Raw genomic sequence first — 46,081 nt, forward strand, 5'->3', positions numbered from 1 at the left:
CCCGGTTACATTCCGAACCCGGAAGCTAAGCCCTCCAGCGCCGATGGTACTGCACTCGTGAGGGTGTGGGAGAGTAGGACACCGCCGGACTTCTTCATGGTTGTGGGCCATCCGATTCCGGGTGGCCCACAACCATTTTTGCTTTCGGTCGTGTTTCCCGACGACGACGCAGGCGTTGTTCAGTCGCGGGTCTGGACGTCGGAGCGGATGTCGCGCAGCAGTGCGGCGCCCTCGCCGGTGTCGCGGCCCGGGAACAGCGCGATCGCGATGCTGCCGTGGTCGGCCCAGCCGCACACCGAGATGTCGCCGTCGCTGCCCCGGCTGACCCCACACTTCATCACGCCACCGAGCGGGCCGGCCTCCACCTTGCGTACGTCGGAGACGGCGCCGGTGTCGTCGGCCACCAGGTCGAACATCGAGTCCAGGTCGCGTTCCGGGCTCCACAGCAGCGTGGTGCCGCCGAAGAGCAGCACGCTGCGCTCGGACTCGGCCGGATCGCCGTACACGGCTCCGACGCTCTCGTCGAGGTCGATGCCGGCGGCGAACGCCGTACGCAGGTAGTCGGCGGTGGTCTGGGCCCGTTCGCTGGTGTCCCGCTTGAGACCGGCCGCGGTCGGTGGCGTACTGAGGGTGGTGTCCTTCTGCTGGGTGATCCGCAGCACGGCGGAACCGACGACCCCGGCACCGACCAGGCCGGCGACCAGGACCAGCCCACCGACGATCCGGCGGCGACGGGACACCTTCGCCGGCCGGGACGGGCGCTCGTCGGTCGGGAACTCCTCGTCGCGCCCGGCCGGGGTGACGTCGATCGGTTCGGGCTCCGTGGAGGAGCCGGGCCGGCGGGCGAAGAGGCTGTCGTCCGACATGCCGTCACCGTACGCGAAACGGTGGTGGCGCACGTCGGCGGTCACGGAACCCTCCGTAGACTCGCGGGGTGACCGAGACTCCGCAGACCCGCAGCACCGACGCACCCACCCTCCCCGGGCAGTACCAGCCGGGCGAGGTAGAGCAGCGACGGTATGAGCAATGGGTATCCGCGGGGCTCTTCGAGGCGTCGGCCGACAGTGACCGGCCGCCGTACGCGATCGTCATCCCGCCGCCGAACGTCACCGGTTCGCTGCACGTCGGGCACGCCCTCGACCACACCATCCAGGACGCGCTGATCCGCCGCAAGCGGATGCAGGGTTTCGAGGCGCTGTGGCTGCCCGGCATGGACCACGCCGGAATCGCCACCCAGAACGTCGTCGAGCGGCAGCTCGCCGGGCAGGGCCTGTCCCGCCACGACCTCGGCCGGGAGAAGTTCGTCGAGCGGGTGTGGCAGTGGAAGGCCGAGTCCGGCGGCGCGATCCTCGGCCAGATGCGCCGGCTCGGCGACTCCGTCGACTGGAGCCGCGAGCGCTTCACGATGGACGAGGGCCTGTCCCGGGCCGTCCAGACGATCTTCAAGCGGCTTTACGACGAGGGTCTGATCTACCGCGCCGAGCGCATCATCAACTGGTGTCCGCGCTGCCTGACCGCCCTGAGCGACATCGAGGTCGAGCACAGCGACGACGACGGCGAGCTGGTGTCGATCCGCTACGGCGAGGGCGACAACTCGATCGTGGTGGCCACCACCCGGGCCGAGACGATGCTGGGTGACACGGCGGTGGCGGTGCACCCCGACGACGAGCGCTACAAGCACCTGGTCGGCACCGAGGTCGAGCTGCCGCTGACCGGGCGCCGGATCCCGATCGTCGCCGACGCGCACGTCGACCCGGCGTTCGGCACCGGCGCGGTCAAGGTGACCCCGGCGCACGACCCCAACGACTTCGAGATCGGCCAGCGGCACTCGCTGCCCAACCTGACGATCATGGACGAGCGGGGAGTGATCACCGCGCACGGCCCGTTCGAGGGCCTGGACCGCTTCGAGGCCCGCCCGGCGATCGTCGACGCGCTGCGCGAGCAGGGCCGGATCGTCGCGGAGAAGCGGCCGTACGTGCACGCCGTCGGGCACTGCTCGCGGTGCAAGACGACGGTCGAGCCCCGGCTGTCGTTGCAGTGGTTCGTCAACACCGGCCCGCTGGCCAAGGCGGCCGGCGACGCGGTACGCGACGGCCGTACCCGGATCGAGCCCGCCGAACTCGCCAAGCGCTACTTCGCCTGGGTCGACAACATGCACGACTGGTGCATCTCGCGGCAGCTGTGGTGGGGGCACCGGATCCCGGTCTGGTACGGCCCGCAGGGCGAGGTCGTCTGCGTCGGGCCGGACGAGCGGCCGCCGGGGACCGAGGAGCAGGGCTGGCGGCAGGACGAGGACGTACTCGACACCTGGTTCTCCAGCGCGCTGTGGCCGTTCTCGACCCTGGGCTGGCCCGACGACACCGCCGACCTGCGCCGCTTCTACCCGACCTCGGTGCTGGTCACCGGCTACGACATCCTGTTCTTCTGGGTCGCCCGGATGATGATGTTCGGTCTGTACGCCCTCGACGGTCGGCAGCCGTTCGACGTCGTCGCCCTGCACGGCATGGTCCGTGACCAGTTCGGCAAGAAGATGTCGAAGTCGTTCGGCAACGTCGTCGACCCGCTGGACTGGATCGAGCGGTTCGGCGCCGACGCGACCCGGTTCACCCTCGCCCGGGGTGCCAACCCCGGATCGGACGTACCGGTCAGCGAGGAGTGGTGTCAGGGCTCCCGCAACTTCTGCAACAAGCTGTGGAACGCCACCCGGTTCGCGCTGATGAACGGCGCCCACGTCCAGGGTGACCTGCCCGACCCGGCCGAACTGTCGACCGTCGACCGGTGGATCCTGTCCCGGCTGCGCCAGGTCGTCGGCGAGGTCGACGAGCAGTTCGAGGCGTACGAGTTCGCGAAGGTCTGCGACACCCTCTACCACTTCGCCTGGGACGACGTCTGTGACTGGTACGTCGAGCTGACCAAGCCGGTGCTCGCCGCCGGCGGGCCGGCCGCCGACGCCACCCGGCGGGTGCTCGGGCACGTGCTCGACCAGTTGATGCGGCTGCTGCACCCGGTGATCCCGTTCGTCACCGAGGAACTCTGGATCGCGCTGAACGGTGGCGGCACGGTCGTCACGGCCGCCTGGCCGGTCGCCGACGACGCGCTGCTCGACCCCGCTGCCGAGACCGAGATCGCGGCGCTGCAGAAGGTGGTGACCGAGGTCCGCCGGTTCCGGTCCGACCAGGGCCTCAAGCCCGGCCAGCGGGTCGCCGCCCGGCTCGGCGGCCTGGCCGGCGCCGGCATCGCGGCCCACGAGCCGCTGATCCGTGCGCTGGTCCGGCTCGACCCCGCCGGCGCCGACTTCGCGGCCACCGCCACCCTGGCCGTCTCGGCCGCGGTCACCGTCGAGTTGGACACCCGCGGCTCGATCGACGTCGCCGCCGAGCGGGCCCGGCTGGAGAAGGACCGGGCCGCCGCCGAGAAGGAGATCGCGCAGTGCCGGGGCAAGCTCGGCAACGCGGCGTTCGTCGGCAAGGCCCCGGAGGCGGTCGTCAACAAGATCAAGGACCGCCTGGCGGCGGCCGAGGCCGATCTCGTACGCGTCTCGGCAGCCCTGGCGGCGTTGCCGTCATGACCGAGCGGAGCGAGGGGCGCATGACCGACCGGAGCGAGGTCATCGGTTGGCTCAGGGGGAGTCAGGGGACCGCCGAGCGGAGCGAGGTGGGCGCATGACCAAGGGGGAGTTCGCGGAGGTCGACGCGGCGCTGGCCGGGCGGGGCTTCACCCGGATGGTCTTCGACCTCGGTCGGATCGAGGAACTGCTCGACCTGCTCGGCAGCCCGCAGCGGGCGTACCCGTCGATCCACCTGACCGGGACCAACGGCAAGACGTCGACGGCCCGGATGATCGACTCACTGCTGCGGGCGTTCGGGCTGCACACCGGCCGGTACACCAGCCCACATCTGGAGACGGTGCGGGAGCGGATCAGCCTCGACGGCGAACCGGTCGGCGAGGAGCGGTTCGTGGCGACGTACCGGGAGGTCGAGCCGCTGGCCGCGCTGGTCGACGCCCGGTCCGACGAGCCGCTGACGTACTTCGACATGACCACGGCGCTGGCGTTCGCGGCGTTCGCCGACGCGCCGGTCGACGTGGCGGTGGTCGAGGTCGGGCTGGGCGGTGCCGAAGACGCCACCAACGTGTTGCAGGCCGGGGTCTGTGTGATCACCCCGATCGGCCTGGACCACACCGAGTGGCTCGGTGACACGGTGCAGGACATCGCGCTCGCCAAGGCCGGGATCATCCACAAGGGAGCGACGGTGGTCTCGGCGGCCCAGGACGAGGAGGCGGCCCGGCCGCTGCTCGAGCGGTGTGCCGAGGTGGGGGCGACGATCGCCCGGGAGGGCAGCGAGTTCGGCGTACTGCGCCGGTCGATGGCCGTCGGTGGCCAGGTGCTGACCATCCAGGGGCTCGGCGGCGTCTACGACGAGATCTTCATCCCGCTGCACGGCGCGCACCAGGCGCAGAACGCGGCGGTGGCGCTGGCCGCCGTCGAGGCGTTCCTCGGTGCCGGTGCCAACCGTCAGCTGCAGATCGACGCCGTACGCGAGGGGTTCGCCGCGGCCACATCGCCGGGGCGGCTCGAACGGGTGCGTACGGCGCCGACGATCCTGCTCGACGGTGCCCACAACCCGCACGGGATGACCGCGACGGTCACCGCGTTGCAGGAGGAGTTCGCGTTCAGCCGGCTTGTCGCCGTCGTCGCGGTGCTCGGTGACAAGGACGCGTCCGGCCTGCTCGACCTGCTGGAGCCGGTCGTCGACGCGGTGGTGGTGACCCGGAACAGTTCACCGCGGGCGATGCCGGCCGAGGATCTGGCGGCCCTGGCGGTGGACGTGTTCGGCGAGGACCGGGTCGAGGTGGCCGCGACGATGCCGGACGCGATCGAGGCGGCGGTACGGCTCGCCGAGGCCGACGTGGAGGGCGAGCTGAGCGGGGTCGGGGTGGTCGTCACCGGTTCCGTGGTCACGGTCGCCGACGCGCGCCGGCTGCTGAAGCGATGAGCGGCCCGACGGACGGAGCGCCCGGGCGGCCGGACGGGGCGGGGCCGGCCGACGCCACGCCGTCCGGTCCGGCCGGTGGGCGACCGTCCGGGCTGCGTGACCCGGTACGGGCCGTACGCGGGCTCGGCGCGGGCACGCTGGTCATCGAGACGGTCGTGCTGTTGCTGGCGATCCAGCCGATCCGGGTCCTCGGTGGAAACCTGAGCGGCTCCGCGATCGCCGTCGTGGTGGGGCTGGCGGTGGCGGCGGTGGTGCTGGCCGGCATGATGCGCCGCCCGTGGGCGTGGCACGGCGGCACCGCGCTCCAGGTGCTGCTGCTGTTCGCCGGGTTCCTGCACTGGTCGCTGGGGGTGCTCGGGTTGGTCTTCGGCCTGGTGTGGCTGTACGTGCTGCACGTCCGGCGGACGATCCTCGGCTGACCGGCGCGCCGGTCAGCGGGCGCGCGGCCGGCGGGTCAGTCGGTGCGGTCGCGCCACTCGGTCAGCGCGATGCCGTGGCCGTCGGGGTCCTTGAACGCGGCCGCCCACTGCTCCACCCGGGCACCCCGGTTGACCACCCTCGGCTCGGAGGTGAACCGGACCCCGTTGGCCCGCAACTGCCGGTAGGCGGCCTGCACGTCGGCCACGTCGAGGTTGAGGTGGGTCACCCGGCGGTTGACCGGGGTCACGTCGGGGGTCGCCCACAGGACCAGCCGGGTGTTGCCCGACGCCAGGACGGCGTTGTTGTCGCCGCCGTCGATCTCGTTGAAGCCCAGCATGTCGCGGTAGAACGCCACGGACCGGGGCAGGTCGGCGACGGTCACGGTGATTCCGGAACCGCTGATGATCCCGCCCGACGACACCGGACCGGTGTCGGCCGGCGGGCGCGCTCCGAGGCCCGGGTCGGGATCCAGGTCGATGTCGAGGTCGTCGTGGGCGCCGGCGTCCGGACCGGGCTTGCGGGCGGTCGTGGGTGGGTCCGCGACGGTGGTGCCGCCCGACGCGGTGGCCGTGGCCGTCGCCGAACCACCGGCAGCGGCCGCGCCGGCGGGCGCGGGGGTGCCGGACGACCTGCGCGCCGCCTCGCTGTCGTCCAGACCGGAGTGTTCGGGTTCCGGGGCGAAATGCTCGGCCGGATCGGGGTATTCCGGGGAGACGGTCCGCTGCCGGGGCCGGTGCGGGCTCGGCTTGGCCCGCTTGGCCAGCGGCGGCGCCGCCGGGGACGGGTCGACGAGGGTGCCCTCCAGCACGATCGGACCGCCCGGGCGCTGGTCGTGGTGGATGATCACGGGCTCGCCCCGCGGCCGGTCGAGGTCGTCGTCGAGGTCGACCGGCAGCGGCTCGACCATGGGCCCGAAGTCGTCGTCGGGGTCACGCCGCTGCCACGGTGGCAGGTCCTGCTCGATGAGGATCTCGTCGTCGAGCGGCTCGTGGTCGTGGAACTCCGGCGGCAGGTGCTCGGCGCTCATCGCCGCCTCGGCGTGCGTCAGCACGTCGTCCCAGAGGATGCGGACGTGCCGCGGGTCGTCGATGGCAACCATGATCGGGAGCGTCGCGCCGGGGTCGGGCCACTTCGTCACCGGGACCCGCGGGTCGCGTACCTTCACCGAGCGCGGGGGGACACCCGGGGCGTCGATCACGATCTGCATCTCGCACCGGCCGTAGGTCGACGACGCCGGCGGTTCGGTGGCGCTGTGCACGTGGGCGACACCGGCCACCCAGGCGCGGGCGCCGCGGCGCATGGCGGTGACCACCAGGAAGCTGACCGCCAGCACCAGCAGTGCCACGCCCAGCGCCACGATCGCCCAGCTCATCATGCCGGCGCCGAAGAGGATCACGAAGGTGGCGAAGGTGCCGAGCACCGCGGCCGCGAGCTTGCGTACGGGTGCAATCGGTCGACGACGGCCGTTCGCCACGATGGACCTCCCCCTGTGATTACCAGTCAGGCTAGGCCCGGGCACCGGGGAAGGGAAGTCCGGTCGATGCCCGGCGGCCGCCGCCGGTGGCCCGTCGCGGCCTCGCTAGGCTGACGGGGCTCGAGCGGTACCCGCGTACGCAGGAGGAGAAACCCGTGTCGACCAGCAGCCCTGTCGAGCAGACGCTCGTCCTGATCAAGCCCGACGCGGTCCGCCGCGGCCTGGTCGGGGAGATCATCGGTCGGTTCGAACGCAAGGGGCTGCGCCTGGACGCCACGGTGCTGCGGACCATGGACGGCGATCTGGCCGACCAGCACTACGCCGAGCACGTCGACAAGGCGTTCTACCCGCCGCTGCGCGAGTTCATGACCGGCGGCGCGCTCGTGGCGCTGGTCGTCTCCGGTGACCAGGCGATCGACGTCGTACGCGCCCTGGTCGGCGCGACCGACGGGCGCAAGGCCGCCGCCGGCACGATCCGGGGCGACCTGGCGCTGTCGAACCGGGAGAACCTGGTGCACGCCTCCGACTCGCCGGACAGCGCCAAGCGGGAGATCGAACTCTGGTTCCCCGCCGGGGTCTGACCGCACGTTTCGTCGTACCGGTGACATAGCTTTCCCGGCATGGCCGCGACCGCTACCTATTCGTACCTGCGCCCGTCCGGGCTGGCCCCCGACGACGGGCGGCTGACCCTGCAAACCTCGGGTGGGCCGGCGGCCCACCCGAGGTTCTTCACCGGTTTCGTGACCGCGCCCGAGGCCGCCGCCGTCGGGCTGCTGGCGGTCGCCGAGGTCGCCCGCACCCGCTACTTCCAGCCGCTCGCCCCGGCCAGCCTGGACCCGGTGGTGACCGGCGGCCTGGACCGGCTGCGGTTCGAGTCGTTCTCCGGCTGCTGCGGGGTCTACGCCCGGCTCGACGTGCTGCCCGCCGGCCTCGACGGCGACATCGTCGAACACGGCACCACCAACGTCGACGTCAACGCGCCGCTGCGGCAGGCGCTGGCCCGGGTCGGCAACACCGACCCGATGCACCTGGCGGTCGGCCCCGACGACCTGACCGTGACCACCTGGGACGGTCCGGTGGTGGAGAAGAAGGTGCCGCTGCCGTCGCGCTGGCTGCGCGGCTTCGCCGAGGCCCAGGTGATCACGTCCGGGTTCGATCCCCGCGCCGAGATCGACGCCCGGGAGGCGACCCAGTTCCTGCGCCGGCTGCCCGGCGGCACCGACCGGTCGACGCTGTGGGTGGTCCCCGCCGGCCGGTCGCTGCGACTCACCTCCCGGCCGGTGCCGGGCGCGGTCTGCCTGCCCGGCGCGGGCCGGCTGGTCGCGCTGCGCCCGTTCCTGCGCTTCGCGACCGCGCTGCGGATCTACGGGCCACCGGTCGGCGCCGGCAGCGGCCCGGTCGCCAGCACCTGGGAGCTGCGGTCACCGGCGATGCGTCTCACGCTGACCCTGTCGCCCGAGCCGCACCGCGGCTTCTCCGGCGAGGGCGCGGTGCTCGCCGCGCTCTCCGGCGACGACGTCGCCGACGACGCCGACCTGATCAGCGCCCTGCTGTCGTGGGACCCGACGATCGACGTCGACGCGCTCGCCGCCGGCTCGGGACTCGCCGCCGACCGGGTCCGGGCCGCGCTGGCCCAACTCGGCACCGCCGGCCGGGTCGGCTTCGACGTGGCCGAGGCCGGCTATTTCCACCGGGTCCTGCCGTACGACGCGGCGGCCGCCGAGCGGCTCAACCCCCGGCTGGTCGCGGCCCGGGCCCTCGTCGAGGCCGGTGCCGTCACGGTCACCGGTGACCGGGCGACCGTACGCAGCGGCGACGGCTCCTACCAGGTGCGGATCGCCGACGGGCGGCTGTCGTGCACCTGCCTGTGGTGGGCGAGGCACCGCGGCGACCGGGGGCCGTGCAAGCACGCGCTCGCGGTCCGGATCGTCAGCTCGCCGGCATCGGCCGAGGTTCGTGCGGTCGCCGAGCGGAACGGGGTGGACGCGTGACCGGTGACCTGTGGGAGCGGCTGCGGCCCGGCCTGGACGACGGTAAGGCCGACCGGGTCGCAGCCCTGCTGAAGTCGGTCGACGAGACCGAACGGCTCACCGCCGCGAAACCCCTCGAGGCGTACGTCCGGACGCTGTCGGAGCACGGCTGGGAGCGGCAGTCGGCGATCGTCCGCGCCATCGGGGTGGCCGCGGTCGGCTGCCTGCCCTCGGCGGCCCGCGCCGGCACCCTGCTCTGCCGGCGCGACGTACGGTGGCACTGGGACGACCTGTCGATCCCGTTGATGGTCGAGTTGGCCACCATTCGGGAGATCGACTGGCTCGGTGCCCTGGCCCTGCGGATGGCGGCCAAGCTCGACGCCAGGGGATGGGGCAACGACTGGCGTCCGGTGGCCGACCTCGTCCTCGCGGGCGGCGCCACCCCGCCCGCCGACGCGCCGTTCGTCCGCGGGTGGCTCCTCGCCCGGCCGATCGCGCGGCACAACGCCCGGCACGACACCCGGCCCGTTCCGCTCGCCGACCGGCTGCGCGACGACCCGTTCCTCGACCCGCTGCTGCCGGCGGTCTTCGAGCTCGACGGGATCGGCGACGTGCTCGGCAACCGGGGCTGGAGCGCGGAAACCGGTTCCTGGGACACCGCGCTCGTCTACCCGACCGCGCTGGCCGCCCTGGCCGCCGAGGGCCGGGTCGACCGGAAGCTGCTGCTCGACGGGTGCGTGAGCCGCTTCCTGCGCGGGGACCGCCCGGGCGCCCTGCGCGCCTTCGTCGCCCTGCACGACGCGCTGGAGCCGACCCTCGACGAGGCCGTCGAGCGGCGGCTCGACTACGTACGGCTGCTGTCCGAGGCGCCGGCGCCGGTGGCCCTGCTCGCCCTGAAGGCCCTCAAGCCGGTCGACGACGCCGGCCAGCTGGAACTCACGACCCTGCTCGACGCCAGCGCCGCAGTGCTGCGCCGGGAGGAGAAGGGCCTCGTACGCAAGCAGCTCGTCTGGCTCGACCGGCTTGTCCGGCGGCATCCCGACCGGGCCGGCGAGGTGCTGGCCACCCTCGCGACCGCCTGCGGGCACCCCGCGCTCGACGTACAGGAACGTGCCCTGACCGGGCTCGCCCGGCACCGGGCCCGACTCGACCCCGCCAGTCTCGGCGGGGCGCTGGAGGAGCTGGACGCCAGCCTGCACGCCCGGGCCGTCGAACTGCTCGGCGTCACGGTCGCCGCCCCCGAACCGGCGCCGTTCTGGATCCCGGCCGGGATCGCCCCGCCGGCGCCGATGCCGCCGCCCATCGGCGGCCCCGCCGAACTGGCCGAGGAGATCGCGGTACTGGCGACGGCCACCTCCGGCACCGCCGTCGCCTGGGAGCGGATCCTCGCCGCGCTGGTGTCCCTGCGGGCCACCGACCCGGCCGCCCTGACCGAGGCACTCGCCCCGGTGCTGGCGACACACCACGAGACGCTCACCCACGGCCACTGGACGGCGGGACTCCTCGGCGAGTTCGGCGAGGCGGTGCGGAGCGCGATCGGCACCCGCCGGCGCGGCCCCGCCTGGCAGCGGGCGATCACCGCCGTCCGGTTGATGCTCAACGGCGGCCAGCCCGACCTGCTGGAGTTCAAGGTACGGCCCAGCCCGCGCCGGGTGCTCGCCCTGCGGCTGGCCGAGATCGCCGTACAGCTCGACCGGGCGCCGGTGCCGGCCCTGGTCGCCACCCCGACCTCGGCGAACGGCCAGCTCGACGCCGCCACGCTCGTCGAGCGGCTGGCCAGGGCCGAGGAGGCCGGCTGGCAGCCGTGGCGGCTCGACCTCGAACAGGCCATGCTGCGGGTGTCGCCGGAGGTCGACCCGCTGGTCGTCAAGCGGGCCGAGGCGCTGCGCTCACCGGGCGGCCGGTGGGTCGCCGAGTGGTTCGCCGCCGGCGGGCTGGCCACCCCGGCCCCGGTCCGCACCGAGCAGCGGCTCACCTCCGACCACTACAGCGTCTCACCCGACCCGGGGCGCCGGGTGGTCGTCGGGCTCCAACCCGCCGGCCCGTCCCGGGGGATCATCGAAGAGATGCTGTGCGACATCAGGTTCGCCAACCGGGCCTACCACCTGCAATACCAGGGGGCGGACGTGTGGTGGCCGGCGGTGCTGCCGTACCACCGGGAGGTGATCGCCGCCTGGGCGCTCCCGAACCTGGCGGCGATGGCCGACTCCGACGCCCGTGACGACGGCCCCATCCTGCCGGTGCTCGCCGAGTGCGGCGGCCCGGTCGGGCCGGCGATGACCCTCGCACTGACCTACACGCTGGCGGCCAGGCAGGAGGCCGACCGGGTGGCGGGCGTGGACGCGCTGCTCACCCTCGCCACCGACCCGCGCTTCGACGCGGCGGCGGTCGGCCGGGAACTCGGCGGCCTCGGCGCGGACAGTGCGATCAAGGTCGGGCGGGTGGTGCCCGGACTCACCGACGCGTTCCGTGCCGGGGCCGGTGCGGCCGTGTGGGACATCGTCGCCGCCGCCGTGCCCTACCTGCTCAGCGCCGCCAAGCCGCCGCCGGGCACCCCGGACCTGTTGGCGCTCGGGACGCAGACGGCGGCGGCGCTGGGGCGTCGTACGCCGATCGAGGCGGTCGCCGGCGTCGCCGCGCGGGGTGGCGGCAGCCGCCTGGTGACCGAGGCCCGCCGCCTCCACCAGACCCTGACCGCCTGAACCCCCACCCGTGGCCCGACCCGTGCTCGGCGTGGTGGTGGGCCGAGTTGATCGTCTGCTGTTCAAAGGATGCGATACGGCGTGTCGGCCGGCTTGTCAGCAGACGATCACCGGCAGGCACGGCCCGCCGCGCCGATCGAGGTGATGTATGCCGCAAGACGGGCAGGATCGTCACAACTGCTCCTTGATCGACGCGGCAGGTGGACCGGCTGCCGGGCGGCTGGCGCAAGGCGCCCCGGAGGAGGGAATCCGGTGGGGGTGGCGGGGGCGGCTCGGGTAGCCTGGACAGCCACAGGCGTTGACCCGGCCATCACCGGTGAGCCTCCGGAAGAAAGGGCCTCACGGGCGGATCAGCACCCGCGAGCCTGACTAGAACCGGACGGGTTCGGCCCGTGACAGCCGACCAACGAGTGGGCGGTCGCACCATCGGACCGCCAAGCGGGGTGGTACCGCGGGCACGCGGGGCGCCGTGACGGCGTACCGGAGGCTCGTCCTCGCAGACCACGACAGTGAGCTGCACCGAGGAGAGCGACCCGCGATGGCTTATCCGAAGCATGCCCCCGACGGCACCGGCGTGCCGGCGAGCCCCGACCTGCCCGCGGTCGAGGCCCGGGTGCTGGAGCACTGGACGGCCGACAAGACCTTCGAGACCAGCGTCGAGACCCGCGACGCCGGCCCGGACGGCGCCAACGAGTTCGTCTTCTACGACGGGCCGCCGTTCGCCAACGGGCTGCCGCACTACGGGCACCTGTTCACCGGGTACGTGAAGGACGTGGTGCCGCGCTACCAGACGATGCGCGGGCGGCGGGTCGAGCGGCGCTTCGGCTGGGACTGCCACGGCCTGCCCGCCGAGGTTGTCGCGGAGAAGCAGCTCGGCATCACCACCAAGGCCGAGATCGTCGAACTGGGCATCGAGCGGTTCAACGACGCCTGCCGCACGTCGGTGCTCCAGTACACCCACGACTGGGAGCGCTACGTCACCCGGCAGGCCCGCTGGGTCGACTTCGCCAACGACTACAAGACCCTCGACCTGGACTACATGGAAAGTGTCATGTGGGCCTTCAAGACCCTGCACGACAAGGGTCTGGTCTACGAGGGCTTCAAGGTGCTGGCCTACTGCTGGCGGTGCGAGACGCCGCTGTCCAACACCGAGACCCGGATGGACGACGTCTACCGCGACCGGCAGGACCCGACGCTGACCGTCTGGTTCCAGCTCGACGCCGCGCCGGACGCGCCCGAGCCGGTCGCCGGGCCGGTTAAGGTCGGCGTCTGGACGACCACGCCGTGGACCCTGCCGTCCAACCTGGCCCTCGCCGTCGGCCCGGACATCGAGTACGCCGTACTGGAGCGCGACGGGGAGCGCTTCGTCGTCGGGGCCGCGCGGGTCGCGGCGTACGCCAAGGAGCTGGACGGGTTCACCCAGGTCGGCACCGTTCTCGGCCGGGACCTGGTCGGGCGCCGCTACACCCCGCTGTTCGACTTCCTCGTCGGGCAGGCCGGGCCGAACGCCTACCAGGTGCTCGGCGCCGAGTTCGTGACCACCGAGGACGGCACCGGGGTGGTGCACCTGGCACCGGCGTTCGGTGAGGACGACCAGGCCACCTGCAACGCGGCCGGGATCCCGACGATCGTCACGGTCGACGAGCACACCCGGTTCACCGCGCTGGTCCCGTCGTACGAGGGTCAGCAGGTCTTCGACGCCAACAAGCCGGTGATCCGGGAGCTGAAGGAGCGGGGGGTGGTGCTGCGGCACGAGACCTACACCCACTCCTACCCGCACTGCTGGCGCTGCGACACCCCGCTGGTCTACAAGGCGGTGTCGTCGTGGTTCGTCGAGGTGACGAAGTTCCGGGACCGGATGGTCGAACTCAACCAGCAGATCAACTGGATCCCGGGGCACGTCAAGGACGGCTCGTTCGGCAAGTGGCTGGCCAACGCCCGGGACTGGTCGATCAGCCGGAACCGGTTCTGGGGCTCGCCGATCCCGGTGTGGAAGTCCGACGACCCGAACTACCCGCGGCTGGACGTCTACGGCTCGCTGGCCGAGCTGGAGCGCGACTTCGGCGTGCAGGTCACCGACCTGCACCGGCCGCAGATCGACACCCTCGTACGCCCCAACCCCGACGACCCGACCGGGAAGTCGATGATGCGCCGGGTGCCGGAGGTGCTGGACTGCTGGTTCGAGTCGGGCTCGATGCCGTTCGCCCAGGTGCACTACCCGTTCGAGAACGCGGACTGGTTCGAGCACCACTACCCGGGCGACTTCATCGTCGAGTACATCGGGCAGACCCGGGGCTGGTTCTACACCATGCATGTGCTGGCGACGGCACTCTTCGACCGGCCGGCGTTCCGCAACTGCATGAGCCACGGCATCCTGCTCGGCGCCGACGGCCGCAAGATGTCCAAGAGCCTGAAGAACTATCCGGACGTCTACCACGTGTTCAACTCGCACGGGTCGGACGCGATGCGCTGGATGCTGATGGCGTCGCCGGTGCTGCGTGGCGGCGACATGGCGGTGACCGAGGTCGGCATCCGCGACGCCGTACGGCAGGTGCTGCTTCCACTGTGGAACGTCTGGTACTTCTTCTCGCTCTACGCCAACGCCGACGGCTACGAGGCGGTGCGCCGTACCGACTCGACGCACCTGCTCGACCGCTACGTGCTGGCCAAGACCGGCGAGCTGGTCTCGACCGTGCAGGCCCAGATGGACGAGTACGACATCTCCGGCGCCTGCGCGACCGTGCGGTCCTACCTGGACGCGCTGACCAACTGGTACGTCCGCCGGTCGCGGGACCGCTTCTGGTCCGGTGACCGCGACGCCTTCGACACCCTCTACACGGTGCTGGAGACGCTGTGCCGGGTGGTGGCGCCGCTCGCCCCGCTCACCGCCGAGGAGATCTGGCGCGGGCTGACCGGGGAGCGGTCGGTGCACCTGACCGACTGGCCGTCGGCCGACGAGTTCGCCGCCGCCGGCCCGGCGGGGGCGCTCGACGGGCATGCCCTGGTCGCGGCGATGGACGCCACCCGGGACGTCTGCTCGGCGGCACTGTCGCTGCGCAAGGCGAAGGGCCTGCGGGTCCGGCTGCCGCTGCCGGCGCTGACCGTGGCCAGCCCGTCGGCCGACGCGCTGCGGCCATTCGCCGACCTGGTCGCCGACGAGGTCAACGTCAAGTCGGTGGTCTTCACCGACTCGGTCGACGACTACTGCCGGCAGGTGCTGACCGTGGTGCCGAGGGTGCTCGGGCCGCGGGTCGGCGGGCAGGTCCAGGCCGTGATCAAGGCGGTGAAGACCGGCGACTGGGAACTGGTCGACGGGGCGCCGGTCGCGGCCGGGGTGACGCTGGGCGAGGGGGAGTACGAGCTGCGCCTGGTCGCCGCCGACGCCGACCGCTCCGCGCCGCTGCCCGGCGGCGAGGGCGTGGTCGTGCTCGACACCGAGGTCACCCCGGACCTGGCCGCCGAAGGGCTGGCCCGGGACGTCGTACGGGTCGTGCAGCAGGCCCGGCGGGACGCCGACCTGAACGTGTCGGACCGGATCGCGGTGGTGCTCGCCGGCTCGCCGGAAGTCGCGGCCGCCGTCGGGACGCACCGTGACTTCATCGCGCGTGAGGTGCTGGCCGACAGCGTCGAGGTGGCTGCTGAGCTGGCCGGATTCGTCGGCGAGGTCGGTGACGGCGAGCAGGTGACGGTAACCGTCCGTCGGGTCTGACCCGCGCACGTCCCGCCGGACGGGACGCCTAACATCGGTGCGGCGGCGAGGGCCGCCCGCCCGTTGGGCGCGGACCTGGGGAGGGCGCGTGCCGCTGCTCTACACGATCGGTCAGCTCACCGTCGGTAACACGCTGCGGTGGGGCTGGCGGCCGAAGGTGGAGGGGCTGGAGCACGTGCCGGCCTCCGGTGGGGCCGTCTTCGCCGGCAACCACCTCTCGGTCGCCGACGAACTGTTCCTCGGCGCCGTCGTGCCCCGGCACATCGCCTTCTGGGCGAAGTCCGAGTACTTCGACGGCACCGGGCTGACCGGCTGGGTGAGCCGTACGGTGATGGAGGGGATGGGCGCGATCCGGGTCGAGCGGGGCGGCGGCCGGGCCGCCCTGACCGCCTTCGACAGCGCGATCCCGGTGCTCAAGGCCGGTGACCTGGTGGCCGTCTATCCGGAGGGCACCAGGTCACCGGACGGCCGGCTCTACCGCGGCCGTACCGGGGCGGCCCGGCTGGCGATGCAGGCCGGGGTGCCGATCATCCCGGTCGGCATGATCGGCACCGACAAGGTCCAGCCGATCGGGGCCCGGGTGCCCCGGCTCGGCAAGATCACCGTACGGTTCGGCAAGCCGCTGGACCTGACCGGCCGGTCGGCCGACCGCAAGTCGCTGCGCGAGATCACCGACGAGACGATGGCCGAGATCCAGAAGCTGACCGGCCAGGAGTACGTCTCCCGCTACGCCCCGCCCCGCCAGCCCACCCCCTGACCCCTGACCTTCTCCGCGATCTTGCACTTGTCGCCCGGCAAATCGAACAAATGGGGGAGACAAGTGCAAGATCGCGAGGTCACGGGGCGCGGGAGCCGCGGTCGCGTTCCTGGGCCAGCACGGCGGGCAGGTCGTCGACCTGTTCGAGCTGGCGCAGCGAACGGGTCATCCGTACGTTGCCGCCGAGGCGGTCACGGGACCGGTCGAGAAAGGCCCAGTAGCCGGCCGTGAAGGGGCAGGCGTCCGCGCCGAGCCGGTGCCGCGGGTCGTAGCGGCAGCCGCCGCAGTAGTCGCTCATCCGGTTCACGTACGACCCGCCGGCCGCGTACGGCTTGGTGCTCATCCGGCCCAGGTCGGCGTACTGGCTCATGCCGACGACGTTGGCGGTCATCACCCACTCGTAGCCGTCGACGAAGCTGCGGTGGAACCAGTCGACGAGTTCGCCCGGCCGCCAGCCGCGTTGCAGCCCGTAGTTGCCGAGCACCATCAGGCGCGGGATGTGGTGCACCCAGCCCCGGTCGCGTACGCCGGCGAGCACGTCGGACAGGCAGCGGGCCCGTACGGCGTCGGCGTCGAGGTCGGCGAACCAGGCCGGGATCGAGCGGTTGGCCGCCAGCCGGTTGCTGGCCCGGTAACCGGCGTCGAAATACCAGTAGAGGTGCCAGACGAAGTCGCGCCAGCCGATGAGCTGCCGGACGAAACCCTCCACGCTGGACAGCGGCACCCCGTCGGCGCGGTGGGCCCGCTCGGCGCGCCGTACGGCCTCCATCGGGTCGAGCAGGCCGAGGTTGAACGCCGCCGAGAGCATGCTGTGTGCCATCGCCGGGTCGGTCGACAGCATCGCGTCCTCGTACGGCCCGAACAGCGTCAGCCGGTGGTCGACGAAGTGCCGTAGCCGGGCCAGCGCCTCGGCCCGGGTCGCCGGGAAACGGCGCGGCCCGTCCCGGCCGACGAACTCGATCCCGTCGGCCGCCCAGCGGTCCAGGTCCTCGCGTACGCCCGCGTCGATGTCGTCCTCGACGATCTCCGGCGGGGCCGGTACGTCGATCCGGGTCGCCCCCTTCGGCGGCGGCTGGCGGTTGTCGGCGTCGAGGTTCCACCGCCCGCTCACCGGGACCTCGCCGTCCATCAACACGTCGTGCAGGCGCCGGGCGTGGCGGTAGAAGTCCTCCAGCCGCAGCGCCCCGCGCCGCTCGTCGGCCCAGGCCACGAAGTCGGCCGGCGCGGTCACGAAGCCGCGTGGCGGCAGCATCGTCACCCGGTCGAGGCCGCGCACGAACTCCCTCGCCCGGCGCGAGGTGGGATGGCAGACCTCCAGCGGCTCGTCGACCTGCCGCAGCGCGTCCCGGTAGGTCTCGGTGCGCAGGTGGACGGCCCGGTCGCCGAGTTCCGCGGCCCGGTGCCGCAGCGCGGACAGGACCAGGTGGGCCTTCTGCCGGTGGAAGGCACGACGCCGGAACACCGCCCTGGACTCCACGAGCAGCACCGGCTGCTCCGGATCGTCGAGAAAGTGCGGCCCGAGCTGATCCGCGAAGATCCAACGCCGCACCATGTCCCGATTCTGCCCCGGTACGCCGTTGCGGGCACGCTTACCGAACGTATCCGATGATCCGACCGAACGGCCATCCGTGACCGGATGGTCCGGTGCCGGAGGCGGTCGTTCCGGTGAGGCGGCCGGTCAGCCCCGGGTGATCACGACCGTACGCATCTCGCCGAGCAACCGGGCACTGTCGTCGACCGACAGCCGGGTGAACAGGCCGGCGCCGAGGCTGCCGTGGTCGGCCCAGGCGCACAGCACGATCGCGGTCTCACCCTGCCGGCCGGTGCCGCAGCGCTGGTAGGTGCCCCGGATCCCGGTCTCGATCGGCTCGACCCCGGTGAGCCGGTATTCGGCGGTCAGCCGGGTGATCTCCTCGCCGAGGTCGCTCTCCGGGCTGAAGCGGTAGCCGGTGCTGCCGAACAGCGTGACCCGCTTGCCGTTGGGGGCCGAGTAGATGCCGGCGAAGGTGTCGCCGGTGATCAGGGCGGCGATGCCGAGATCCTGCTCGAGTTGCCGGGCGGCCTCGACGCTGTCCGGGTCCTCGCGCAGGGTCATGCCGGCCAGTTCGGCGGGCAGGGCCGCGGCGGCCGGGTACTGCTCCCACATCGGCTTGCCGAAGTAAGCCGGGCAGCCGCAGCAGCAGGCGATCGTGAACAGGGTCAGGAACACCATCACCAGCGGCCAGCGCCGGCGGCGCCGGACCGGCACCGCGACGTATCCCGGCGGCGGACGCCAGCCCGGCGGCACGACCTGCGGCGGGCCGTACGGGGGCTGGGCGCGTCGGTCCCGCCGGCCGCTCCGGGGCGGCTTCGGCGGGCGGGTGGGCCGGTCGGCCGGTGGCGGTGGCGGCTGTGGGCGGGGGGCAGCGGGCGGCGGCTCGGCGACCGCCGGGAACGGTCGGGTCGGCGGGTTGGCCGGCGAATGTCCGGCCCACGGGTCGCTGTCCGCCCACGGGTCGACCGGGGCACCGTGCTGCAACGCCTCGCGCTCGACGATCGGCAGTTCGAGGGTCGGGTCACGCGGCGGCTCCGGCCGCGGGGACCGGCCGGCGGGCAGGTCGAGGTTCCAGCGGCGCCGCTTCGGGGTCGCCGGCGGTACGGCCGCCGAGCCGGTCCAGATCGCCGCGGTCGGCGGCTCGTCGGGGCCGGTCGCCGCGCCCGGCCCGCCGGGTGGCGGCAGGGCGGCGGTGTCGGCGGTGTCGATGTCGTCCGCGGCCGGCGGCGCCGGTGGTACGGACTGGACCGGCGGGCCGGACGGAACCGGTGGCCCGGCGGGGACCGGTGGCCCGGCGGCCGGTGGCGCGGAGATCGGCGGGGCGGAGATCGGCGGGGCGGGGGAAGCCGGTGGCGCGGCGGCCGGCGGCGCGGACGGAACCGGCGGCGCGGGGAAAGCCGGCGGCGACGGGACCGGTGGCGGGGAGGCGTCCGCCGGGCTCGACGGTGCCGCTGCGGGCGGTGTCGGTTCCGGGCGGGCGGGCCACAGCGGCTCGGGTGCCTCTGGCTGGTCCGCCGGTCGATCCCCGTCCGGCTGCGGCATCGCGTCGTTCTCCTCTCACGCCAGTCCGAGGTTAGTACCGATCCTCCACCGCCCCTTCGATGCACCCGACCGGGTCCGCTCGGCGGCCGGCCCGCCCCTGGTCGGGCCGGAGGTGGGCGGCGTCGGGCGGCCGGCCGGGTGGACCGCGTACCCTTTGTGGTTGGTCCCTGTCCAGGGACGTCGGGAGGTTTCATGAGCGCCGCGTCGGCCACCACGAGCAGGCCCGCGACCCACTCCGTCTGGTCGCGGCTCGAACCGCTGCTGCCCCAGATCGGCAAGCCGATCCAGTACGTCGGCGGCGAGCTGGGCGCGGTGGTCAAGCAGTGGGAGGACACCGCCGTCCGCTGGGCGCTGATGTATCCCGACGCGTACGAGGTGGGGCAGCCGAACCAGGGCGTCCAGATCCTCTACGAGGTGCTCAACGAGCTGCCCGACGTGCTGGCCGAGCGGACGTACGCGGTCTGGCCGGACCTGGAGCGGCTGATGCGGGAACACGAGGTCCCGCAGTTCACCCTCGAGGCGCACCGGTCGGTGCGGGCCTTCGACCTGTTCGGGGTCTCGTTCTCGACCGAGCTGGGCTACACCAACCTGCTCACCGCGATCGACCTCGCCGGCATCCCGCTGCTCGCCGCCGACCGGGGCGACGACGACCCGGTGGTGCTGGCCGGTGGGCACGCCGCGTTCAACCCCGAGCCGATCGCCGACTTCATCGACGCGGCCGTGCTCGGTGACGGCGAGGAGGCCGTACTCGAGATCACCGCGATCGTGCGGGAGTGGAAGGCCGAGGGGTCGCCGGGCGGCCGCGACGAGCTGCTGCTGCGGCTGGCCCGCACCGAGAGCGTCTACGTGCCCCGGTTCTACGACGTCGACTACCTGCCCGACGGGCGGATCCGGCGGGTGGTGCCCAACCGGGCGGACGTGCCGTTCCGGGTGCACAAGCGGACCACGATGGATCTCGACGCGTGGCCGTACCCGAAGAAGCCGATCGTGCCGCTGGCCGAGACGGTCCACGAGCGCTACGCAGTCGAGATCTTCCGGGGCTGCACCCGGGGCTGCCGGTTCTGCCAGGCCGGCATGATCACCCGGCCGGTACGCGAGCGGTCGATCACCACGGTCGCCCAGATGGTCCACGACGGGCTGGAATACTCCGGCTTCTCCGAGGTCGGCCTGCTCTCGCTGTCGTCGGCCGACCATTCCGAGATCGGCGACATCTGTTCCGGGCTGGCCGAGCAGTACGAGGGCACCAACGTCTCGCTGTCGCTGCCCTCGACCCGGGTCGACGCGTTCAACATCGACCTGGCCCAGGAACTGTCCCGCAACGGCCGGCGGACCGGCCTGACCTTCGCCCCCGAGGGCGGGTCGGAGCGGATCCGCAAGGTGATCAACAAGATGGTGTCGGAGGAGGACCTGATCCGCACCGTCGTCACCGCCTACAGCAACGGCTGGCGGCAGGTGAAGCTCTACTTCATGTGCGGGTTGCCCAGCGAGACCGACGAGGACGTGCTCCAGATCGCCCGGCTCGCCCACGAGGTGATCAAGGCCGGCCGGGCGGCGACCGGCTCGAAGGACATCCGCTGCACGGTCTCCATCGGCGGGTTCGTGCCCAAGCCGCACACCCCGTTCCAGTGGGCGTCGATGCAGACCCCGGAGGTCATCGACAACCGGCTCAAGCTGCTCAAGCAGGCGATCAACAGCGACCGTTCGCTGGGCCGCGCGATCGGCTTCCGCTACCACGACGGCGAACCGTCGCTGATCGAGGGCCTGCTGTCGCGCGGCGACCGCCGGGTCGGCGCGGTGATCCGCCGGGTCTGGGAGGACGGCGGGCGCTTCGACGGCTGGAGCGAGCACTTCTCCTACCAGCGCTGGGTCGACGCCGCCGCCAAGGTGCTGCCGGAGTTCGGGGTCGACCTCGACTGGTTCACCACCCGCGAGCGCGAGGAACTGGAGGTCCTGCCCTGGGACCACCTCGACTCCGGGCTCGACAAGGACTGGCTCTGGCAGGACTGGCAGGACGCCATGTCCGGCTACGAGCAGGACGACTGCCGTTGGACGCCGTGCTTCGACTGCGGGGTCTGCCCGTCGATGGACACCGAGATCCAGATCGGCCCGACCGGGCGCAAGCTGCTGCCGATCACGCCGGTCAACCCGGGCCTGAAGGTGCCGACCGCGGGCTGAGTCTCGGCCCCACCTTCTCAAGGAGCAGGAAGATCAGTAGGAAACCACAGCCGGAAGGCGGCCAGGCGCCGGTGGTCCAGCGGATCCGGATCCGCTACGCCAAGCGCGGGCCGCTCCGGTTCACCTCGCACCGCGACTTCGCCCGCGCCTTCGAACGGGCGCTGCGCCGCGCCGGCGTACCGATCGCGTTCTCGCAGGGGTTCACCCCCCACCCGAAGATCTCCTACGCCAGCGCGGCGCCGACCGGGGTGGCCAGCGAGGCCGAATACCTGGAGATCGGGCTGCGGGAGACGGTCGATCCGGTTGAGCTGCGGCTGGCGCTCGACGCGGCGTTGTCGCCGGGCCTGGACGTCCTCGACGCCGTCGTGGCGAGCGGTGGCAGTCTCGCCGACAGGATCGACGCGTCGCACTGGCGGATCGAGTTGCCCGAGGTCGGCGATGCGGTTGCCCGCGCCGCGGTGACCGCTTTCACGTCCGCGTCCGAGGTGCTGGTCGAGCGCATGACGAAGCAGGGCAGACGTACCTTCGACGCCCGTGGCGCGGTCCACCGGCTGGAAGTGATCGAGGTGCGCGAGGCACCTTCCGAGGTCACAGCCGTACCGTGTGCGATACTCGACCTAGTCGTACGGCAGGTGACCCCCTCCGTGCGACCCGATGACGTTCTAGCTGGCCTCCGCGTGGTGGCCGACCTGGAGCCGCCGGTATCGCCACGGGCGACCCGGCTGGCGCAGGGCACGCTGACCGCGCAGGGGGACGTCGCGGATCCGTTGGAGGCGGACCGCGTCGGAGCGCTCATCGGTGAACGCTAGCCGGATTCCGGTCGGCGGTCAGTAGCCAGACTTCGGCGGCCAGGTGCACCTCACGGCCGCCGGAAACACCTTTGCGGCAACCCTGCGTGGCAGCGCTCACCCGCGCCCGGGGCAGCCAGAACTGGAGAACGTCCATGCTCGACAACGAGCCCGAGGGCGGCGAACGGACCGGATCACAGCCGGTCGCGGAAACCGCTGAAACCACACCCGTCCGCCGTACCCGTACGACCCGTCGGCGGACCGCCGCCGCCACCGAAGCCGCCGCGGAGCAGCCGGCCGGCGCCGAACCGGCCCCGGCCGCCGACCTGCCGGCGGAACAGCCGCCGGTCAAGGCGGTACGCCGCCGCCGCAAAGCGGCCGTAGCGGAACAACCCGACGATACGGGTGTGTCTCCGCAAGAAGTCACGAACACTCCGAATGTTAGCGATTCGGGCGCCGCCGAGGCTGCCGCCGTACCGGTGAAGGCGACCCGGACCCGCCGCAAGAAGGCCGTACCGGCCGCCGCCGAGGCTCCGCCGGCGGCCGCCGAAGCTCCCGCCGCCGGTTCGGTCAGCACGGACCCGGCCCCGGTCGGCGCCGTCGGTGAGCCGGTCGTCCCACCCGCGCCCGACGCGACCTCATCCGCGCCCGACGCGACCCCGCCGGCCGAGGCCGCCGAGCCGGTCGAGGAGGCCCCCCGGACCCGCCGCCGTCGGGCCGCCCTGTCGGCACCGACCGTGCTGTTCATGGCCCCCGAACCGGAGGAGCAGCCGAAGCCGCGGCGCCGCCGGGCCGCGGCCGAGCCGGTCGAGGAGGCCCCCTCGCCCGTCGAGCCCGCCGCCGCACCCGACGCCGAGGAGGAGGCGGCCACCGAGGTCGCCGAGCCGACCCGCCGCCGGCGGCGCGGACGCCGTACCGCCGAGGTCACCGAGGCGGTGACCGAGGAGGAGGAGGCCGCCGCCGAGGACGAGGAGGAGGCCGCCGCCGAGGCCGAGGCCGACGAGGAAGACGAGGACACCGACGAGACCGGCGCGATCCGCCGCCGGCGCCGGCGCGGCCGGCGCGGTCGCGGCCGGGGCAAGGGCGGCGCCGACGAGGGCGACGAGGACGAGGAAGAGGCCGCCGAGGCGCAGGCCGACGAGGACGAGGAGACCGACGAGGGCGACGAGGGCGAGGGGCTGACCCGCCGCCGCCGTCGGCGCCGTCGCAAGGGCGCCGGAGACGCCGAGTCGGGCGCCGACGACGGCGTACACACCGTCGTACGCATCCGCGAGCCGCGCCGGACCACCGACGAGGTGCAGGGCGTCTCCGGCTCCACCCGGCTGGAGGCCAAGCGGCAGCGCCGCCGGGACGGACGCGAGCAGCGGCGTACCCGTCCGCCGATCCTGAGCGAGTCGGAGTTCCTGGCCCGCCGCGAGGCGGTCGACCGCGTGATGGTCGTACGGCAGCGCGGCGACCGCACCCAGATCGCCGTCCTCGAGGACGGCGTCCTGGTCGAGCACTACGTCACCCGGGCGTCGGCCGGCACGATGGCCGGCAACGTCTACCTCGGCAAGGTGCAGAACGTCCTGCCCAGCATGGAGGCGGCGTTCGTCGACGTCGGCCGGGGCCGCAACGCCGTGCTCTACGCCGGCGAGGTCAACTGGGACAGCACCGGTCTGGAGGGCCGGGCCCGGTCGATCGAGCAGGCCCTGCGCTCCGGCGACTCGGTGCTCGTACAGGTCACCAAGGACCCGATCGGCCACAAGGGCGCCCGGCTGACCAGCCACATCGCGCTCTCCGGCCGGCACCTGGTCTACGTACCCGGGGGCAACGCCTCGGGGATCAGCCGAAAGCTGCCCGACAACGAGCGCAAGCGGCTGCGCGACATCCTCAAGAAGCTGATCCCGGAGGGCGCGGGCGTCATCGTCCGCACCGCGGCCGAGGGCGCCACCGAGGACGAGTTGGCCCGTGACGTGAAGCGGCTCCAGGCGCAGTGGGAGGACATCCAGGCCAAGGCCGCGCAGGGTGGTGCGCCCGCGCTGCTGTCCGAGGAGCCCGACCTGGTCATCCGGGTCGTCCGGGACCTCTTCAACGAGGACTTCCGTGAGCTGGTCGTGCAGGGCGACGACGCCTACGAGATGGTGGAGTCCTACCTGGCGCACGTCTCGCCGGACCTGGTGAACCGGCTGCGGCGGCACACCGCCGTGGCCGACGTCTTCGCCGAGCTGCGCATCGACGAGCAGATCCTCAAGGGGCTGGACCGCAAGGTGTTCCTGCCCTCCGGCGGCCACCTGGTGATCGACCGCACCGAGGCGATGACCGTGGTCGACGTCAACACCGGCAAGTACACCGGTGCGGGCGGCAACCTGGAGGAGACGGTCACCCGCAACAACCTGGAGGCGGCCGAGGAGATCGTGCGCCAGCTCCGGCTGCGCGACCTCGGCGGCATCGTGGTCATCGACTTCATCGACATGGTCCTGGAATCCAACCGTGAGCTGGTGCTCCGCCGGCTCACCGAGTGCCTCGGCCGGGACCGCACCAAGCACCAGGTCACCGAGATCACCTCGCTCGGCCTGGTGCAGATGACCCGTAAGCGGATCGGTGCGGGGCTGCTGGAGGCGTTCAGCGAGACCTGCGACTGCTGCAAGGGCCGGGGACTGATCATCCACACCGAGCCGGTGCCGGAGAAGCCCAAGAGCGGCGGCGCCGCGGATCGGGTCAAGGCGGTCGCCGCGGCCCCGGCCGCGCCGACGACGACCACCGCGCCGGCCCCGGCCGCCACCACCTCCGGTACCACCCGGCGCCGGGGGCGCAAGGTCACGGTCGCCGAGCCGGCGCCGCCGCCGGTGTCGGAGTACGAGGACACCATGGGCTACGACCTCTCGCGCTACGAGACCGAGACGTCCAACGGCGTGGTGGAGACGCCACCGGTGGAGCCGACCCGGCTGGCCGGTGCCGACGATCCCGACGCCGTCGACGAGGCGGGCGAGGACGACGACGAGGCGGGCTCGACCGGGCGGCGCCGTGCCCGCCGGGGCGGCACCCGGCGCCGTACCCGGCCGTAGCACCCGCGGCCGGTACGGCTGTGCCGGCTGTCGGCCGGTGTGCCACACGGGATGTGAACGGGCGGCCTGAGCTGCCCGTTCACCCCCGGAGCCGGTGCCAGCGGCGCTACGCTGTCCTCACCAAGGTCAACTGTTGATCCCTCCGGCCCGCGGGGGCCGCCGGGTGGTTGTGGAAACCCCCGCGCCACCCGGCGTCCTTCCCCGCCGGCCGGAGGCGGTGCCGCCGGCGGTCGCCGCGGCGGAGCCGGCGGGCGGCGCGGGCGTGCCGCGACGCCCGGCTCGGGTTAGGGTCGGGCGGGGCCGCGGGTGGATCGACCCGGGCCGGTCCCGACGCCCACCCCCTCCGGGAGACCAACACATGCGACGCCTGCTGGCCGCCGCCACGCTCGCCGCCACCCTCCTCCTCGGCGCCGGCTGCTCCGGTGACGAACCCGCCGCGGCCCCGTCCCCGGGCGGCACCGGGTCGGCCACCCCGACCGCCGCCACCCCGTCCGCCGACCCGACCGGCACGCCCTCGGTAGAGGGATCGCAGCCGGGGTCCGCTCCCGCACCCGGCACGTCGGTGGCACCGGCCGGCGGCAACGCCCGCGAGGTCTGCGAGACGGCCAGCAAGGCCGCGGCCGGCGCGGCCGACACCTACATCACCCAGCTGGGCGCGATGATGCAGGCGACCGCCTCCGGCGACACGGCCGCCGCCGACGCGGCGCGTACGAAGGCCGAGGCGGCCCTGAAGAGCTGGTCCGGGGCAATGCGTGAGCAGGCCGGCCGGGCCACCGACGCCCGGCTCAAGGCGGTGCTGGGGGAGATCGCCACCGAGGTCGACTCGATGAAGGCCGACGTGACGAGCGTCGACGGTATGAAGCTCGACGAGTTGCAGCAGCGCCTGGACGCGCTCTGCGGCAACTGACCCCGGCCTCCGGGCAGGGCCGGTTTGGGAGCCGGGACGGCCATGGCGTACGCTAACCTGCGGCGCACCTGCGTGCGCAAGGTTGTCGCGTGCCTACTTCCGAGTGTGGCCACCGAACAGCCACCAGTCATCCGCCAGCAGCCAACGACAGGAGTCCGCGTCCCATGTACGCGATCGTCAAGACCGGCGGCAAGCAGTACAAGGTCGCCGAGGGCGACGTGATCGAGGTCGAGAAGCTCGCTGGTGCCCCCGGCGACGCGGTGAAGCTGTCCGCGGTGCTCCTCGTCGACGGTGACGACCTGGTGACCGACGCGGCGAAGCTTGCCGAGGTCGAGGTGTCCGGCGAGATCGCCGCGCACACCAAGGGTCCGAAGATCCGGATCCACAAGTTCAAGAACAAGACCGGCTACCACAAGCGCCAGGGTCACCGCCAGCCGCTGACCCAGGTCAAGGTGACCGGCATCTCCAGCGGGAAGTAGGCGTCCAGATGGCTCACAAAAAGGGTGCGTCCAGCTCGCGTAACGGTCGTGACTCTGCGGCCCAGCGGCTCGGCGTCAAGCGTTTCGGTGGGCAGGTGGTCAGCGCCGGCGAGATCCTGATCCGTCAGCGCGGCACCAAGTTCCACCCGGGCGACCTGGTCGGCCGTGGCGGCGACGACACGCTGTTCGCCCTGGCCGCGGGCGCGGTCCAGTTCGGCACCAAGCGGGGTCGCAAGACCGTCAGCATCGTGCCGGCACAGCAGTAGCTTCTTCGTCGAAGCGGGCCGCGGACACCGTCCCGGCCCGCTTCCGCGTTTCCCAAGGTTGAGAGGATTACGTCGTGGCGACGTTCGTTGACCGGGTCGTCCTGCACCTGCAGGCCGGCGACGGCGGGCACGGCTGTGTCTCCATCCACCGGGAGAAGTTCAAGCCGCTCGGCGGCCCGGACGGCGGCAACGGCGGCCACGGCGGCAGTGTGTCGCTGGTGGTCGATCCGCAGGTGCACACCCTCCTCGACTTCCATTTCCGGCCGCACGTCAAGGCCGAGAACGGCAAAGGCGGCGCGGGTGCGAACCGCGACGGGGCGAACGGCACCGACCTCGTCCTGAAGGTGCCCGACGGCACCGTCGTGCAGACCTCCGACGGCGAGGTGCTGGCCGACCTCGTCGGCGCCGGCACCACCTTCCACGTGGCCCAGGGTGGGCGCGGGGGCCGGGGCAACGCCTCGCTGGCCAACTCCCGTCGCAAGGCGCCCGGCTTCGCCGAACTCGGTGAGCCCGGTGACCGGCTCGACGTCGTCCTCGAACTGAAGAGCGTCGCCGACGTCGGCCTCGTCGGCTTCCCGTCGGCCGGCAAGTCGTCGCTGATCTCGGTCATCTCCGCGGCCAAGCCGAAGATCGCCGACTACCCGTTCACCACGCTCGTACCCAACCTCGGTGTGGTGCAGGCCGGCGAGCAGACGTTCACCGTCGCCGACGTACCGGGGCTGATCCCGGGGGCGGCCACCGGCAAGGGGCTGGGCCTGGAGTTCCTGCGCCACATCGAGCGGTGCTCGGTGCTGGTGCACGTGGTCGACGCGGCGACCATCGAACCCGGCCGCGACCCGCTCGCCGACATCGACGCGATCGAGGCCGAACTGGAGGCGTACGGCGGGCTCGCCGACCGACCCCGGCTGGTCGTGCTCAACAAGATCGACGTACCCGACGGGCGCGACATGGCCGACATCGTCCGGGCCGACGTCGAGGCGCGTGGCCTGCGGGTCTTCGAGACCAGCGCGGCGACCCGCGAGGGGCTGCGCGAACTGAAGTACGCGATGGCGGAACTGGTCACCCAGGCCCGGGTGCGGGAGGTGCCGGCCGAGGCCACCCGCATCGTGATCCGCCCGACGGCGGTCGACGACGCCGGGTTCACCATCGAGCAGGCCGCCGACGGCGCGTTCGTCGTCCGTGGTCCCCGACCCGAACGCTGGGTGCGCCAGACCAACTTCGACAACGACGAGGCGGTCGGGTACCTCGCCGACCGGCTGGCCCGGCTCGGCGTCGAGGACCAGCTCGGAAAGTCCGGCGCGGAGCCCGGCAGCCTGGTCCGGATCGGCGACCGCGAGTTCGACTGGCAGCCGACCCAGTACGCAGGCGCCGAATTCGTACCCGGTGCGCGGGGCACCGACGTGCGGCTGGAGGAGCGGTCCGGCCGGGCCACGGCGGCCGAGCGGCTCGCCGCCCGCAAGGCCCGCCGCCAGCGGTTCGAGGACCGGCTGGAGCAGCCGGCGGAGCGGGACACCGACGCGGAGTCGTAGCCGGCCGGGCGGCGCGGGGGTGGTACCGACGCCGATCTGTCTCGGGCGGGCCGGGGAAGGTCCATACTCGGGCAACCTTCCGGAAATCAGACCCTCCTACAGTTGGTCCGTGTTGATCGAGCGTCGCGCGCCCACCGACCCCGAACTCGCCGCCCTGGTGACCACCCAGCAGCGTGAGCTGCGCGAAGCCGACGGCGGGCTGGACGGGCAGGTGTTCATGCCGCACGACGACGCCCGCTACCTGGCCGGGGTCGTCGACGGCCGGACCGTCGCCTGCGGTGCCGTCCAGGCGCTCGACGCGCAGACCGCCGAGATCAAACGCATGTACGTCCGGCCGGCGTACCGCCGGCGGGGCCTTGCCCGTCAGCTCCTCACCGCACTGGAGGAACTGGCGTACGAGTCCGGGCACACGACCGTACGGCTGGAGACCGGGGTGTATCTGCCGGTCGCGATCGGGCTCTACCTCTCCGCCGGCTACGAGAAGATCCCGGTGTACGGCGAGTACGTCGACAACCCGTACAGCGTGTGCTTCGAGAAGCGGCTGCCGGTGCCGGCCTGACCTTTCAAGGGGCCGGCCGGCCTTCCGGCTCAGGCGACGTCGAACTCGCCGTCCTGGGCACCACCGACGAACGCCTCCCACTCCGAGCGGGTGAACACCAGCACCGGACCGTCGGGGTCGGCGGAGTTGCGCAGGCCGATCAGGTCGTCGACGAAGGCGACCTCGACGGCGCCCTGCGAGGCGTCGCCCTCCGCGCGCTGCCACACCGCCCGGGACAGGTCGAAGTCGCCCTTCGGATGCTCGGTGACGGTGGTTTCCTGCTGTACGTGATCGGTCACGGGGGTCAGGCTATACGTATCCCGGTTGCGGTGTGGGGCAGGATGTTGGGATGACCAGCCTCACGAGGGCCGAAGCCGCCGACCGCGCCGAACTGCTCACCGTCGAGTCCTACGACATCGATCTCGACCTGACCACGGGGGACACCCGTTTCCGGTCGACGACGACGATCCGGTTCCGCGCCGCCCGGCCCGGCAGCGCCACGTTCGTCGAGGTCAAGCCGGCGGAACTGCGCTCGGTACGGCTCAACGACACCCCCGTGGACGCGGCCGGTCTCGACGGCAACCGGCTGCCCCTCTCCGGCCTGCGGGCCGAGAACGTGCTCGTCGTCGAGGCCGAGATGGCATACACCCGTACGGGTGAGGGGCTGCACCGGTTCGTCGACCCGGCCGACGGCGAGACCTACCTCTACGCGATGTCATTTCTGGACGACGGGCAGCGGATCTTCGCCAGCTTCGACCAGCCCGACCTGAAGGCGCCGGTCACCCTGTCGGTCACCGCACCGCAAGGCTGGGTCGTGGCCGCCAACGGCGCGCTCGACGGCACGGTCACCGACGGCCGCCGGCGGTTCGTGACGACCCGGCCGCTGGCGACGTACCTGGTGTCGCTGATCGCCGGCCCCTACCACGCCCGGCACGACGAGCACGACGGCATACCGCTGGCGATCTACTGTCGACGGTCGCTCGCCGCGCACCTGGACAAGGACGCCGACGAGATCTTCACGGTCACCAGGCAGTGCCTCGACCGGTTCCACCAGCTCTTCGACGTGCGCTATCCGTTCGGCAAGTACGACCAGGCGTTCGTGCCCGAGTTCAACGCCGGTGCGATGGAGAACCCCGGGCTGGTCACGATCCGCGACGACTACGTCTTCCGGTCGGCGGTCACCGACAGCCAGCGCGAGCTGCGGGCCTGCACCATCGCGCACGAGATGGCCCACATGTGGTTCGGCGACCTGGTCACCATGCGCTGGTGGGACGACCTGTGGCTCAACGAGTCGTTCGCCGAATACCTCGGCAGCCGGGTGACCGCCGAGGCGACCCGGTTCACCGCCGCCTGGACCACCTTCGGCCTGCGCCGAAAGGGCTGGGGGTATGCCGCCGACCAGCGCCCGTCGACCCACCCGGTGGCGCCCGAGGAGGTCGCCGACTCCGCGCAGGCGCTGCTCAACTTCGACGGCATCTCCTACGCCAAGGGCGCCTCGGTGTTGCGGCAGCTCGTCGCCTGGGTCGGTGACGAGGCGTTCCTGGCCGGGCTCAACGCCCACTTCGCCGAGCACGCGTACGGCAACGCCACGCTCGCCGACCTGCTCGCCGCTCTCCGCCGGGCCGGCGGCCGGGACCTGTCCGGCTGGGCCGCCGCCTGGCTGCGCGAGGCGCAGGTCAACACGCTGCGCGTCGAGGCCGAGGTGGACGGTGCCGGCCGCTACGGCGAGGTCGCCGTCGTGCAGACCGCTCCGGCGAGCCATCCGGTGCTGCGTCCACACCGGATCGGGCTCGGCCTCTTCGACCGCTCCGGCACCGGTGTCGTGCTGCGTGAACGGCTCGAGATCGACCTCGACCCGGCCGTCGACGGCGGACGTACGGTCGTCGAGGGGTTGCGTGGCCAGCCGGCCGCCGACCTGCTGTTGCCGAACCACGGCGACCTCACCTACGCCAAGGTGCGCCTCGACCCGGCGTCGGCCGCGGCCGTACCGCTGATCCTGCCGCTGCTCGACGACTCGCTGGCCCGCGCGGTGCTGTGGACCGAGATGATCGAGGCGGTACGCGACGCGGAGCGGCCGGTCGGCGACCTGGTCGCCCTGGTCCTCGCCGCGCTGCCGGTGGAGACCGAGGCCGTCGTGGTGGAGGACGTGCTGTGGGTGGCCGGCCGGTTCATCGACCGCTACCTCGACCCGGCGGGCCGGTCGGTCGCGCGTGGTCTCGTCGCGCAGGCGTGCGACCGGCTCCTCGCCGGTGCCGCGCCCGGCGGATCGGTGCAGTTGGCGGCGGCGCACGGGCTGATCGCGGCGGCCGACGACCCGGCCCGGCTGGCGGCCTGGCTGGCCGGCGACGGGGTGCCGGCCGGCATCGAGGTCGACGACGACCTGCGCTGGATGCTGCTCCACCGGCTGGCGGTGTTCGGCGCGGTCGACCAGGCGGCGATCGACGCCGAGGCGGCCCGGGACCGCAGCGCGGCGGGGGCCGAGTGGGCGGCCAGGTGCACGGCCGCCCGGCCGGACCCGGCCGCCAAGGAGCGGGCGTGGCGGGAGATCGTCGGTGACCTCGAACTGTCGAACCGGTTGATCGAGGCCCGGGCGGCGGGGTTCTGGCAACCCGAGCAGGTCGAGCTGACCGGGTCCTACGTGGAGCGGTATTTCGCCGAGATGCCGGAGATGGCGCGGGTCCGTACGCCGTGGGTGGCGGACGAGATCGCGCAGCTGGCGTTTCCGGCGTACGCGGTCGACCCGCGGACCCGGGAACTGGCGGCGGCCCTGCTGGCCCGCGACGACATCGAGCCGGGCCTGCGCCGGATGGTGACCGACGCCGACGACGACCTGCGCCGGGCCCTGGCGGCCCGGACCGGCCGCTGACCCCGGTGGTCGCCCGCGCGCCGCGGGCGACCACCGTTCGGAGATCGGCCTGCGATCGCCCGCGCGCCGGGCGGACCGTGACGGGCGACACTGGGCCGAGTGGTCGAAGATCGGCCTACGATCGGTGGCGTGGCGGACGGCACGCGGCGGATCGGGATCATGGGTGGCACGTTCGACCCGATCCATCACGGACACCTCGTGGCGGCCAGTGAGGTCGCCGACCGCTTCGGGCTCGACGAGGTCGTCTTCGTGCCGACCGGGCAGCCGTGGCAAAAGGAGGACGTGCCGGTCAGCCCGGCCGAGGACCGCTACCTGATGACGGTCGTCGCCACCGCCTCGAACCCGCGTTTCCAGGTGAGCCGTGCCGACGTCGACCGGGACGGGCCGACGTACACCGTCGACACGCTGCGGGACCTGCGGGCCGAGTACGGCCCCGACACCCGCCTCTTCTTCATCACCGGTGCCGACGCCCTGGAGAAGATCCTCTCCTGGAAGGACACCGACCAGATGTTCGAGCTGGCGCACTTCATCGGGGTGACCCGGCCGGGCTTCGAACTGTCCGCCGCCCACCTGCCCGACGACGCGGTCAGCCTGGTGCGGGTGCCGGCGATGGCGATCTCGTCGACCGACTGCCGGGCGAGGGTCGCGGCGGGCAAGCCGGTGTGGTACCTGGTGCCGGACGGGGTTGTGCAGTACATCGCAAAACGACGCCTTTACCAGACGTGATTCGCCCTTCTCATCCCGTTTGTCCCGAGTAACCGAGCGGCTGCCGGCCGGTCTCATGTGAGAGGCTAGACGGGTCTTACGCTCGACCAGAAGGAGAACGGTGACAGTTTCCGACCGCGCCCGCGAACTCGCGCTGGCTGCCGCCCAGGCCGCCGCCGACAAGAAGGCGCAGGACGTCGTCATCATCGACGTCGGGGACCAGCTCGTCATCACCGACGCGTTCCTGCTCGCCTCGGCGCCCAACGAGCGCCAGGTGATCGCCATCGTCGACGCGATCGAGGAGCGCCTGCTGAACCTCCCCGAAAAGGCCAAGCCCGTACGCCGTGAGGGTGAACGGTCCGGCCGGTGGGTGCTGCTCGACTACGTCGACGTGGTGATCCATGTGCAGCACTCCGAGGAGCGGGAGTTCTACGCCCTGGACCGGCTGTGGAAGGACTGCCCGACGATCCCGTTCGTCGACCGCGACCTCGTCGACGCCGAGGCGGGTGCCGGCGAATGACCCGGCTGCTGCTGTGGCGGCACGGCAACACCGACTGGAACGCGGTCGACCGGGTGCAGGGCCAGACCGACACCGCCCTCAACGACCTGGGTCGCGAGCAGGCTCTCGCCGCCGCGCCGCTGCTGGCCGCCATGCGGCCGGACGCGATCGTCGCCAGTGACCTCCAGCGGGCGCGGGACACCGCCGACACCCTGGCCGCCCTGACCGGCCTGCCGGTCGGCGCCGACCCCCGGCTGCGGGAGCGCCACTACGGCCTGTTCCAGGGGCTCACCTCGCCCGAGATCGCCGAGCGCTACCCGGCCGAGTACGCCCGTTGGCGGTCCGGTGACCAGTCGCCCGGCTGCGAGGTCGAGAGCCTCGACGACATGGGCAAACGGATGGCCGAGGCGTTGCAGGCGGCCGCCGACGTCAACCCGGGCGGCACGGTCGTGATCGCCACCCACGGCGGCGCCGCCCGCCAGGGCATGGGGCACCTGCTCGGCTGGCCGACCTCGATCCTGCACACCGTCGGCCCGCTCCAGAACTGCCACTGGACCGAGCTGCGCCTCGAAGCCGGCCGGGGCTGGCGGTTGCGCGCCCACAACGTCGGCGTCAACCCCGCGACCACCATCCCCGCCGGCATCTGACCCGGCCCACACCACGCCTTCCGGGCCGCTTGCCGCCGTTCACCCGATCGGCGACGGCGGCCCGGATCGGCTACGGTGCCGGAATGTCCGTCGCGGTCGTCACCGACTCCACCGCATACCTGCCGGTCGAGTTGGCCGGCGCCCACGACCTGACCGTCGTGCCGTTGTCCGTGGTCGTCAACGGTGTGGACGGCAGGGAGGGCATCGACATCAGCACCGGCCAGGTTGCCCGGGCCCTGACCGCGCGGCGCGCCGCGGTCACCACCTCGCGCCCCGCCCCCGAACAGTTCGTCGAGACCTACCGGCGGCTGCTCGACGGGGGCGCCACGGCGGTGCTCTCGGTGCACCTGTCCGCCGAACTGTCCGGCACCGTCGACGCCGCACGGATCGCCGCCGCCGAGATCGGTGAGCGGGTGGCCGTCGTCGACGCCCGGTCGACCGGGATGGGACTCGGCTTCCCGGCGCTCGCGGCCGGCGCGGCCGCCGACCGCGGCGCCGACCTCGACCGGGTACGGCAGGTCGCCCTCGACACGATCGACCGCACCAGCACCCTGTTCTACGTCGACACCCTGGAGTTCCTTCGCAAGGGTGGCCGGATCACGGCGGCCTCCGCACTGCTCGGCACCGCGCTGTCGGTCAAGCCGATCCTGCACGTCGTCGGCGGGGCGATCGTCATCCGGGAGAAGGTTCGTACGCCCAGCCGCGGGCTGGCCCGCCTCGTCGACCTGGCCGTCGAGGCGGCGGCCGACGCCGAGGTGGACGTGGCGGTGCACCACTTCGCCGCGCCGGAACGGGCCGCCGGCCTCGCCGAGGCGCTCACCGGCCGGCTGGGGGAGCGGCTGCACGACGTGTACGTCACCGAGATCGGGGCGGTCGTCGCCGCCCACGCCGGTCCGGGACTCGCCTGCGTCGTCGTCCACCGCCGTCCCTGAGCGGCCCTCTCCCGCCGCCATAGCAGAGAACCGCATGATCAGGGCGTCGTCCACAGGGGGCCCGGTCGTCCACAGGCCGGCATCTCGGGACCACCGGATCCCGGCCCGCCGCCATAACGTCGCCGCGTGTCCGACGATGACGAGACGGTCGTACGGCAGCGCCTGTTGCGCCTGGCCGACAGCGGGGACGGGCCCGATGCCGACGTACGCCCGCCGTTCCTGGACCCGTTGCGGCAGCCGCTGCGGGTCATGTCACCCGAGCACGATCCGTGGCCCGGTGATCCGCCGGCGGCGCTGACCGCCGGTGCGGCACCGGCCGGGGACACCGTCTCCGCCCGGCGCCCGGGTCCGACGAGCCCGCCGTCCGACCGGCTTGCCCGCCCGGCCGGCCTCGCGACCGACCGGCGTGCCGGGCCGACGGGGACCGGGCCGACGGGGGCCGGGCCGGAGCCGCCGGTCGAATGGCCCGGTGAGGACGCCGACCCGCCGCCGGACCGGTCCGACGATCCGGGGGAGTGGCCGTGGCGGCTCCGCGACCGGTGGGCCGCCGGTGACCCGGCGCCGGGCGGTGTGACCGACCACCGGGCCGGCCCGCCGCCCCTTCCGGCGCGGACACCGGCGTGGGATGCGGAGACCGACTCACCGCCCTCCGACGCGCCGGACGGGACGCGGCCGAGCCGACTCGGCGGCGCCCGGGCGTTCGATCCGGGGCGGCGGGGAGTGAAGGCGCTCGCGGCCGTCGCGGCGGTGGTGGTCGCCGTGGCCGCCGGGTGGGCCTGGTGGGCGCGGCCACGGGAAGAGCCGGTGGTGTCCGCGTCGATGGACCCGACCGTCGTGGACGCCCCCGCCGAGCCGGGCACGTCACCGGCCGCGACGGAGGTGGTGGTCGCCGTCGCCGGCCGGGTGCACCGTCCCGGCCTGGTCCGGCTGCCCGCCGGGTCCCGGGTCGCGGACGCCCTCACCGCCGCCGGTGGTGCGCTACCCGGAGTCGACGTCGCGCTGCTCAACCTCGCCCGCAAGCTGGTCGACGGGGAACTGATCCTGGTCGGTGTCACCGCACCGCCCGGTGCCGAGGACGCGGCCGGCGCCCCGGTGGGCGGGGGCGCGCCAGCGGCGCCGGGCGGGAAGCTCAACCTCAACACCGCCACCCTCGCCCAGTTGGACGGTCTGCCCGGGGTGGGGCCGGTGCTGGCACAGCGCATCCTCGACGCCCGTGAACGGCGTGGCGGCTTCCGCAGCGTGAGCGATCTGCGGCAGGTCGACGGGATCGGGGACAGCCGCTACGACGAACTGAAGGACCTGGTGACGGTGTGAAGGCCGGCGACAGGGAAGACCGGCCCGCCGCCGACCCGCCCGACCTGAGACTGGCGGGATTCGCGGTGGCGACCTGGATGTCGGCCCTGGGGGCGCTCCACTGGCCGCTGGCGGTCACCGTCGCGGTCGCGGCGGGAGCCGTACTGGCCACGCTGCTCCTGCTCCTCGGGCCGGCGGCGTCCGGGCCGCTGACGGCCGTGTCGTTGGCGTCCGGGCCGGCGGCACCGGTCGACCGGGCGCCGCTGACCCACCGGTGGTTCCGGCGGCACCGGCCCGACCACCGGCTCTGGATCGCCGTTTCGGTGCTGCTGGGCCTGCTCTGCGGCAGCGCTGCGGCGGGCGCCCGGGTCGCCGTCCGCGACGCGGGGCCGGTCACCGGTCTCGTTGCCGGCCGGGCCCCGGTAACGGTCGAACTGGTCGTACGCGACGATCCCCGGCCACTCACCGGGGCCGCCGGTCGGCCTCCGCTCTACCTCGTTCGGGCACAGACCTCCTGGATCCGGTCCGACGAGGGCGGCCGGATCGACGTCCGCCTGCGCCTGCTCGTGCTGGCCACCGACGCCGGCTGGCGGCACCTCCTGCCGGGGCAACGGCTGACCGCCACCGGTCGGCTTGCGCAGTCGCGCGGCGGCGACCTGCACGCCGCCGTACTCAACACCGGCACCGCGCCGGTCCTGGCCGGCGAGTCGTCGTGGGCGCAGCGTGCCGCCGGATCCCTGCGGACCGGCCTCCAGCGGGCCTGTGCGCCGTTGCCGGTCGAACCCGGTGGCCTGCTGCCCGGCCTGGTCGTCGGTGACACCAGCCGGCTCGACCCGGCGGTCGAGGAGGACTTCCGGGCCACCGGCATGACACACCTGGTCGCCGTGTCCGGATCGAACGTCGCGATCGTGGTCGGGCTGGTGCTGCTGCTGGCCCGCTGGGCCCGCGCCGGACCGGGGCTCGCCGCCGCCGCGTGCACCCTGACGCTGGTCGGCTTCGTGATCCTGGCCCGGCCCTCGCCGAGCGTCGTACGCGCCGGCACGATGGGCGCCATCGCGCTGATCGGGCTGGCGATGGGCCGGCCCCGGGCCGCGCTGCCCGCCCTCGGCGCCGCGGTGACGGTGCTGGTCGTCTACGACCCCGAACTGGCCGGCGATGCCGGGTTCGCCCTGTCCGTACTCGCCACCGGCGGCCTGCTGCTGCTCGCACCCCGGATGCGGGAGGCGCTGCGCCGGCGCGGAACCCCGGCCTGGCTCGCGGACGCGCTCGCGGTGCCGGCCGCCGCCCAGCTCGCCTGCGGACCCGTGGTGGCAGGCCTTTCGGGCACGGTCAGCCTGGTGGCCGTACCGGCGAACCTGCTGGCGGTTCCGGCGATCGCGCCGGCCACCGTGCTCGGCGTCGCCGCCGCCGTGGTGTCCCCGCTCTGGCCGGCCGGGGCCGAGTTCGCGGCCTGGCTCGGCGGCTGGCCGGCGTGGTGGCTGGTCGTCGTGGCCCGCTACGGCGCCCGCGCCCCGGCCGGCACCCTGCCCTGGCTCGACGGTGTCGTCGGCGGCCTGTCGTTGGGCCTGCTCACCCTCGTGGTGGTGCTGCTCGCGCGGCACCCGGCCGTACGGCGACTGCTGGCGGTCGGTGTGGCAGCGGTGGTCGTCGGGGCGTTGCCGGTGCGCCTGGTCGCCCCGGGCTGGCCGCCGTCGGGCTGGGTGGTCGCCATCTGCGCGGTCGGTCAGGGCGACACGGCCGTACTCCCGATCGCGACGGGGCGTGCGGTCGTGATCGACGCCGGGCCGGATCCGGCAGCGGCCGACCGCTGCCTGCGCCGCCTCGGGATCCGGGAGGTGTCGCTGTTGGTGATCAGCCATTTCCACGCCGACCACGTGGCCGGCCTCGACGGTGTGCTGCGCGGTCGCCGGCTCGGGGCGGTGGTCACGACCGGGTGGCCGGAGCCGGTCGCCGGCCACGACGCCGTGGCCCGGGCCGCCGCCGCCCGGGGCGTCGGCCCACGCCCGGTCGCGGCCGGCTGGCGGTTCGCGGCCGGACGGGTGGAACTCACCGTGGTCGGCCCGCCGGAGCGGCTTTCCGGCACCCGGTCCGACCCCAACAACAACTCGCTCGTCCTGCGGGCCCGGGTCGGCGCGGCCACCATGCTGTTCACCGGCGACGCCGAGGAAGAGGAACAGCGGGCGCTGCTCGAGCGACTCGGCCCGGCCGGTCTGCGGGCGCGGTTGCTCAAGGTCCCCCACCACGGGTCGGTCTACCAGGACCCACAGTTCCTGGCGGCGGTCGACCCCGCGGTCGCCCTGGTGTCGGTCGGGGTCGGCAACGACTACGGCCACCCGAACCCCGCCCTGCTCGCGATGCTTGCCCGGGGTGGTGCCCGGGTGCTGCGTACCGACCTGGACGGCGACCTCGCGGTGGTCGTCGGTGAGCGGGGGCTCGCGGTGGTCGTACGCGGCCCCGACCACCAGGCCGACTGACCCGATCGGCGCGGGTGAATTGTCGGGATTGGCGCTGGGTGATCCCTCGAACACGCAGAAGAGGTGAGCGAACGCGGCCCGGCCAGGGGCGTGCGACGATGTCCGGCGTGACTCCCACCGGCCCTGCTCCGATCGTGCTCGTCCTCGGCGACGAGGAACTGCTCGCCAACCGCGCGGTCACCCGGACCGTCGCCGACGCCCGGGCGGCAGACCCCAACCTCGACGTACGGGAGTACGAGGCCGGTTCGGTGGCACCCGGTGAGGTCGCCGAGATGCTCAGCCCCTCGTTGTTCGGCGGCCGGCGGGTGCTGGTCCTGCGGGCCGGGCAGGACGCCCGCAAGGACCTGGTGACCGTCCTGCTCGCCTACGCCAAGAACCCGGATCCCGACGTCACCCTCGTGGTCGCCCATCTCGGCGCGGCCAAGGGCAAGGCGTTCGCCGACGGGCTGCGCGCCGCCGGCGCCACCGTCGTTCCGGTGCCGAAGATCAAGAAGGAGAAGGAGCGGATCGCGTTCGTCCGCGACGAGATCCGCGGCGGTGGCGGGCGCTGCACCGAGGAAGCCGCCGAGACGCTGGTCGCCGCCGTCGGTAACGACCTGCGCGAACTGGCCGCCGCCTGCTCGCAACTGCTGGCCGACACCGACGGCCGGATCGGCGCCGACACCGTGGCCCGCTACTACCGCGGCCGGGCCGAGGTGAGCGGCTTCACCGTCGCCGACGCGGCGATGGTCGGCGACGTTCCCGGCGCGCTCGAAGCGCTGCGGTGGGCGCTGCACGTCGGGGTCGACCCGGTGCCGATCGCCGACGCCATCGCCGACGGGGTGCGCACGGTGGCCCGGGTCGCCTCGGCCGGCCGGGGCAGCTCCTTCCAGTTGGCGAGCAGTCTCGGCATGCCGCCGTGGAAGGTCGAGCGGGCTCAGCGCCAGGGCCGCGGCTGGAGTCCGGAAGGGCTCGCCGACGCGATGCAGGCCGCCGCCGAGTGCAACGCCGCGGTCAAGGGCGGTGCCGACGATCGGGCGTACGCCCTCGAACGGGCGGTCTTCGCCGTCGCCGCCGCACGACAGGGAAGCGGGGGGCGATGACGGCCGACCTACCGGCCGACACCTCGGCCGACCGGGAGACGCGTCCGCTCTACGCCCGGCTGCTCCGCCTGAAGCATCTCAACCCCAGTGGGGCCTTGTGCTTCTGCTTTCTCGAGGGCACCGTCGCGCTCGGCCTCCTGCTCGCGCTCGCCGAGCTGGTGTCCCCGTGGGCGATACCCGTCCTGCCGCTCGTCGTCGCCGCCATGGTGAAGCTCAACGACGTGGTCGCGGGCGCGGTCGTCCGGTCGGCGCAGCAGGTGCCCGACCGGGAGCGGGCCCGCTTCCGCCTGGAGCGGGAATCGGTGGTGGGGCGGGCCGCGGTCGCCAGGACGGAGCCGGCCCGCCCGGGTGCGGTGACCGGCAAGGTGTCGATGGACACCGTCCGGGGCGCCGGCGCCCCGGACGGCACCGGACCGACGGCGGCAGACCCGGTCGGCGGACCCGTTCGGCCGGCGGTCGAGGACGACGCCCGGTACGGTGACGACCCGGCCCGCCACACCGGCCGGACGAACGCCGTCGGGCCGGGGGCCGCGGAATCAGCCGCGGCGGGTCGTCCAGCGCGCCACGAGACGGCGACCGACGGGCGCGGACGCGGTGGCACGACGGCCGGCGGAAGCGAGTGGTTCTCCACCGGGCCGTCGACGGCCGGCCGCACGGGTACGGGCTCGTACGCCGTCAACATGCACCCGACGGAGCCGCTGGAGAATCGGCCGCCGCAGTCCTGGCCGGCCGGTATCGAGGAGCCGGGCACCGCGGAGCAGCGAGCCCGCCAGTCCGGCAGCCACCGCTACGAGTAGTCCGGGCGTGCGGGCCGGATGGCCGTGTCCGTCCGTGGCGGGTCGGCCGTGTCTCGTCGGCCGTGGCGCGTCCGTGTAGCGCGCACCGCGACCGACACCCGTCATACCGGCAGCCCGCCCGCCGGCCCGTCCGCACCGGTGTCTGTTCGGCGCCACAGCGAATTCGCTGTTCTTACGCCGAATTCGCTGTGGTCTCCGACGGCGATGTCCGCTCGGACGGCGGGCGCGTCGGCCTAGATCGTCGTGATCAGGGAGTTCGCACCTCGGCACGCCGACGACACGCCCGTCGAGGTCCCTGATCACGCGGATCTTGGGGAAGAGGGCCGGGAGCCGGGTTGCTGCTTGCGGCCGCCGGTGGCCAGGTCGACGGCACCGAGACGACGAACTTGCCGATCCGGGCCGCCCGTTCCCCCGGCTGACCACCCACCCACCTGCGATCGGCCCACCCACCGGCCTTCGGCGCCACTCGAGGGCCGGTGGCTCCGAAGTGGACGATCGGTCGCAGCACGACGGCGCCGACCGGATCCGATCCGGTCGGCGCCATCAGAGCTTGTGGGTGCGTCGAACCCGTCAGGCGGAGAGCGAGTTCAGGCGCTTGGCAATGGCCGACTTGCGGTTGGCCGCCTGGTTCTTGTGGATGACGCCCTTGCTCGCGGCCTTGTCGAGCTGGCGCGAGGCGTCGAGCAGGAGCGCGGTCGCCTTCTCGGTCTCGCCGGCCTCGGACGCCTCGTGGAACTTGCGGATGGCGGTCTTCAGCGACGACTTGACCGACTTGTTACGCAGCCGGCGCTTCTCGTTCTGCCGGTTGCGCTTGATCTGGGACTTGATGTTCGCCACGCGACAGCCTCGTCCTGGTAGTTCGGGTTGGTTGACTCGGGCGTAGGCGACGATCAACAGCAACCGACAGTCGAACGATCAACGGTCGAGCGATCAACGGTCGAGGTTGTTGCAGCATTCATCGCCACACGCGAAGAGCCAGGTTACCAGGTGGCCCGGCGACGAGCCAAAACGGTCCGGCTCCGGGGGCCGCCCCGCCGGCGGGGCGGCGGGGCGGCGGGGCGGACGTGGTCAGCGCCAGCCCTGGCGGTCGGCCAGCCAGTCCAGGGCGGTCGTACCGCTCCACCGCTGATGAGGGCGCAGGTGCGGGGAGCCGCCGGTGGGCGCGGCGGCCGCCCGGCTCAGCCAGTAGCCGCAGAGCGCGGCGAGGGCCGCGTCGAGAGCTTCCGGAGGCGCGTCCCGGCCCGTCGGATGTCGGGCGAACAGCGCGTCGGCGTCGAGCCCGCTGGCGTACGCGGTGACCAGCAACGTCACCGTGTCGAACCAGGCGGGTCCGTGGCACAGCCAGTTCCAGTCGACGAACCACGCGGCTCCCCGACCGTCGATCAGCACGTTGTCGACCCGCAGGTCGCCGTGGACGAGGCCGGGGGCGGTCAGGTGGCCGGGCAGTTGGGCTTCGAGGGCGGCGAGTTCGCCGACCAGGGGGTGGGCGTACGGCGGCGTGGTGGCGGGCAGCGGCTCCCGGCCGGCGGTGATCTCCTGCCACCAGGACAGGTCTTCGCGGGCCAGGTCGGCCATTGCGGGCAGCCCGCCGGCCACCAGTTCCGGAGGCGCCTCGCGCAGGGCGGCGGCGGTGGTCGCCCAGGCGGCGAGGGTGGCGTCGAGGTCGGCGGGCCGCCAGGGCAGCGGCGGCATCTGCCCGTCGACCGCGTCGAAGCAGATCACGTAGTGCCCGGCGGTGGTCAGGGTCCAGCGGGGGCGGGGCGCGGCGACCGCCGGTGGCAGTAGGGCGGTCACGGCCGCCTCGTGCGCGTACCAGTCGCTGAGGTGGCGCTGCTCGACCAGGTCGGCGGCCTTGACGAAGACCCGGTCGCCGCCGGCGAGGTCGAGCACGGCGGCGAAACCACGGGTGAAGCCGCCGGTCGCGGGGGTTGCCCAGGTGACCTGGGTGCCGAGGCGCGCGGTGATCGCCGCCCGCAGGTCCGCCGGCAGGTCCGCCCACCGTGGACGGACGGCGGTCGCGTCGTACGACACCGGGGGCAGCGAGGTGACACGCATGGCACCATTCTGCCCGGCCGGCACCGGTGGGCCCGGCGGCCGAATGTCCCGGCTCCGCGTCGCGGCCTGGCAGACTCCCTCGTCATGAGCGAGCGAGTCGGCGGGCCGGTGGCGCCCGGTGGCCGGGTAGAGATCGGTGGCCGGGTAGAGATCGGTGGTCGGGCGGAGACCGGTGGCCGGGTAGAGATCGGTGGCTGGGCAGAAGCCGGTGGCCGGGCAGAAGCCCGTGGCCGGGGAGAAAGCGGGCGGCGGTCGTGAACACGGAGCGGTTCTGGTCGGCGGTCGACCTGGCCCGGCGTGGTCCGGACGGAGCGGCCGGCCCGGCCGGGGGTGAGCCGGCCGACGCCGCGCCGGCCGAGGTGGCGGCCCGGCTGGTCGAGGTCCTGGCCGCGGCGGCGCCGGAGACGATCGTGGCCTGGGACAGGCATCTGGACCGGGTGCTGGGCGCGTCGGCGAAGGTCGACCTGTGGGCGGCGGCCTACCTGATCAACGGCGGCTGCTCCGACGAGGGGTTCGACCACTTCCGGGGCTGGCTGGTGGCCCAGGGGCGGCGGACGCTGGCCGAGGCGGTGGCCGATCCGGATTCGCTGGCCGGCGTGCCGGCGGTGCGGCGGGCCGCGTCGACGGGGGCGGAGCTGGGCTGCGTGGAGATGCTCCGGGCGGCCGGCGCGGCCTACCACAGACTGACCGGTGCGGACCTGCCCCGGCCGGGTGCCGGACCGGCGCGGCCGGGGTTCGACGAGTTCTGGGACTTCGACGACGAGGACGAGATCCGGCGGCGCCTGCCGCGCCTGGCCGTGCTCTTCACCGAGCCGCCCGAGGAGTGATCCGGGCCCGCCCAGGAGTGATCCGACCGCCCGCAGGCCGGCATGGGAACATAGGGGGTGGCCGGCACCGGTGCCGACCCTTGCCGACGCCGAGACGGCGACCAAGACCGCACCGAGCCGGACCAAGCCCGACCACGCGAACGAGACCCGACCAGACCACGCAACGAGAACGGACGCCCGTGCCACCGACGCCCGACCCCGGCGCGAACCTGCCCGGTGCCACCGACCCGGCCCGCATCAGGAACTTCTGCATCATCGCGCACATCGACCACGGCAAGTCCACCCTGGCCGACCGGATGCTCCAGCTCACCGAGGTCGTCGACCCCCGGCAGATGCGCGCGCAGTATCTCGACCGGATGGACATCGAGCGTGAGCGCGGCATCACGATCAAGAGCCAGGCGGTCCGGATGCCGTGGACCATCCGCGAGGGCGACCGCAAGGGCGAGACCGCCGTACTCAACATGATCGACACGCCGGGCCACGTCGACTTCACGTACGAGGTGTCGCGCTCGCTGGCCGCCTGCGAGGGGGCCATCCTGCTGGTCGACGCCGCGCAGGGCATCGAGGCGCAGACGCTGGCCAACCTCTACCTGGCGCTCGAGAACGACCTGCACATCATCCCGGTGCTGAACAAGATCGACCTGCCGGCGGCGCAGCCCGACAAGTTCGCCGAGGAGTTGGCGCACCTGATCGGTGGCCGGCCGGAGGACTGCATCCGGGTGTCGGGCAAGACCGGTGAGGGGGTGCCGCACCTGCTCGACGAGATCGTGCGGCAGTTCGTCCCGCCGGTGGGCGACGCCGACGCACCGGCCCGCGCGATGATCTTCGACTCGGTCTACGACGTCTACCGGGGCGTGGTCACCTACATCCGGGTGATCGACGGGAAGATCGAGGCCCGCGAGCGGATCAAGATGATGTCGACCGGGGCGGTGCACGAGCTGCTGGAGATCGGGGTGATCTCGCCCGAGATGGTCAAGGGCGGGGCGCTCGGGGTGGGCGAGGTCGGCTACCTGATCACCGGGGTGAAGGACGTCCGGCAGTCCCGGGTCGGTGACACGGTCACCATCAACTCGCGACCGGCGACGGAGGCCCTGGGCGGCTACAAGGACCCGAAGCCGATGGTCTACTCCGGGCTCTACCCGATCGACGGATCCGACTATCCGGCGCTGCGGGACGCGCTCGACAAGCTGAAGCTCAACGACGCGGCACTCGCCTACGAGCCGGAGACCAGTGCCGCGCTGGGCTTCGGTTTCCGCTGCGGCTTCCTCGGCCTGCTGCACCTGGAGATCATCGCCGAGCGGCTGGAACGCGAGTTCAACCTCGACCTGATCTCCACCGCGCCGAACGTCGTCTACCGGGTGATCACCGAGGAGGGCGACGAGGTCACGGTGACCAACCCGAGCGAATACCCGACCCGCAAGATCGCCGAGGTCTACGAGCCGGTGGTCCGGGCGACGGTGCTGACCCCCAACGACTACGTCGGTGCCGTGATGGAGCTGTGCCAGGGCCGGCGGGGCAGCCTGCTCGGCATGGACTACCTGTCGGCCGACCGGGTCGAGCTGCGCTACACGCTGCCCCTCGCCGAGATCATCTTCGACTTCTTCGACCAGCTCAAGAGCCGTACGAAGGGTTACGCCAGCCTCGACTACGAGCCCTCCGGGGAGCAGCGGGCCGACCTGGTCAAGGTCGACATCCTGCTGCACGGCGAGCCGGTCGACGCGTTCAGCGCGATCGTGCACAAGGACAAGGCCTACAACTACGGCACGACGATCGCCTCCAAGCTCCAGAAGCTGATCCCACGGCAGCAGTTCGAGGTGCCGATCCAGGCGGCGATCGGCAGCCGGGTGATCGCCCGCGAGACGATCCGGGCGATCCGCAAGGACGTGCTCTCCAAGTGCTACGGCGGTGACATCACCCGTAAGCGCAAGCTGCTGGAGAAGCAGAAGGAAGGCAAGAAGCGGATGAAGATGGTCGGCCGGGTCGAGGTGCCGCAGGAGGCGTTCATCGCCGCGCTGTCCACCTCCGACGGCGACGGCGGCAAGGGCGGCGGCAAGAAGTGATCCCGCGGGCGTACGGGCCGGACGCCCGCTTCTGCCCGCGGTGTGCCGCAGCCCTGCCGACCGCCCCGCCCGGCGGGTGCGGCGATTGTGGCTACCAGTTCTTCGTCAACGCCCGCCCGACGGCGAGCCTGATCGTGCTCGACGGCGACCGGTTCCTGGCCCTGCGCCGGGCCGCCGAGCCGCGGGCGGGCCGCTGGGAGACGCCGGGCGGTTTCTGCGACGGTGCCGAGCACCCGGCCGCCGCCGCGGTGCGCGAGGGACGGGAGGAGTTGGGCGTCGAGGTGACCCTCGGTGCCTTCGTCGGCATGTACGTCGGCAGCTACGACTACCAGGGCGAGACGCTGCCCGTACTCGACTGCTTCTACCTCGCGTCGATCCGCGACGGCGCGGTGACCCTGGACCCGGCAGAGTCGTCGGAGCTGGCCTGGTTCGACCTGTACGCACCGCCTGAGCTGGCGTTTCCGACGATGGACGCGGCGATCCGGGATGCGGCCCGGATCGCCCGGTGATCAGCCGGTTTGGATGTTCGAGGGGTCGGGAACTACACGTCACGACGACGTGAAAACGAATCCCCTCGAAGGAGGCGACCATGACGGTCACCGGAATTATCACCGCTCTCATCGTCGGTCTGATCATCGGCGCGCTCGGCCGCCTGGTCGTACCAGGCCGCCAGAACATCCCGATCTGGCTGACGATGCTGATTGGTGTCGGTGCGGCGCTGCTCGGTACCGTGATCGCGCGGGCCGCCGGCATTGCCACCTCGACCGCCGGAATCGACTGGGCGGAGCTGTTGATCCAGGTGGTGCTCGCCGCGATCGGTGTCGCGCTGGTTTCCGGAATGGGTGGCGGTCGCCGCCGCGTGACCCGTTGACGGTCTGCGGCTCGCCGCGACAAATCAAACGTAGAGGCGCCAGGCCGGCCGGCCTGGCGCCGCTACGTTTCTTCCCGGGGCCCCCCGGGAATTGACCCGGACGAACCCCAGGAGGAAAAGAAAAATTACAAATATGGTGCGG

General features: G+C 72.9%; 34 protein-coding genes, 1 rRNA gene and 2 pseudogenes. 30 read left to right on the forward strand and 7 right to left on the reverse strand.

Annotated elements, in window-relative coordinates; translation table 11 throughout:
- Window positions 1–90: ribosomal RNA gene (rrf, locus tag AB0M79_RS07030) — 5S ribosomal RNA — on the forward strand; the annotation flags it as partial.
- 89 nt (window positions 91–179) lie between these two features.
- Here rrf and AB0M79_RS07035 read toward each other — a convergent pair.
- Entirely contained in the window at window positions 180–911 is a 732-nt protein-coding gene (locus AB0M79_RS07035; protein ID WP_364208875.1) for a hypothetical protein, read from the reverse strand.
- Between the two features lie 23 nt (window positions 912–934).
- Between AB0M79_RS07035 and AB0M79_RS07040 the strand changes: the two genes are divergently transcribed.
- The 3 genes from AB0M79_RS07040 (at window position 935) to AB0M79_RS07050 (ending at window position 5,413) form a co-directional block, all read left to right on the forward strand.
- Window positions 935–3,568: a valine--tRNA ligase gene (locus tag AB0M79_RS07040; RefSeq protein WP_364208878.1), complete on the forward strand. Its 2,634-nt coding sequence runs from the start codon at window positions 935–937 to the stop codon at window positions 3,566–3,568.
- A gap of 94 nt (window positions 3,569–3,662) precedes the next feature.
- Window positions 3,663–4,994, forward strand: coding sequence for a folylpolyglutamate synthase/dihydrofolate synthase family protein (locus AB0M79_RS07045; RefSeq protein ID WP_364208881.1), 1,332 nt, complete (start codon window positions 3,663–3,665; stop codon window positions 4,992–4,994).
- A complete protein-coding gene (locus AB0M79_RS07050; RefSeq protein WP_364208884.1) occupies window positions 4,991–5,413 on the forward strand; it encodes a DUF4233 domain-containing protein in 423 nt (140 codons plus the stop codon). Before AB0M79_RS07045 ends, AB0M79_RS07050 begins: the two co-directional genes overlap by 4 nt.
- A gap of 35 nt (window positions 5,414–5,448) precedes the next feature.
- Here AB0M79_RS07050 and AB0M79_RS07055 read toward each other — a convergent pair whose 3' ends face one another.
- Window positions 5,449–6,888 carry a VOC family protein gene (locus AB0M79_RS07055; RefSeq protein ID WP_364208887.1) on the reverse strand — a complete coding sequence of 480 codons (1,440 nt, stop codon included), beginning with the start codon at window positions 6,886–6,888 and terminating at the stop codon, window positions 5,449–5,451.
- 155 nt (window positions 6,889–7,043) lie between these two features.
- Here AB0M79_RS07055 and ndk point away from each other — a divergent pair, with 155 nt between their 5' ends.
- The 5 genes from ndk (at window position 7,044) to AB0M79_RS07080 (ending at window position 16,026) form a co-directional block, all read left to right on the forward strand.
- Window positions 7,044–7,469, forward strand: coding sequence for a nucleoside-diphosphate kinase (gene ndk, locus AB0M79_RS07060; RefSeq protein ID WP_364208890.1), 426 nt, complete (start codon window positions 7,044–7,046; stop codon window positions 7,467–7,469).
- A 39-nt stretch (window positions 7,470–7,508) separates the two neighbouring features.
- On the forward strand, window positions 7,509–8,879 hold the full coding sequence (locus AB0M79_RS07065) for an SWIM zinc finger family protein (protein WP_364208893.1): 1,371 nt from the start codon (window positions 7,509–7,511) through the stop codon (window positions 8,877–8,879).
- On the forward strand, window positions 8,876–11,560 hold the full coding sequence (locus AB0M79_RS07070; RefSeq protein WP_364208896.1) for a DUF6493 family protein: 2,685 nt from the start codon (window positions 8,876–8,878) through the stop codon (window positions 11,558–11,560). Before AB0M79_RS07065 ends, AB0M79_RS07070 begins: the two co-directional genes overlap by 4 nt.
- Window positions 11,561–12,098: 538 nt before the next feature.
- Complete coding sequence (gene ileS / locus AB0M79_RS07075) at window positions 12,099–15,269, forward strand: isoleucine--tRNA ligase (protein WP_364208899.1); 3,171 nt, start codon at window positions 12,099–12,101, stop codon at window positions 15,267–15,269.
- Between the two features lie 88 nt (window positions 15,270–15,357).
- Window positions 15,358–16,026, forward strand: coding sequence for a lysophospholipid acyltransferase family protein (locus AB0M79_RS07080; protein ID WP_357543233.1), 669 nt, complete (start codon window positions 15,358–15,360; stop codon window positions 16,024–16,026).
- A 79-nt stretch (window positions 16,027–16,105) separates the two neighbouring features.
- Here AB0M79_RS07080 and AB0M79_RS07085 read toward each other — a convergent pair whose 3' ends face one another.
- Together AB0M79_RS07085 and AB0M79_RS07090 are read right to left on the reverse strand one after the other, a co-directional pair.
- Window positions 16,106–17,578, reverse strand: a complete 1,473-nt coding sequence (locus AB0M79_RS07085) for a cryptochrome/photolyase family protein (protein WP_364208902.1) — start codon at window positions 17,576–17,578, stop codon at window positions 16,106–16,108.
- Window positions 17,579–17,704: 126 nt separating this feature from the next.
- Entirely contained in the window at window positions 17,705–19,102 is a 1,398-nt protein-coding gene (locus tag AB0M79_RS07090) for a hypothetical protein (RefSeq protein WP_364208905.1), read from the reverse strand.
- 192 nt (window positions 19,103–19,294) lie between these two features.
- Here AB0M79_RS07090 and AB0M79_RS07095 point away from each other — a divergent pair, with 192 nt between their 5' ends.
- The 8 genes from AB0M79_RS07095 to AB0M79_RS07130 all read left to right on the forward strand — a co-directional run bounded on the left by AB0M79_RS07095 (window position 19,295) and on the right by AB0M79_RS07130 (window position 28,852).
- Window positions 19,295–21,277: a TIGR03960 family B12-binding radical SAM protein gene (locus tag AB0M79_RS07095; RefSeq protein WP_364208907.1), complete on the forward strand. Its 1,983-nt coding sequence runs from the start codon at window positions 19,295–19,297 to the stop codon at window positions 21,275–21,277.
- 71 nt (window positions 21,278–21,348) lie between these two features.
- Entirely contained in the window at window positions 21,349–22,086 is a 738-nt protein-coding gene (locus AB0M79_RS07100; protein ID WP_364208910.1) for a TIGR03936 family radical SAM-associated protein, read from the forward strand.
- Between the two features lie 134 nt (window positions 22,087–22,220).
- Window positions 22,221–25,112: an Rne/Rng family ribonuclease gene (locus AB0M79_RS07105; RefSeq protein ID WP_364208912.1), complete on the forward strand. Its 2,892-nt coding sequence runs from the start codon at window positions 22,221–22,223 to the stop codon at window positions 25,110–25,112.
- Between the two features lie 358 nt (window positions 25,113–25,470).
- On the forward strand, window positions 25,471–26,019 hold the full coding sequence (locus AB0M79_RS07110; protein ID WP_364208915.1) for a hypothetical protein: 549 nt from the start codon (window positions 25,471–25,473) through the stop codon (window positions 26,017–26,019).
- A gap of 164 nt (window positions 26,020–26,183) precedes the next feature.
- Window positions 26,184–26,498 (forward strand): 50S ribosomal protein L21, encoded by a 315-nt coding sequence (rplU, locus tag AB0M79_RS07115; protein WP_212821820.1) that lies wholly within the window; start codon window positions 26,184–26,186, stop codon window positions 26,496–26,498.
- A gap of 8 nt (window positions 26,499–26,506) precedes the next feature.
- Window positions 26,507–26,764: a 50S ribosomal protein L27 gene (rpmA, locus tag AB0M79_RS07120; protein WP_184536332.1), complete on the forward strand. Its 258-nt coding sequence runs from the start codon at window positions 26,507–26,509 to the stop codon at window positions 26,762–26,764.
- Between the two features lie 74 nt (window positions 26,765–26,838).
- Window positions 26,839–28,293 (forward strand): GTPase ObgE, encoded by a 1,455-nt coding sequence (gene obgE / locus AB0M79_RS07125; protein WP_364208919.1) that lies wholly within the window; start codon window positions 26,839–26,841, stop codon window positions 28,291–28,293.
- Window positions 28,294–28,402: 109 nt separating this feature from the next.
- Window positions 28,403–28,852, forward strand: coding sequence for a GNAT family N-acetyltransferase (locus AB0M79_RS07130; RefSeq protein ID WP_364208922.1), 450 nt, complete (start codon window positions 28,403–28,405; stop codon window positions 28,850–28,852).
- A 29-nt stretch (window positions 28,853–28,881) separates the two neighbouring features.
- Here the strand turns inward: AB0M79_RS07130 and AB0M79_RS07135 are convergent, their stop codons facing one another.
- Window positions 28,882–29,130 (reverse strand): DUF397 domain-containing protein, encoded by a 249-nt coding sequence (locus tag AB0M79_RS07135; RefSeq protein ID WP_364208925.1) that lies wholly within the window; start codon window positions 29,128–29,130, stop codon window positions 28,882–28,884.
- A gap of 50 nt (window positions 29,131–29,180) precedes the next feature.
- On the opposite strand from AB0M79_RS07135, the gene pepN reads away from it, so the two are divergent.
- The 9 genes and pseudogenes from pepN to AB0M79_RS07180 form a co-directional block, all read left to right on the forward strand.
- The gene (gene pepN, locus AB0M79_RS07140) at window positions 29,181–31,697 is read left to right on the forward strand and encodes an aminopeptidase N (RefSeq protein ID WP_364208928.1); all 2,517 of its coding nucleotides are present in this window, start codon (window positions 29,181–29,183) and stop codon (window positions 31,695–31,697) included.
- Window positions 31,698–31,826: 129 nt separating this feature from the next.
- On the forward strand, window positions 31,827–32,423 hold the full coding sequence (nadD, locus tag AB0M79_RS07145; RefSeq protein ID WP_357543211.1) for a nicotinate-nucleotide adenylyltransferase: 597 nt from the start codon (window positions 31,827–31,829) through the stop codon (window positions 32,421–32,423).
- A gap of 100 nt (window positions 32,424–32,523) precedes the next feature.
- Window positions 32,524–32,922, forward strand: a complete 399-nt coding sequence (rsfS, locus tag AB0M79_RS07150; protein ID WP_357543209.1) for a ribosome silencing factor — start codon at window positions 32,524–32,526, stop codon at window positions 32,920–32,922.
- Window positions 32,919–33,548 carry a histidine phosphatase family protein gene (locus tag AB0M79_RS07155; protein ID WP_364208933.1) on the forward strand — a complete coding sequence of 210 codons (630 nt, stop codon included), beginning with the start codon at window positions 32,919–32,921 and terminating at the stop codon, window positions 33,546–33,548. Before rsfS ends, AB0M79_RS07155 begins: the two co-directional genes overlap by 4 nt.
- 83 nt (window positions 33,549–33,631) lie before the next feature.
- Window positions 33,632–34,480, forward strand: a complete 849-nt coding sequence (locus AB0M79_RS07160; RefSeq protein ID WP_364208936.1) for a DegV family protein — start codon at window positions 33,632–33,634, stop codon at window positions 34,478–34,480.
- A 675-nt stretch (window positions 34,481–35,155) separates the two neighbouring features.
- Window positions 35,156–35,794: pseudogene (locus AB0M79_RS07165) on the forward strand (ComEA family DNA-binding protein); the annotation flags it as partial.
- A gap of 77 nt (window positions 35,795–35,871) precedes the next feature.
- Window positions 35,872–38,247: a ComEC/Rec2 family competence protein gene (locus AB0M79_RS07170; RefSeq protein WP_364209883.1), complete on the forward strand. Its 2,376-nt coding sequence runs from the start codon at window positions 35,872–35,874 to the stop codon at window positions 38,245–38,247.
- Between the two features lie 98 nt (window positions 38,248–38,345).
- Window positions 38,346–39,329: a DNA polymerase III subunit delta gene (gene holA, locus AB0M79_RS07175; RefSeq protein ID WP_364208939.1), complete on the forward strand. Its 984-nt coding sequence runs from the start codon at window positions 38,346–38,348 to the stop codon at window positions 39,327–39,329.
- Window positions 39,326–39,652, forward strand: a pseudogene (locus AB0M79_RS07180) (hypothetical protein); the annotation flags it as partial. The gene holA and the pseudogene AB0M79_RS07180, both read left to right, overlap by 4 nt.
- A 1,044-nt stretch (window positions 39,653–40,696) precedes the next feature.
- Here the strand turns inward: AB0M79_RS07180 and rpsT are convergent.
- Both rpsT and AB0M79_RS07190 read right to left on the reverse strand, forming a co-directional pair.
- Window positions 40,697–40,963 (reverse strand): 30S ribosomal protein S20, encoded by a 267-nt coding sequence (rpsT, locus tag AB0M79_RS07185; protein ID WP_364208942.1) that lies wholly within the window; start codon window positions 40,961–40,963, stop codon window positions 40,697–40,699.
- A gap of 231 nt (window positions 40,964–41,194) precedes the next feature.
- Window positions 41,195–42,181 (reverse strand): phosphotransferase, encoded by a 987-nt coding sequence (locus AB0M79_RS07190; RefSeq protein WP_364208945.1) that lies wholly within the window; start codon window positions 42,179–42,181, stop codon window positions 41,195–41,197.
- 254 nt (window positions 42,182–42,435) lie between these two features.
- Between AB0M79_RS07190 and AB0M79_RS07195 the strand changes: the two genes are divergently transcribed.
- The 4 genes from AB0M79_RS07195 to AB0M79_RS07210 all read left to right on the forward strand — a co-directional run bounded on the left by AB0M79_RS07195 (window position 42,436) and on the right by AB0M79_RS07210 (window position 45,939).
- The gene (locus tag AB0M79_RS07195) at window positions 42,436–43,008 is read left to right on the forward strand and encodes a DUF4240 domain-containing protein (RefSeq protein WP_364208948.1); all 573 of its coding nucleotides are present in this window, start codon (window positions 42,436–42,438) and stop codon (window positions 43,006–43,008) included.
- A gap of 179 nt (window positions 43,009–43,187) precedes the next feature.
- Window positions 43,188–45,068, forward strand: a complete 1,881-nt coding sequence (gene lepA / locus AB0M79_RS07200) for a translation elongation factor 4 (RefSeq protein ID WP_364208951.1) — start codon at window positions 43,188–43,190, stop codon at window positions 45,066–45,068.
- Complete coding sequence (locus tag AB0M79_RS07205) at window positions 45,065–45,577, forward strand: NUDIX domain-containing protein (protein ID WP_364208954.1); 513 nt, start codon at window positions 45,065–45,067, stop codon at window positions 45,575–45,577. The genes lepA and AB0M79_RS07205 overlap by 4 nt, the downstream gene beginning before the upstream one ends.
- 80 nt (window positions 45,578–45,657) lie before the next feature.
- Window positions 45,658–45,939 (forward strand): GlsB/YeaQ/YmgE family stress response membrane protein, encoded by a 282-nt coding sequence (locus AB0M79_RS07210; RefSeq protein ID WP_357543161.1) that lies wholly within the window; start codon window positions 45,658–45,660, stop codon window positions 45,937–45,939.
- Window positions 45,940–46,081: the final 142 nt, after the last annotated feature.

The sequence above is a fragment of the Polymorphospora sp. NPDC051019 genome (assembly GCF_040683055.1).
GTDB classification, from domain to species: domain Bacteria; phylum Actinomycetota; class Actinomycetes; order Mycobacteriales; family Micromonosporaceae; genus Polymorphospora; species Polymorphospora lycopeni.

Bases quoted from the DNA above. Each gene is read 5' to 3' on its own strand.
- AB0M79_RS07045 (WP_364208881.1), top strand. From the start codon at position 3,663: ATGACCAAGGGGGAGTTCGCGGAGGTCGACGCGGCGCTGGCCGGGCGG.
- AB0M79_RS07050 (WP_364208884.1), top strand. From the start codon at position 4,991: ATGAGCGGCCCGACGGACGGAGCGCCCGGGCGGCCGGACGGGGCGGGG.
- AB0M79_RS07065 (WP_364208893.1), top strand. From the start codon at position 7,509: ATGGCCGCGACCGCTACCTATTCGTACCTGCGCCCGTCCGGGCTGGCC.
- ileS (WP_364208899.1), top strand. From the start codon at position 12,099: ATGGCTTATCCGAAGCATGCCCCCGACGGCACCGGCGTGCCGGCGAGC.
- AB0M79_RS07085 (WP_364208902.1), bottom strand. From the start codon at position 17,578: ATGGTGCGGCGTTGGATCTTCGCGGATCAGCTCGGGCCGCACTTTCTC.
- AB0M79_RS07090 (WP_364208905.1), bottom strand. From the start codon at position 19,102: ATGCCGCAGCCGGACGGGGATCGACCGGCGGACCAGCCAGAGGCACCC.
- AB0M79_RS07095 (WP_364208907.1), top strand. From the start codon at position 19,295: ATGAGCGCCGCGTCGGCCACCACGAGCAGGCCCGCGACCCACTCCGTC.
- AB0M79_RS07105 (WP_364208912.1), top strand. From the start codon at position 22,221: ATGCTCGACAACGAGCCCGAGGGCGGCGAACGGACCGGATCACAGCCG.
- AB0M79_RS07110 (WP_364208915.1), top strand. From the start codon at position 25,471: ATGCGACGCCTGCTGGCCGCCGCCACGCTCGCCGCCACCCTCCTCCTC.
- rplU (WP_212821820.1), top strand. From the start codon at position 26,184: ATGTACGCGATCGTCAAGACCGGCGGCAAGCAGTACAAGGTCGCCGAG.
- rpmA (WP_184536332.1), top strand. From the start codon at position 26,507: ATGGCTCACAAAAAGGGTGCGTCCAGCTCGCGTAACGGTCGTGACTCT.
- pepN (WP_364208928.1), top strand. From the start codon at position 29,181: ATGACCAGCCTCACGAGGGCCGAAGCCGCCGACCGCGCCGAACTGCTC.
- AB0M79_RS07155 (WP_364208933.1), top strand. From the start codon at position 32,919: ATGACCCGGCTGCTGCTGTGGCGGCACGGCAACACCGACTGGAACGCG.
- AB0M79_RS07160 (WP_364208936.1), top strand. From the start codon at position 33,632: ATGTCCGTCGCGGTCGTCACCGACTCCACCGCATACCTGCCGGTCGAG.
- AB0M79_RS07170 (WP_364209883.1), top strand. From the start codon at position 35,872: ATGTCGGCCCTGGGGGCGCTCCACTGGCCGCTGGCGGTCACCGTCGCG.
- holA (WP_364208939.1), top strand. From the start codon at position 38,346: ATGTCCGGCGTGACTCCCACCGGCCCTGCTCCGATCGTGCTCGTCCTC.
- AB0M79_RS07190 (WP_364208945.1), bottom strand. From the start codon at position 42,181: ATGCGTGTCACCTCGCTGCCCCCGGTGTCGTACGACGCGACCGCCGTC.
- AB0M79_RS07210 (WP_357543161.1), top strand. From the start codon at position 45,658: ATGACGGTCACCGGAATTATCACCGCTCTCATCGTCGGTCTGATCATC.